The organism is Roseofilum acuticapitatum BLCC-M154 (assembly GCF_030068475.1).
GTDB lineage: Bacteria > Cyanobacteriota > Cyanobacteriia > Cyanobacteriales > Desertifilaceae > Roseofilum > Roseofilum acuticapitatum.
This window is the reverse complement of sequence record NZ_JAQOSP010000019.1, coordinates 1-42159: the sequence shown is the minus strand read 5'-3', so window position 1 is coordinate 42159 and position 42159 is coordinate 1. Positions and strand designations below refer to the sequence as shown.

The window sequence follows — 42159 nt, the reverse complement described above, 5'->3', positions numbered from 1 at the left end:
TCCGTAGGGGGAGAGTTCCTTGGTGATCTCTGTGTCTCTGTGGTAGATTAAAACCACGGAGCCAAGGAGGGCACGGAGAGATTTCCGTAGGGGGAGAGTTCCTTGGTGATCTCTGTGGCTCTGTGGTAGATGAAAGCAACGGAGCCCCGGACGGCACGGATAGCTTTCCGGAGGGGGTGAGTCCCTTGGTGATCTCTGTGTCTCTGTGGTAGATTAAAACCACGGAGCCACGGAGGGCACGGAGAGATTTCCGTAGGGGGAGAGTTCCTTGGTGATCTCTGTGTCTCTGTGGTAGATTAAAACCACGGAGCCACGGAGGGCACGGAGAGATGGAGTTGGATGAGATTTCAGGGGAGGTGATTGGGGCGGGGATTGAGGTGCATCGGGCTTTGGGGCCGGGGTTGTTGGAGTCCGCTTATCAGGCTTGTTTGGTGTATGAACTGCGACAGCGAGGCATGGGGGTGGCGGAGCAAGTGCCGGTTCCTGTGGTTTATAAGGGGATTGGCTTGGAGTGTGGTTATCGGCTGGATTTGTTGGTGGAAAATCAGGTTATCGTGGAGTTGAAGGCGGTTCAGGCTCTGCAACCGATTCACCAGGCCCAATTGCTGACTTATTTGAAGCTCTGCCAACTGCGGCTGGGTCTGTTGATTAATTTTAATGTCCCTATTCTTAAGCAGGGGATTAAACGGTTGGTGAATGGTTAATCTCTGTGTTCTTTGTGTCTCTGCGGTTTGTCTCTTTAACCACGGAGGCACGGAGGACGGGGAGGGTTGATTGCTGTGTTTTAAGTGGGTTTATTTATGGGTTATCGTAAAAAGTTGATTGAAGTGGCTCTCCCCCTGGAGGCGATTAATGCGGAGTCGGCACGGGAGAAGTCGATTCGCCATGGCCATCCTTCGACTCTACATTTGTGGTGGGCGCGGCGACCGTTGGCGGCTTGTCGGGCGGTGTTGTGGGCTTCTTTGGTGGATGATCCGAGTAGTTGGCCGGAGCGGTTTGGGACTCAGGAGGAGCAGAACCGGGAACGGCAACGGTTGTTTGATATTTTGGCGAGGATGGTGGTGGAGACGGATGGGAAGGGGAATCAGAGGCAGGTGGTGCGGGGGTTGGTGTCTTGGGATGAGGTGAAGGAGCCACAGGTGGTTGAGGAGGCTCAGAGGGAGATTGCTCGCTGTTTGGCTTGGGAGCGGGGGGAGGAACCGCCACGAAAACCGGAGGCGGTGCGGGCTTATATTGCTGAGTATGGGCCGCCGGTTTATGACCCGTTTGCGGGGGGTGGGTCGATTCCTCTGGAGGCTCAACGGTTGGGGTTGGAGGCTCACGCGAGTGATTTGAATCCGGTGGCGGTGTTGATTAATAAGGCGTTGATTGAGATTCCGCCAAGGTTTAAGGATTTGCCGCCGGTGAATGGGGATGACCGGAAACGGCGGGGTTTGGAGTCGTGGAAGGGGGCCCAGGGGTTGGCGGCGGATGTGCGCTTCTATGGGGCTTGGATGCGGGAGGAGGCGTTTGGGCGCATTGGGCATTTGTATCCGAAGGTGGAGATTAATGACAGAGGCACGGAGGCGACTGTTATTGCTTGGTTGTGGGCGCGGACGGTGGTGTGTCCGAATCCGGCTTGTGGGTGTGAGATGCCTTTGGTGCGGAGTTTTCAGCTTTCGAGTAAGCGGGGGAAGGAGGCTTGGGTGGAGGTTTTGAATGAGGGGGATGGGGAGGGTTTGAACCACGGAGGCACGGAGGGCACGGGGGGGGCTTTGAGCCGTGGTGGTTCTGGGGTTGGTCGAGTTGGGTTTGAGGTGAAAGAGGGTGGGAACCACGGAGGCACGGAGGGCACGGGGGGGTCTTTGAGCCGTGGTGGTTCTGGGGTTGGTCGAGTTGGGTTTGAGGTGAAAACGGGGAAGGGGAAAGTACCGGAGGGTACAATTGTTACTCGTAAAGGTGCAGTCTGTATTGCTTGTAATACGCCTGTTCAGTTTGAATATATCCGAAGTGAAGGCAGGGCAGGACGATTAAAACAGCAGTTGATGGCGATAGTTGCTGAAGGAGAAAAGGGCCGGATTTATATAAGTCCTACTGAAGAGCATGAAAAAATTGCTAATTCTGCTCAACCAACATGGAAACCTGATGGTGAACTACCTAAAAAACATCGTAATTTCCAAACTCCAGCTTACGGAATGCCTAACTTGGGAGACCTTTTCACGGATCGCCAACTGGTGGCGCTGACAACGTTTAGTGATTTGGTGAGTGAGGCGAAAGAACGGGCGATCGCCGATGCCCTTGCTTCGGGTCTCCCGGATGATGATGTGCCTTTGAGTGACGGCGGCACTGGCGCACGGGCTTATGGTGAGGCGATCGCTGTTTATTTGGCGTTTGGCGCTAGTAAAGTTACTGATAGAGGCTCAACTCTCGGACGATGGGACCCAACACCAACTCAAAGTGGAATCATCAATACATTTAGTCGCCAAGCATTACCTATGACATGGGACTATGCAGAATCGAATCCATTGGGAGATGCTTCAGGTAACTATTGTGGTTCAATTGAGTGGGTTGTAAAAGTTCTTAATCTTTTATCTGGCGATGGTGTTGCCCAAGTCAATCAACATGACGCAACCACCCCTCACCCCAACGACACAACCCCCAAACTCATCTCTACCGATCCGCCCTACTATGACAATATTGGCTATGCGGATCTTTCGGACTTTTTCTATGTTTGGCTGCGCCGTTCCCTGCAATCGATTTATCCTCGTATTTTTAGTACACTTCTCGTGCCTAAAGCTCAAGAACTGGTAGCAACTCCCTACCGTTTTGATGGAGATAAACAAAAGGCGAAAGATTTTTTTGAGCAGGGTTTAGGGAAAGCGTTCCAGCAGATGCACGCTATCTCTGATCGGAATTATCCGGTAACGATTTACTATGCTTTCAAACAAGCGGAAGCGGACAATAAAGGAAAAACGAATGAATCCGTGGCTTCTACGGGATGGGAAACTATGTTAGAAGGCTTAATGCAAGCCAATTTTAGTATTTGTGGCACTTGGCCGATGCGAAGTGAGTTAAGTAACCGTATGGTTGCCAGTGGTACAAATGCTCTCGCCTCTTCCATTGTCCTCGTCTGTCGTCCCCGTCCCACTGACGCACCAAAAACCACCCGTCGCCAGTTTCTGACGGAACTGAAGCGGGAATTACCCAAGGCGTTAACCACGTTGCAACAGGGAAATATTGCCCCGGTGGATTTGGCCCAGGCCAGTATTGGCCCAGGGATGGCGGTTTACTCTAAATATGGGGCAGTCCTAGAAAATGATGGCACAGCCATGGGAGTCCGCACGGCTCTCCAACTGATCAACCAAATCTTAGATGAATTCCTCACGGAGCAAGAAGGGGAATTTGATGGAGATACCCGTTGGGCCCTCACCTGGTTTGAGCAATACCAATTTGAACCCGGACTTTATGGAGAAGCGGAAACCCTCTCCAAAGCCAAAAACACGAGCGTCCAAGGCCTAGTAGAAGCGGGAATTTTAGACTCGAAAGGGGGAAAAGTGCGGCTACTCAAACGGGAAGAACTACCCCCGGACTGGAGTCCCCAAACCGACCACCGCACCCCCGACTGGGAAATCACCCAGCACCTGATTCACCAACTGCAACAAAACGGAGAACTCGGCGCGGCCGAACTCCTCTCCCAACTCGGCAACCGCGCCGAAATCGCCAGAGACCTAGCCTATCGCCTCTATAGCCTCTGCGACCGAAAAGGCTGGTCACAAGAAGGAGTCGCCTACAACAGCCTCGTCATCGCCTGGCCCGAACTCAGCCGCCTCGCCAGCGACTTCAAACCCACAGAACTCATCCAAGGAACCCTAGACCTCTAACCCCCCTCCCCGCCCTGCGTGGCTCCGTGGTTCATCCCACCACAAAGTGACAGAGAACACCCTTGAAACCGGACAACCCTTAGAGTTATAATCCAAACATCAATCCCTCCCCGCCCTCCGTGGCTCCGTGGTTCATCTCACCACAGAGCCACAGAGGACACAACGTCAACCTTCACCCCCAAAATTCCTATGGCTATCAGCAATCACGAACGGGTCGGTCGAGCGTTAACTCTCCTGCGAGAAGGTCTCTATCCGTTTATGGAACGGGAGATGAGATCGAGTTATGGTAATCGCTGGTTGAGTGCGGCTTCGGCTTGTTTGCCTGACCATTATTTGGCCCGTCGAGAGGTGAAGGAGGTGCTGGAGGAGGATGTTTCGGCACTGTTGATTGTGCTGTGGGAACAGTGGAATAATGTGTTTCGCCATACCTTGGGGCGATCGGAACGGAGTATGGTGAATGAGTTGCGGGATACCCGCAATGATTGGGCCCATAATGGCAAGTTGTCTACGGATGATGCTTATCGCGCTTTGGATACGGTGGGGCGCTTGTTGTTGGCGATTTCGGCTCCAGAAGCGCAGCAGGTGGAGCGGCAGAAGCAGGAGCTGTTACGGTTGCGGTTTGAGGAGCAGGCCCGCAGGGAAAGTCGCCGGGTGGCGATCGCCCCTACGGAGGGACAGCCGATGACCGGGTTGAAGCCTTGGCGGGAGATTATGACTCCTCATCCGGATGTGGCTTCGGGACGCTATCAACAGGCGGAGTTTGCGGCGGATCTGTGGCAGGTGTATAAGGATGAGGGGTCGGATGAGTATCGGTTGCCGACGGAGTTTTTTCGCCGTACCTATTTGACGGAGGGGTTGAAGCAGTTGCTGGTGGGAGGTCTGCGGCGGTTGAGCGGCCAGGGGGGTGACCCGGTGATTGAACTCCAGACGAATTTTGGAGGGGGGAAAACTCATGCGATGTTGGCGCTGTATCATTTGTGTTTGGGTGTGCCGGTGCAGGAGTTGCCGGGACTAGAGCCGATTTTGCAGGAGGCTGGGGTGGAGAAGCTCCCGGATGATGTGAATACGGCGGTTTTGGTGGGTAATAAGATTTCTCCGGGCCAGGTTCACTGCAAGAGTGATGGCACTGAGGTGCATACGCTATGGGGGGAACTGGCTTGGCAGCTTGGGGGTAGGGAGGGGTATGAGATGCTCCGGGAGGCGGATGAGACGGCGACGAATCCGGGGGATACTCTGAAGGATTTGTTTAATCGCTATGCTCCGGTGCTGATTTTGATGGATGAGTGGGTGGCCTATGCTAGGCAGTTGCACGAGCAGAGCGATCTACCGGCGGGCAGTTTTGATACCCATTTTACATTTGCCCAAACCTTGAGTGAGTCGGCGAAAAATGCCAGGCAGACGTTTTTGGTGGTGAGTATTCCGGCTTCGGATATTGAGATTGGAGGAGAGCGGGGTAAGGATGCCCTAGAACGACTGAAAAATGCGATCGGGCGGGTGGAGTCTCCTTGGCGACCGGCAAGCGCCCAGGAGAGTTTTGAGATTGTCCGCCGACGACTGTTTGAGACGACGAGCGATCCGAGTCTGTTTGTGCAACGGGATACAACGATTCGGGCGTTCTGCCAGATGTATCGCGGTCAGGGCCAGGAGTTTCCCCCAGAGTGCAAGGAGGGGGAGTATGAGCGCCGGATGCGGGAGGCCTATCCGATTCATCCGGAGTTGTTCGATCGCCTCTATGAGGATTGGTCAAGTTTGGACAAGTTTCAGCGTACCCGTGGGGTGTTGCGGTTGATGGCGAAGGTGATTCATTGTCTTTGGGAACGCAATGACCAGAGTTTGATGATTATGCCGGCCCATGTACCGATGGATGATTCCCAGATTCAGTCGGAGCTAACCCGCTATCTGGAGGATAATTGGATTCCGGTGATGGATAAGGATGTGGATGGGCCCAATTCTCTACCCTTGGCCCTTGACCGAGATAATCCGAACCTGGGCCGTTATTCGGCTTGTCGTCGGGTGACGCGATCGATTTATATGGGGTCTGCGCCGACGCTGCGGGCAGCCAATCGAGGGGTGGAAGACCGGCGGATTAAGTTGGCTTGTGTGCAACCGGGGGAGACGGTGGCGACGTTTGGGGATGCTCTGCGTCGGTTAACGGATCAGGCGACCTATCTCTACATTGATGGGACTCGGTATTGGGTTTCGACTCAACCGAATGTGAACCGCACAGCCCAAGAACGGGCGAATCAGGTGCTGGAGGATGGCTATCCGGTGCAACAGGAGGTGATTAAGCGGTTGAAGGAGCAGCAGCGAGGGCGGGGGGCTTTTAGTGCGGTGCATGTGGCTCCGGAGTCAACGGCGGATATTCCCGACGATCCGAGTTTGGGGGTGCGCTTGGTGGTTCTGTCTCCAGAGTATGGCCATAGTCGTGGCGAGAGTCCGGCCCGACAATGGATAGAGGAGGCCCTGAATCAGAAGGGCAATAGTCCTCGATACTATAAAAATACTCTGGTTTTCTTGGCTGCGGATAAGGGAAATTTGGACAATTTGTATAAAACGGCGGCTCAATATTTGGCTTGGCGTTCGATTATTGAGGATAAGGATGCTCTGAATCTGGATGCGTTTCAGGATAAGCAAGCAAAGACGAAGTTAGAACAGTCGAATGGGGATGTGGATAATCGACTCCGAGAGGCTTATCAATGGCTGCTGATTCCCACTCAGTTGGAGCCTCAAGGGGGGCTGGAATGGAAGGAAAACCGGTTACAAGGCCAAGCTGCATTGTTTGAGCGAGCCAGTAAGAAGGCGATCGATGAGGGGGATTTGTTGGAGAATTATGGGGCGGCTAATTTGCGTTTGGATCTGGATCAGTTGCTGTGGCGCGATCGCCATCATATTGATTTAAAGCAACTTTGGGAGTATTTGACCCAATATCTCTATCTGCCTCGCTTTAAGGATCGGGATGTGTTGCTCGATACGGTGCGAAGTGGGGTCGCGTCAACGATTTGGGCGGATCATTTTGCCTATGCAGAGGGTTTCGATCAGGAGCGGGGAAAGTATGTGGGTTTGCAGGCTGGGACGGGAACTCACCCCAGCATTAGCCCCCAGAGCTTACTGGTAAAACCGGCGATCGCCCAAAAACAGTGGGACGATGAAAAAGCCCAAACCGCGCCAAAGGTGCAACCCGAACCTGGGACTGCTGGAGCAGGGAAGAGAGAACAACGGAGGGTGTCGGAAAAGGCGGCTGATTTTGTGGTGGCTGAAGGAGTCAGCCCTGAGTCGATGGCTGAAGCGGCGGTGCTGCGCCGATTTTATGGTAATGTTGACCTGGATGCCATGCGGGTGAATCGAGATGTGTCGGCGATCGCCAATGAAATTATTCAGCACTTAACCGCGTTGCAGGGGGCAAGGGTGAAAATTACCCTAGAAATTCAGGCGGAAATTCCCGAAGGGGTTCCGGATGATGTGGTTCGCACGGTGACGGAAAATTGCCGGACGCTTAAGTTTAATACCCAATCTTTTGAGCGAGAGTAATGGGTAATATCAAGTCCGATTGTTCATGTCCGCGAAGCGGAAATACCCTAATTAAAAATCCAGGAATTAAAAATCCAGGGAGCAAGATGCTCCCACTCCAGTCATACCAAGTCCGTTGGATCAGCTATAGTATGTCATTGCGAACGGAACGCAGTGGAGTGAAGCAATCTCTTTTATCTCGGTAGTTTTGGCGTTTCCGCTTCGCGGACATGAAAAGCGAAGCTTGCGTGAAACGCGAAGCGCGAATGCTTCCCGGAGGTCGCAATGACAACTGTTTAACCGGACTTGATATTATATCAAAGAATTCGAGGAGTGCGGGCATCTTGCCCGCTTCTTCACAAATTATCCGGACTTGATATCAGTTTTCCCCCATTCCCTCACCTAGAAAAAACCTGATGCAGGATCTCTTGATGTTGCAGGGTTTGAGTCATGATCTCTTCAATTTGTGTAGGGGTGAGGGGTTGAGGATGATGATAAAAATTTGTCCAAGATTGGCTGATTTGTTGGGGGTTGGGGGGGAGCTGGTCGAGTTCCCAACCGGGAAGATGAAGCTGTTCCATCAGTTGGCTGACTTTGGGATCGTAACTGAGCGCAAAACAGGGACATCCGACAGCAGCAGCCATGATTAAGCCATGGAGTCGCATGGCGATCGCCATTTTGACGTTCTGAAAGATAGTTTTATACTGTTCTGGCCGATCGCCGATCCAAATTTGGCTCCCCTGGGGTATGGCTTGATAGAGTTTTTGGGCTATTTCTAAATCGGTTTTGGGTTGAAAGGGCAAGAATAATAGATAACTTCCGGTTTGCTCCTGAGCTTCAATTAAGGCTTCTGTCAGGGTTTGCAGACGATCGCCGGTAAGCTGAGGATGGGGACGCAAGACGACGGCAATGGTGCGATCGGGTAAATGCTCCAAGTCTTGAATAGGAGTGGGTTCTAAAGCCCAAACGGGATCGGGAGCCAGGGTAAAGGGAATCTGCCAATCGGTTAACAGTTGAGCGGACTGGCGATCGCGCACACTCACTGCCGTACATCCACTGAACAATGACCGAGCTAATTGGCGGGTTATGGCAGCCTTTAAGGGGCCGATTCCTTGTCCCCAAGCGAGGGTAATTTTCCCCATCCGTTGCGCTAGGGCCATGAGGGCGAAATAATAAAGGGGCGATCGCCAACTGGTGACATCTTGAATTAAACTGCCTCCTCCCCAGATAAACCCGTCTGCCGCAGCTATCGCACGCCACAAATCTGCTATGGAGGTGCGATCGCAAGTTTCTACCCCATACTGTTGCTGGGTTTCCTCGCCATTAGCGGAGATGACCACAGGAGTCACATTTTTGGGCAACATCTGCAAGAGCGTCACCAATAGGGCCTCATCTCCGGCATTGCCCTGGCCATAATATCCACATAAAACGACACGCATGATCAATTAAAAATTAAAATTTTTCTGGTTGGCGACTCTCCCCATCCTATTCCCCAGTACGAGGGGTTGCCAGCAACTCCCATAAGCCAACGGTTCCGACAAAAAAGGTATAAATGCAGGTTTTCAGGGGATGTTGCTGACGAGAGGGAGCTAAATAAGCGGCGGCGATCGCCTCTAGAAGATGAATACTGACTGCTATGCGCTCTAGTATAATTAACCCAGTCACCCCGATCGGCAGAGACGGAGAAATAAACGGATCGATTAGATTATAGGATTCTAAGGCGATCGCCCCGCTCATCAGCAAGGTTGATACCGTTTTAATTCCTCCGATCGCACGCTCAGGTAATGATGGTGATTTCATGATCGCAACTTATGCAGCATCAATCATTAAATCTTGACATCCTCACCGGGCGCTGTTGCCACGGTGATTCCTATTCATGTCCGCTTGCGGAAACCTCACGATTTAGGTTTCTGCTTCAGTGCAACAGCCTCCACCCACTGGTGAGCTTTGGTCTTACGTTCGCTCCACAGACTATCCCCGCAAGTCCTGCGGTTCTTATGTGTTGAAATCTCAAATGGGAAATTCCAATTTTAAGTTTGATTCTAGGGTTAAAACTTTTACAGTTTAGACTTTTTAGTGCCCTATCCTCTTTTCCCGGTCTACCGAGCTTTCTGCGCCACGGGTTGAAACCCGATTTCGTCACGTAAAGGCTTTCTGTTACGTCTGCGTCGCGGGTGGGTCATTGACCAATGTTATTATACCACAAAGCCGTCCTAAAAGGACGGGGTTTCAGGCCCAAAATTCTGATGAATCATCGCCCGATCCCCCTATTCCCCATTGGAGTCCCCTTGAATGCCAATTCGAGTGATTATTGTTGAAGATTCCCCGATTGCGCTAACGATCCTCAAGCGGATGCTCAATTCTTCTCCAGATATTGAGGTGGTGGGGACAGCACGCACCGGAAAAGAGGCGCTCGGCTTGATTGCCCAAGTTAATCCCCAAGTTATTTGTACAGACTTACACATGCCAGAAATGGACGGGTTAGCCTTAACCCAGGAAATTATGTCCACTCGACCTAAACCGATTTTAGTCATTAGTTCTTCGGTGCAGGAACAGGATACCCATCAAGTCTTCCAACTGTTGGAAGCGGGAGCGGTGGATGTCTTTCCGAAACCGGAAGGGGGACTAGGGGTAGATAGCGATCGCATTCAACAGGCTTTAATCAATAAGGTTAAGGTGTTAGCTGGGGTGACTGTGTTTACTAACCATAAGCGCTCTCGGATAGTAAGCACTCCTGCTGCACCGGTTGTAAAGCAGTCTATCTCTACCGTTCTCTCAACCCCTCCTTCCCGGTTTTCTCCTCAATCCTTCACCTTTAAAAACACCCATTTGGGCCTGATCGCTCTAGGAGCTTCCACCGGTGGGCCCCAAGTGCTACAGCAAATTTTAAGCCAATTTCCTGCCCATTTACCGGTTCCGGTGATTTGCGTGCAACATATCAGTCAAGGCTTTTTACAAGGGTTTATTGATTGGCTATCAACCCATTGTTCTCTTCCCATTAGTATTGCCCTAGCAGGCGATCGCCCCCAACCCGGTCATATCTATTTTCCCCCTGAGCTATCCCATCTCATCCTCGATCGTCAAGGCTGTTTTGCCTACAGTCGTACCCTCGGATTTGGGGGCCATTGTCCCTCGATTACGGTGACCTTTAATTCTGTCGCTCAATACTACAAGAGCCGCAGTATTGGCGTTTTGCTGACGGGAATGGGCCGGGATGGGGCCGATGGTCTATTGTCTATTTTTCAGGCTGGAGGCTTTACTTTAGCCCAAAATGAAGCCAGTTGTGTGGTCTTTGGAATGCCCAAAGAGGCGATCGCCCTGGGTGCAGTCCGCCAGGTTTTACCCCCAGAAGCCATTGCCACCGCCATTTTGAGGAAATTGGTTGTCTAGTGGATTTAGGGTTGCTCAAGGATTGCTCTGGCTAGGCGATCGCGTATCCAGAGAACTGACGCAAGAAAGGGGAATGGGAACCAAGAACAATATTATCCCGATCAACACCGCTTTCCCGCAGGCGTTCGGCGATATTTATTTCTGTGTTATTGCGCTGTATCCAGATTTTGCCATCCTTGATATCGATATGGACAAAAACGGCATAGACATATTTTCGCTCGTGCCAACCGACATCGAGCAGCAGGTAGTGGTCATGGTCGCGATCGCAAATGATTTGTGCATCCACTCCTGGAGTCTGATTACTCTGACTATAACCGTATAATTCAGTTAAGATATCTTCAATCAATTGCCGATATGTATTTAGGTTATCCATGTGACAATTACCTCATTTGGGGGGTCGTAAATCAGTAATTTAATTTGATGTTTCTGAATAACAGATTGAGGGAGTAAAGACTGAAAGAAGGTCTCATAAATTTCCTGGGGTACAGCCAAATAGAGACTCCGGGAGGGTTCTAAATTTTCGAGGGCGACTTGATAATTGATGAACTGTCCAATTGCTAGATGAAAACCGAACATCAGAGAATCACTAGCAAACGTTTTAATTTCAACCGCAATCTTTTCCTCACCCTTTTGGGCAGCTAGGATTCTTTCTGCACCTAAATCAATATAAATTTGTGAATCCCCAAATTTCAAGCTCAGGGGATCGGCTGTGATTGTCCAACCTTCCTTTTCTAATCCTACTCTAACAACATCATGAAAGCGATCCTTTGCACTCATCGGTTAAACCCCACACCCGGAGATCGGGTTCCTACGACAACATTATGCATCCTCGCCAGCCCAGACTCATTTCAGTTCCTCTAGAATCTAAACAAGGGGTGAGAGGCTCAAACCCAACCTTACCCTGCCATAGACCAGGCGATCGCCCTGGGTGCAGTCCGCCAGATCCTACCCCCAGAAGCCATTGCCACCAGCATTTTGAGGAAATTGGGTCATGGGTTATAAAAAAAATTTCTCCCAACCCTAGCCAATTTTGTAAACATTTGTTAAGATAGTTATCATAAAGAAACCCAGGAGTTAACCCCATGCCATATACCACAGAAGAAGGCGGCCGTCTCAACAATTTTGCAAGAGAGCCGAAAGTATATCAAGCAGAACCTCCAACCCAAGGTCAAAAAACCCAATACGCAATTATGGGGGGTGTCGCCGCAGTATTCGTGGGTCTTCTCGTATTTATCTCTTTTGCTGTTAGCTAGTGTGCAGCAAGCGTCAAGTTTGGTAGTAGTGATTCTCTCTCCTCTCTCCCCTCTAGATAGTATTCTAGAGGGGTTATTCTTGTTCCTATTTTCTCGTCGATGATACGCCCTCAAACCCATGACTCCAGCGATTCTGATTCAAAATCTCAAAAAACGATATGGCAACATTGATGCGGTTAAAGATGTATCCCTAGAGGTTCGACCGGGAGAAATTTTCGGTTTACTCGGGCCCAATGGAGCCGGAAAAACGACTACTCTGCGGTGTTTATGCACCCTCAGCACGCCAGATAGTGGCCAACTGGAGGTCGCTGGGATTTCTGTGGTCGATTATCCGAAGGCGACGCGACAACTGTTAGGCTATGTGGCTCAGGAAGTGGCCCTAGATAAAGTGTTAACGGGTCGGGAATTATTGAACCTGCAAGCAGCTCTGTATCATATTCCTCGCCCTGAAATTGGCGATCGCGTACAAGAGATGATTAACCGCTTGGGTATCCAAGATTTTGCCGACCAGAAAACGGGAACCTATTCGGGGGGAATTCGCAAACGACTCGATTTGGCCGCCGGACTGTTGCATCAACCCAAGGTTCTGGTGTTAGATGAACCCACGGTCGGCCTAGATATTGAAAGTCGGGTGGTAGTATGGGACTTCCTGCGAGAGTTGCGAGATGCAGGAACCACGGTTCTAATCACCAGCCACTATCTAGAAGAAGTGGATGTTTTAGCCGATCGCGTCGCTATCATTGACCAAGGTCAAGTCATTGCCTGTGGAACCCCTTCAGACCTAAAAACCCAAGTAGGGGGCGATCGCATTACCCTCAGAATTCGGGAATTTTGCCCCCCCGATGAAGCCGAACAAGCTAAAGCCCTACTGCAAGGCTTACCCAGGGTTCAAGAGGTCATTATCAATAGCGCTCAGGGCAATTCCTTAAACCTAGTCGTCAACAGCGATCCAACAGCCTCGCCATCAACCCTATTAATGGACGTACAACAGTCCTTGAATCAAGCCGGATTACCCCTGTTTAGTATTGCCCAATCTCGACCCAGTTTAGATGATGTTTACCTAGCAGCTACCGGACGAACCCTGATGGATGCAGAACTAGCCGCCGCAGGTATGCGGGATTTGAAGAAAGAAAAAAAACAAAATATGCGTTAATCTCAAAATGCCCTCTCCCTATATCCCTCTCCCACTCCAAGAGGGACTTCTGCTCCCCTTCTCCCGTGGGAGAAGGGGCTGGGGGATGAGGGCAAAAAATGCTATAAAACCATTTAACCCAGATAAACCGATGACTGTTACATCCCCTCAATCTAATCTTGACCTGGATATCAGCACTCTAAAACAACGTTCCCAATTCTCCTTTGGGGAACTGGTGCAAGAAACCCTAGCTCTGACAAAGCGCCTGTTTATTCAGCTCCAGCGCCGTCCAGCAACCCTGATTGCTGGAGTGATTCAGCCCCTGATGTGGTTAATTCTCTTTGGGGCCCTGTTTCAAAATGCCCCAGAAGGATTTTTAGGCGATCGCCTCAACTATGGGCAATTCCTAGGGGCTGGTGTCATCGTCTTTACTGCCTTCTCCGGGGCCCTCAATGCCGGACTCCCCGTCATGTTTGACCGGGAATTTGGCTTTCTCAACCGGCTATTGGTCGCCCCCTTAAGCTCTCGCTACTCCATTGTCCTTGCCAGCGCCATCTATATGGTTACCCTAGCCCTAATCCAAACCGCAGCCATCATGATCGTCGGTATCTTTTTAGGTGCAGGATTCCCCACCCTCTCTGGACTCGCCCTGATTACCCTCATTGTTCTTCTGTTGGTCTTAGGCGTAACCGGAGTCAGCTTAGGCCTGAGCTTTGCCCTTCCCGGCCATATCGAACTGATCGCCGTGATTTTCGTCGTCAACCTGCCCCTACTCTTCGCCAGTAGCGCCCTAGCCCCCCTCTCCTTCATGCCCCAGTGGTTACAAATCATCTCTAGCCTCAATCCCCTCAGTTATGCCATTGAGCCAATTCGCTATCTCTATATCCATTCCGATTGGGGATTAGGTAGTATAGTAATGGCTGCTCCCTGGGGTAATCTTTCCCTCGGAGGGTGTTTATTGGTGCTATTGGTCGTCGATGCGATCGCCCTCCTCGGAATCCAACCCCTACTGCGTCGTCGTTTATCCTAGTTCTCGATTTTCCGGAGGTTCCATGTCCATCAAACCCTTCAAGTATACCCTGTTTACCCTCCTGGCTGGCCTCAGTCTGGGCCTGGGGACTCAAGCCAGTTTTGCTCAAAATACCATCGATCCCCTCGGAGATATCCAAACTCACGACGGCGGTTCCGGTATCTTTTCCAATCAGGGCAGTAAGAATCCTTTTTTTGACTTGATGCACAATATGCAACGGGGTAACCAGATGCAAGACTCCCAACAGTTCAGCATCGACCAACAACAAAATCTCGATGATGCGGCGGCGAAATTTCGTCAACAGCAGCTCGAACGACTCAACTCCCGTCCTGAATCTACTCAACCCCCTGAAGAAGCCAATCCATAATTTCTATACTTCTGTTTAAGAAGTGGGATATTGTTTTCTGGGTGCGCTACCCTAAGCTAACGCACCTTTATTTTTCTTCAGCTTAAGTTTCTAATTGTGACTGAAGTCTTGCCAATGATCAAACTCTGCTCTAGTCTCAAGTAGGTCTGAGCATTAGCACATGAGGCTCACTTGATTAGTGATGATCGACGAATCCTCCTCACCCAGACCCCTTTAATCTGATTGAGATTGAGAAAATTATGCAAAGTAAAGAACCTGAAAAAAACCCTACTCCAGCCCCAACTCCAACTCCAGAGCCAGTATCGGCCCCTGTACCGACTCCGAAAGCTGAGTTAGTCGAGTCCCCTTCGGCTTCTCCCGTTATGGCTTCTTCCTCTGGACAAGACACGGTTAACCAAGTGCTGACCATCCTCTCTCGGTTAACGGACTATATCGGTGAATTTTTTGTTACCTATCAAAAACCCTTAGTTAACGTAGCCTTGGTGATTACCGCGTTGGTTGCGGTTTATCTTACCTTAGCGGTTTTGGATGCGGTGAATCATATCCCTCTTCTGGGCTTTGTTCTCGCACCCCTCTTTGAACTGGTGGGAATTTCCTATGCGGTTTGGTTTGTATGGCGCTATATGCTTAAAGCCTCTACTCGCCAAGAACTCTACAAGACGATTTCTGGGTTAACTTCTCAAGTTATGGGAGGGCAAAAAGCGGATTCATAAGTCCGGGTTGCGATCGGAGATTTGGCGATCGGGTGGTTGATGCCACCCGATATTTTTTTGGCTTGATACAGCGACTACTCACGAAAAGTAATGATACACTGCTATTATTAGATACTTATGTGAATCATTATCCATGCTGAATCAACCCTCTTGGATTTATCTGGCTGCACCCTTATTTACACAAGCCGAGCAAGAGTTTAACGCTAAATTAGCCCAAAACTTAAAATCCGCCGGACACACTATGTTTTTACCCCAAGAAGAAGCAAAAGACCTGACTACAACTGAAGACATATTTGAAAAATGTTTATATGGACTTAATCATGCCCATCTAGTATTAGTTATTTTAGACGGTGCGGATGCAGATTCTGGAACCTGTTTTGAAGTGGGTTATGCTTATGCTAAAAAAATCCCCATTATCGGCTTACGAACCGATTTTAGGGGAACTGGAGATGATGGGGGATTGAATTTAATGCTGCTCCAAAGTTGTAATCATTTGCTCTTAACACAACGAAATTTGCCTAAGAAAATTCCCTTTAACATTACAACAATTTCTCCAGGAGAAGACTATTTTCCCATTTTGCTGAAAATCATAGAATAATCAGCAGCAGGAATCACTGGGCTAGATATCATAAGATTGAGCATCTAAATTTTCGAGTTCCATATTCTGGAAATCTTCTTCCAGTAATAGGGAAGGATTTTGGATTAAAAACGGTAAACCAGCGCCTTGTAATCCTCGTTTAATTCGCTCTGGTGTTTCTGGAAACAGAACAAAGATCGGTAAAATTCGGTCTGAACCTTCACTAATGATATGGGAATAATTTCGAGGCATCACCCACTGATAATCGCCATCTAACCAAACCTGAGTTTGTCTCCAGCGTCCTAAGAGATCGGAAAAGTCTTCCCCTGGCCGATGAATAAATACAAAAATCTCTACTCCAGTTTTAATTTTCCACTCCGGATCGCACATCAAAAAACCCAAATCGCAGGGGAGCTGTGTTAATCCAATGGGAGGCTGATGAAGACCTTCCGAGATCATTTCTCTCGGTTTCAAGTCCACAATGGGTAAGGGGATGGAAATCAAGCTCTCTTCGGGTCTTCGGAGACTGGGCAGAAATTCGACATAGGGGCGATGTTGGCGCAACAGGGCGATCGCCGACTTCAGACTACTGTATTCTGCTAATAGCGCTTCATAATAGGATTTTTTGATCGTCATTATCCTGAATTGATACCGTTATCAAGAGATAGCACAACGGAGAATTCACCCTACCCTAGGGTCATTTCCCCGTTATACTTCCAGAGGTTACATCGTTTCAAACACCTTAAACATCGGTAGGTACATCGCCAGCAAAATCGAACCCACCATACCCCCAATGACCACAATCATCACCGGTTCGAGCATACTGGTTAACCCTTTAACCGCTTGTTCCACTTCATCTTCATAGAAGTCAGCCACCTTCATCAGCATTTGGTCAATTTGTCCCGTTTCTTCCCCAATACTAATCATCGAAATCGCCAGGGCAGGAAAAACTTGATACCGGTCAAGAGCCGCGCTAATCATCCCCCCTCCTTGGATTTCTTGGCGGGAAGCTTCTACCGCATCCGCAATCGTCTGATTTCCAGACGTATCCCGGACAATTTCTAAAGACGTAAGAATGGGAACCCCTGCACGGGATAGGGTTCCGAAGGTTCGGCAAAACCGAGCCGTCGCCGTTTTTTTAATCAAATCCCCAAACAAAGGCACTTTCAGGAACTGTTTATCCATGATTTTCTTACCTTGAGGAGTTTTGTACCAGTTATCATAAACAATCTTTAGAACAATCAACCCCACGACGACAGGAACTGATTTTTTGAAATCTGTCAAAAACCCACTAATTACCAACATCATTTGAGTAAAGGCAGGCAACTCTACCCCAATATCAGCAAAGATATCAGCAAAAGTGGGAATCAGAAACACCGTTAAGGCAACGAAAATAATCACCGCCAAACTCCCCACCGTAGTGGGATAAGACATGGCTGATTTAATTTGGTTCTCCAGCCGAGCCGAATCTTCCAGCAACTTTGCAAGACGGTTGAGGACATCATCGAGTACCCCCCCAACTTCTCCGGCTGAAACCATTGCTACATACAGGTCATCATAACAATCCGGGTGTTTACCCATTGACTCAGATAAACTTGACCCCTCTTGCACTTCTGCCGAAATTGCTTTGAGCGCTTTCTTCAGTTTAGGATTTTCACACTGTTCTGTTAAAACCCCTAGACAGCGCACCATTCCCACCCCAGCATTGACCATCGCAGCAAACTGGCGAGAAAAGATGGCTTTATCTTTAACGGTGACACTCGCAGTTGCCGCCGCAAAATTTTCGTTTAACTCATCCATGTCAAGGTTAGCAAAGTCAATGCCAAACAGCGGGGCTTTTTTGACTGTACCTACCTCTAAACCTCGACTGAGTAATTCAGCACGAGCTGCACCAACGGAGGCCGCTTTGACGGTTTCTCGCTTGGCATTTCCCATCGAGTCTCGAACATCAGCAACAAATTCAGGCATGGTTCATTATTCTTGAAATCATTGGGGTGGGCAGATTGAACTGAGAAGCCAAAATAGAAGTTTTATTTGGCTTTAGCTGGTTGAACCAAACGAGTTAGTTCATCGACTTTATTACATTTACCGATCGCATCTTCATAGGAGACTTTGCCATCATTGACCAATTTCGCCAAGGCCATCTCCATCGTCTGCATTCCCATTTTCCCACCCGTTTGAATCGCCGAGTAAATCTGAGTGGTTTTGCCTTCCCGAATCAAGTTAGCAATAGCTGGCGTATTCACCATAATCTCCTGAGCCGCACAGCGTCCTCCACCCATTTTAGCCACCAAGTTTTGGGAACAAACCCCCACCATAGAGCCAGACATTTGCGCCCGAATTTGGGGCTGTTGAATGGGAGGGAACACATCCAATAATCGGTCAATCGTACCTGCGGCATTATTCGTGTGCATGGTTCCAAAGACCAAGTGACCCGTTTCCGCCGCCGATACCGCTAGACTGATGGTTTCCAAGTCCCGCATTTCCCCCACCAGAATGATATCTGGATCTTCCCGCAGAGCCGCTTTCAGGGCATTAGAGAAGCTCTTGGTATCTTCTCCCCGTTGCCGTTGGTGAAACAAACTCTTAATATTGGGGAAAACATACTCAATCGGGTCTTCCACCGTCAGAACATGTTCAGCGCGGGTACGATTAATCAAGTCTAGAATTGCCGCCATGGTTGTCGTTTTACCCGACCCGGTTTGTCCCGTTACCAAGACCATGCCACGAGGTCGTTCCGACATTTCTCGCATGATTTCTGGAACCCCTAACTTTTCAAAGTTAGGAATTTTAGAAGCTAAAGCACGCAAGCAAGCTGCATAACAGCCCCGTTCCCGATACACATTCACCCGGAAGCGAGAGAGTCCTTTAACCCCATAAGCACAGTCCAATTCCCAGGTTTGTTCCAAATCTTTACGCTGGTTATTGTTGAGCATCGAAAAGATGAGGCGTTGACAATCTGGCCCATCAAGCATTTCCCCAAACTGAGGCTGGGGGGTTAATTTACCACTAATGCGAAAATAGATCGGCGCACCGGCTTGAATATGCATATCCGATCCTCCTTGTTCAACCAAGGATTCCATTACATCTTCGATCATGTAACTCATGGGTGCTTCTCCTAAATGTTTGGGTGAGAGTGAACATTAAGCCAGAGTCCTCTGGCTATAAATTAGGTCATAATTAGTCACTAAATCGTGGGGTCATGCAATAGGGACAATCTATCCATTCTTGCTGGAGACCGGCTGAACAGACGCGACAGGTCAAGCCCACTTTTCGTTTGGCTTTGAGTTCTGCCTCTAAACCACTATCGGTAAAGGTTACCCGCTCGACTTCTTCCAGAGTAGTCGAGCCTTCCCGAACCAGGTTTAAGCTGTAGGCTAATAGGGTAACCATGCCTTCTTCAACGGCTGCTTCTTTAATCCGTTCCGTGGGTGCGCCTTGGTTAATCAGAACTTGGAGATTTTCGGTCACCCGCAGCAGTTCATAGACTCCACAGCGTCCTTTATATCCTACCCCATTACATTTGGGACACAGTTCATCTTTTTCCTTTAACTCAGCCCGTTCATCGGGGGGGATGGTGTTGGCTTTATAGAGGGTTAAATTCCCTTCTTTGGCAGCCGATAATCCAAAGCGAGAGAGTTCTTCTGGAGTGGGGGTATAGGGAATGCGACACTCACTACAGACTCGTCGCATTAGCCGTTGGGCAACGACTCCTAGGAGCGCCCCAGAGACCATGAAGGGTTCTACGCCCATCTCATCTAAGCGGGCGATCGCACCGGATGCATCATTGGTATGCAAGGTCGTCAATACCAAGTGTCCCGTCAGAGCCGCTTCAATGGCTGTTTTTGCCGTCTCCTTATCCCGCGTTTCCCCCACCAGAATCACATCCGGGTCTTGCCGCAAGAACGCCCGCAGAATGGCGGAGAAGTCCATATTTTTTTCCCGAATCACCTGCACCTGGTTAATTCCGGGCAGGGCGTATTCAATCGGGTCTTCAGCCGTGGAGATATTGATCCCTGGATCGTTGCGTTCAGCTAAAATCGAATACAAGGTCGTCGATTTACCCGACCCCGTGGGCCCCGTCACCAGAATCAGTCCAAAGGGACGAGAAGCCATCTCTCGCACCATTTCCAGGGTTTCTGGATCGGTAATTAATTTATCCAAGCCCAACTGCGTCGAGGAGTTATCCAAAATCCGCAGCACAATTTTTTCACCGTAGCGTGACGGCAGGGTATTTACCCGGAAGTCTACTTTACGGCCTTGGAACACCCGGCGAATCCGACCATCTTGAGGCTTGCGTCGTTCCGCAATATCAAGATCGGAGATAATTTTGAATCGGGATGTAATTGCTGGCACAATCTTTTTCGGAAAGGGTGGAAACGGCTGTTGTAAGACCCCATCCTTACGGAAGCGTACCCGCAGGTTTTCTTCTTGGGGTTCCACATGAATATCGGAGACTCCATCTGATAAAGCTTTCGCGAGAATCTGGTTAACCGCCTTAATTACGGGGGCACTTTCAGCATCTCCTAGGGCTTTATTCAGGTCAGCATCAGAAACTTCATCATCCCCAGCATCTTCGAGATCGACATCTCCGAACTGACTGATATCAATTTCTAGCTGTTTAGAATCAACTTTTTTAGGATCGGGTGCTTTTTTAACTTGTTCGTCTAGATACTTGGAGATAATCGCTTGGAAATCTTCCGGGGTAATCACCATCCGGTTCATGGTCAATCCTTGGGGACGCAAGACTCGATTGAGGTCGTCCTGAGCTGCCAGGTTATCGGGATCGACCAAAGCCACTAATACGGCTGGAGGATTCGCATTATTTTTAGAGAGGGGAACCAATTGATAACGGCGACAGAGATCTAACGGAATCAAGGTATCAATGAGTTCATTGACTTGATGGGTATCAATTTCATTAATTTCCGGATCGAGGGAATCGACACCGTAGAGAATTTTGAGTTCAAAAAGTTGTTGTTTTTTGTACTGGCGAACCAGGTCTGGGGAAAGTTGCTTACCGGTGAGTTGTTCAAGTACGTCAGTGAGCGATCGCTTACTTTTGCGGCTTTCCACCAGAGCCTTTTCCATCTCATCCTTCTCAATAAAACCAGACTGAACCAGTTTATTGCCAAAGGGAGAGAGATTATTAGCCACAGCAATCAAGGCTTTAGACTGCTGTCGGCGTTGCATGGGGGATTTTGTCATAGGGGGTGGAGATCTCCTCTAATATGAATTAATTTAGATATCCTCGGAAGAAACTAGGCATTTCTTAGGAGTAACAGTAAGGGAGCTTGCAGCTAATCCTTTCATGCTACTATTATGCATGTTACCTAATGGTGAAAGGAACCGACCAGATTGAGACCGACTTCTGGAACAAAACTTAAGCCAAAATTTTATTCAATCCTCCCGTCAAACCGTCAAAAGACAGGATAAGCTAAAAAACTAGAGCTACGGCGATGGGTCAAGATTGAGATCCCTTACCGGCATGATAATTGTAGATGTAGCGAGTTAGATCAGGTTACCGCCCATGATGGATGAGTCAAAGCAAGTCGAAAATTCCCAGAATCAGACCCCTGAAGACCCCTTGAATACCGCAGAAAATCCAGGGAATGTTTCTGCACCCCCTCCAGAAACGGTCAGTGTGGAAGCGGAGCAAGGGATAGAGCAGACTCCAGGGGAGGAAAAAATCGCGAGTGAGGCAACAGAACCCTCTTCAGAGGCTGTCAATCCGGCTGTCCATGAGGCAGACGTGGCACAAGCTGCTTTTTTAGCCGAAGTTCTAGCCAGCAAGGAATCTGAATTAGCGACCTTAAAACAGAGTTACGACGAAGTGAAAGCTCAATATCAGCGTTTAGGAGCCGACTTTGATAACTTCCGCAAACGGACGCAAAAAGAAAAAGGGGATTTAGAAGATCAAGTTAAGTGTAAGACCATACAAGAATTGCTGCCCGTGGTGGATAACTTTGAGCGAGCGCGATCGCACATCAAACCCCAAAATGATGGGGAAATGACTATTCACAAAAGTTATCAAAGTGTTTACAAACAATTGGTAGACTGTCTCAAACGCATTGGCGTTTCGCCCATGCGAGCAGAAGGGAAAGAATTTGACCCCAATCTTCATGAAGCGGTCATGAAAGAGGCCACCTCAGAATATCCGGAAGGTACAGTTACAGAAGAACTGATGCGAGGCTATCTGATCAACGATCGTGTATTACGCCATGCCATGGTTAAGGTCGCCACTGCTCCAGAAGAAGAACCCGAACCCACCCCTGATGACACCAGCGAACCCAGTCAGGAACTCGAAGCAGAAAAGAGCGATCGCAGTGATAGCTAAAACCCTAATCTAGAATCAACGGTAATCGGTAAAGTCAGGAGCATCTAACCAAGTAGAGATCAAAAAAATCAACTTTGATCCGCGATCCCTGACTCCTCTCCCATTACCCGTTATTAACCTCAACATCTGGCAGCTTAACATGGGAAAAGTTATTGGGATTGATTTAGGCACAACCAATAGTTGTGTATCCGTACTAGAAGGAGGTCAACCGGTCGTGATCTCCAATGCAGAAGGGGGCAGAACCACCCCCAGTATGGTCGGATTTGGTAAAGCGGGCGATCGCCTCATCGGTCAACTGGCCAAACGGCAAGCCGTCACCAATGCCGAAAACACCATCTATAGTATCAAAAGATTTATCGGCAGACGCTGGGAAGACACAGAAATGGAGCGCTCCCGCGTCCCCTACAAATGTATCCAAGGTCGAGATAACACCGTTGATGTGCAAGTGCGGGGACGCAACTACACCCCCCAAGAAATTTCCGCCATGATCCTGCAAAAACTCAAACAGGATGCAGAAAACTACCTGGGAGAACCCGTCACCCAAGCCGTGATCACCGTTCCCGCCTACTTTACCGACGCTCAACGGCAAGCCACCAAAGATGCCGGAAACATCGCCGGTTTAGAAGTCCAACGCATTATCAACGAACCCACCGCCGCCGCCCTCTCCTACGGTCTCGACAAACAAGACCAAGAGCAACTGATCCTCGTCTTCGACCTCGGTGGGGGAACCTTTGATGTCTCCATCCTCCAACTGGGTGATGGCATCTTTGAAGTCGTTGCCACCTCCGGCAATAACCATCTCGGAGGTGACGACTTCGATAACTGCATCGTTACCTGGATGATCGAAGAATTCAAAGACCAAGAAGGTATCGATCTCTCCGTAGACAAAATGGCCCTGCAACGGCTCAGAGAAGCAGCAGAAAAAGCCAAAATCGAACTCTCAACCCTACAGTCCACCTCCATCAACCTACCCTTTATCACCGCCGACGAAACCGGCCCCAAACACCTAGAAATGGAGCTAACCCGCTCTCAATTTGAAGAGTTAGCCCAAGACATGATTCAAGGAACCCTAGAACCCGTTGAGCAAGCCCTCAAAGACGGCGGTAAAAGTAAAGACGATATCGATCGCATTATCTTAGTCGGAGGTTCCACTCGTATCCCCTCCGTACAAGAAGCCCTTTGTCAATACTTCGACGGCAAAAAACCCGATCGCTCCGTCAACCCCGATGAAGCCGTAGCCCTCGGTGCTGCCATTCAAGGCGGAGTCATGGGGGGCGAAATCAAAGACCTGTTGCTACTCGATGTCACGCCCCTCTCTCTCGGTATTGAAACCCTCGGTGAAGTATTCACCAAAATCATCGAACGCAACACCACCATCCCCACCAGCAAAACCCAAATCTTCTCCACAGCCACCGACGGGCAAACCTCAGTCGAAATCCATGTACTACAAGGGGAACGGGCGATGGTTGCTGACAATAAGAGCCTAGGAAAATTCCAACTCAACGGCATTCCCCCCGCCCCCAGAGGCGTACCCCAAATTGAAGTCTCCTTTGAAATTGATGCCAATGGTATCCTCAAAGTATCAGCACGGGATAAAGGAACCGGACGCGAACAAAGCATCGAAATTACCAATACCGGCGGATTAAGTCAATCGGAAGTCGAAAAAATGCGGAAGGAAGCCGAAGTCTACTCCGAATCTGACCGGGTACGTCGTCAATTAGCCGAACTAAAAAACCAAGCCGAAGGTTTATTCCAGAGCTACTATTCCACCTTAGAAAATAGTCGAGATGTCATTCCCGAAGACTTGCAAGGGGAAGCTCAAGGCCGGATCGAGCAACTGCGAGCCAGCTTAAATGCTCCAGATAGCTCAGTAGAAGGAGTCAAAGAAGAAATGAATGGCCTGCAACAAATCCTATTTACCATTGGAGCCTCCGTGTATGCGGGTTCAGGTTCGACCGAGGACTTCAGTCAAGGGGAAACCGTGATAGATTCAGCAGCAGCCACCGTTCAAAGCCCGGTAGAATCAGCTCCAGAGGAAGAAGATTTTAGCTTTGATGAAGAGGACGAAACCGTTTCGGCTGACTATGAAGAAATTCAGTAGATCCCCCAATTGTTCCCCCCCCTAGTCAGAAATTCAAGTCAAACTAAGCTGTCTCCATACCCCAAGAGACCGCTATAATAATGTGGAGTTTATATGCCCACTTGTTGAGAGATCCCCGAAAGACAGAGCGCCCTATGGCCGACTATTATCAAATTCTCGGTGTTTCCCGCGAAGCAGACAAAGAAGAGATCAAGCGAGCCTACCGCAGGTTGGCGCGAAAATATCACCCGGATGTTAATAAAGATCCTGGAGCTGAAGACAAGTTCAAAGAAATTAACCGAGCCTATGAAGTCCTCTCTGAGCCAGAAATGAAAGCTCGATATGACCGCTTTGGTGAAGCGGGAGTAACAGGTGGAGCCGGAGGCCCTGGCTTTGGGGACTTTGGCGATATGGGTGGTTTTGCAGATATCTTTGAGAGCTTCTTCAGTGGCTTTGCTGGGGGTAGCGGAATGGGAACCCAAGGCGCAAGACGGCGGGGCCCAGTCCGAGGTGATGATTTACGATTGGACTTGAAGTTAGACTTCAAAGAAGCCATTTTTGGTGGTGAAAAGGAGATTCGGATTAATCACTTAGAGGGTTGTAAAACCTGTAATGGTTCTGGAGCTAAACCGGGAACTAAGCCGGTAAGCTGCCAAACCTGTGGCGGTTCAGGACAAATCCGCCGAGCAACCCGCACGCCTTTTGGAAGTTTCACTCAGGTGTCTGTGTGTCCAGCTTGTAATGGTCAAGGACAGGTGATTCAGGATAAGTGTAATGACTGTGGAGGGAGTGGGAATAAGCAGGTTACTAAGAAGTTGAAGATTAATGTCCCGGCTGGGGTGGATAATGGCACTCGGCTACGAGTTTCTAATGAGGGAGATTCGGGACAGCAGGGTGGTCCTCCTGGGGATTTGTATGTGTATTTGTTTGTGAATGAGGATGCGGATTTCCGGCGAGATGGGATTAATGTACTGTCGGAAATTAGGGTCAGTTATTTACAAGCGATTCTTGGCGCTCGCGTGCAGGTGAAAACCGTTGATGGTACGGAAGAGTTAACGATTCCACCGGGTACGCAACCGAATACGGTGTTAACCCTGGAAAATCGGGGGGTTCCTCGTTTGGGAAATCCGGTTAGCCGAGGCGATCATTTGATTACGGTGGCGGTGGAAATTCCTAATCCTAAACAGTTGAGTACGGATGAGAAGGAACATTTGAAGGAGTTGGAGCGCTTACGGGGCGATCGCCAAGATAAGGGGGGTGGATTTTTCGGAGGGATTTTTAATAAATGAGTCCCCAGATGGATTTAAACACTCCTGATGCTCAACTGGATTTACGGGGGACTCCTTGTCCCCTGAATTTCGTCCGCACAAAGCTACACCTAGAAAAAATGGCTCCGGGTTCCCTCTTAGAGGTATGGTTAGATGCAGGCGAACCCATTGAGCAGGTTCCCGATAGCCTGAAAATGGCGGGTTATCCGATTGAAGGACTCAAAGAGTGTACTCAGGGTGAAGATGAACCGTTTTTTAAGCTGCAAATTCGTCGTCCCGATCTGGAAACCCCCTGTCCATAATGAATCAGGTTTGGGTGGGTACGGTATTAGCCGTTCAAGCGAATTTTTATCGAGTTCAGCTTGATGGGGAAAGCTTTACAAAGCCTTTGTTATGTACTCGCCGATCGCGGTTGAAGAAAATTGGTCAACGGGTGATGGTAGGCGATCGCGTCCGGGTGGAAGATCCAGATGAGTCGGGTTTGCGGGGGGCGATCGCCGAAGTATATCCCCGTACCACAGAGTTATCCCGACCTCCGATGGCCAATGCCGATCAAATTTTACTGGTATTTTCCGTCGAGCAACCGACCCTTGACCCCTACCAACTCAGCCGCTTTTTGGTCAAAGGAGAATCAACTCAACTCAAGTTATGTCTCTGTTTAAACAAAAGTGACTTAGTTTCGCCTCAGTGGCAAGCAGAATGGCATCACCGGTTAGGACAGTGGGGTTATGTACCTCTATTCATTAGTATGGTGAGTGGCCAAGGATTAGCACAACTGGCCGAGCAGTTAGCTCAACGAGTCACGGTGGTGGCCGGGCCCTCTGGGGTAGGCAAATCCAGTTTAATTAATGCTCTGATTCCCGATGCTCATCTACGGGTGGGGGAAGTATCGGGAAAACTCCAGAAGGGACGACACACGACCCGCCATGTGGAGTTATTTCAGTTACCCAATGGCGGACTATTAGCAGATACACCTGGATTTAATCAGCCTGATGTAGACTATCCTCCAGAAGAGTTAGGCGATTATTTTCCAGAAGTCCGCCAATTGCTCAGGGGAAATTCTTGTCAATTTAGTGACTGTTGGCATCGAGAAGAACCCCATTGTGCCATTCGGGGAGACTGGGAGCGCTATGAACATTATCTAATGTTTTTGGAAGAGGCGATCGCCCGCCAAGACCAGCGCGATCGCCAGGCCGATCCCGAATCCACCCTCAAGCGCAAAGGCGACAACACTTATGAGCCTAAACTGAATACCAAAAAATATCGCCGTCCCTCCCGGCGCACCCAACACCAACAACTCGAAGAATGGTACAAAGATGCCGACTTATAGGGGCTGAATATCTTGTAAAAAAAATGTAGGGGCGAACGGCCGTCCGCCCCTACAGATTTGGTGAATACACCAATCCTAGAATTTAGATTTGAGGAATGTAACTTTCCTTCTCCGGAACAGCCGTATATTCAGCCACGATTTGGCGGAACTCTTCCCCATCAATGGTTTCCTTTTCAATCAGCAAATCTACCAAGCGGTCAATCACACTACGATTGTCGCGGATAATTTGCAGCGCTTGGTCATAGCAATGCTCCACAATAGTGCGGACTTGGGCATCAATGCGAGAGGCAATTTCTTCTGAGTATTCAGAACGGGACATCAGATCCCGACCTAAGAACACTTCATTGGTTTGACCTTCTAAGGATAAGGGGCCGAGATCCGACATCCCAAAACGGGTAACCATTTGCCGGGCCATACTGGAGACTTGTTGCAGGTCTCCTCCTGCACCCGTTGTCACTTCTGCATCGCCAAAAATGATCTCTTCGGCCGCACGACCTCCCAGGGCCCCAGAGATCCGAGCAGTGAGTTGGGCGCGAGAAATCAGGCTTTGTTCTTCATTAGGGGTAAACCAGGTTAATCCTTGGGCCTGTCCCCTAGGAATGAGGGTGACCTTCTGTACGGGGTCGTGGTCTTTAATTAAGGTTCCGACGATCGCATGACCCACTTCATGATAGGCAATTAAACGCTTACTCTTGCCATCGATCAGGGGAGTCCCTTCCATTCCGGCTACTACCCGGTCTACCGCGTCATCAATTTCTAGCATGGTGATCGCTTCTTTGCGCCGTCTGGCGGTGAGAATAGCCGCTTCATTGAGCAAGTTGGCCAGGTCTGCACCGGTAAAGCCAGGGGTACGCCGGGCGATCGCCTTCAAAGACACTTCTGGAGCCAGTTTTTTATTGCGAGCATGAACATCGAGAATTTCTAAACGTCCCTTCACATCCGGAGCATCCACCGTTACTTGACGGTCAAAGCGACCGGGACGCAACAGAGCTTGATCCAACACATCCGGTCGGTTGGTGGCGGCAATAATAATAATTCCCGTATTGCCTTCAAACCCATCCATTTCGGTCAGTAATTGGTTTAGGGTTTGTTCGCGCTCATCATTTCCACCGCCAATACCGGCTCCCCGTTGCCGACCCACGGCATCAATTTCATCAATGAAGATGATACAAGGGGCATTATCTTTGGCTTTCTTAAACAAGTCGCGCACCCGTGAAGCGCCGACTCCGACAAACATTTCTACGAATTCGGAACCAGAGATACTAAAGAAGGGGACTCCAGCTTCACCGGCGATCGCCTTAGCCAGTAAGGTTTTACCGGTTCCAGGAGGGCCGACTAACAGCACCCCTTTAGGAATGCGAGCGCCCACGGCCGTAAATCGTTCCGGCTTTTTCAGAAAGGTGACCACTTCTTGTAATTCTTCTTTAGCTTCTTCAATACCAGCCACATCATCAAACATGACACCGGTTTTGGCTTCCATTTGGAATCTAGCTTTAGATTTGGCAAAGTTCATCGCCTGACCTGGGCCACCCGGCACATTACCCGAACGACGGAAGAGGAAAAATAATCCAGCAATTAACAATAAGGGGAAGACTAAATTACCCAGTAGTCCCCAAACGGCTCCATCGCTGCGAGGGGGATGGATGTCGAGGTTAACATCCGCTTGACGAATTTGGGAAATCACTTCTGGGGAGTTGCCCGGAAGGTCTACGCGCAGGTGTTGTACTAGGTTATCGAGTTCGGGATCGACCGCTTCTACAATGGCAGTGCGGCCGCCTTCGTAGAGGTCAACCTGATTGACTCGACCCGCTTGTAGGTATTCGATGAAGCGGCCATAGGTCATGCGGGTAGTGGCGGCATTACGACCGCTATCAACCACATTGGGCGCAAAGGCTCCTTGCCAAACAAAGAATCCAATGACTAGGGCGGGCAATGTCCACAGAAGTATGACTTTCCAAGATAATTTCATAATCAAGAAGCTCTCTCTTATATGAATACAAAACAGATATGATGACTAAGGTGCTTAATTTTTGGGCGATCGCCTAGTCGGTCTGGGGAACGAAAATTTTCATTCTCCAGGAATCTTAATTAAATTTAACGTAATTTTCATAAATCCAGCAACTCATTCTGTGAGATACTACCGCTTTGGGGGAGTTTGACCTATAATGGCAAAGGTGTATGTATCCAGACGGTGGGCTCTTAGTTCAGTCGGATAGAACAACTGATTTCTAATCAGTAAGTCGGGGGTTCGAGTCCCTCAGGGCCCGTTTAACTTAAGCTTATAACCCTACCTAATATCAAATCCTTAAATGTTTGCTACTTTCTGTGTACTGTAGAGACAGGGGTGCGATTCGTGCGGGTTTCCGCAAGCGGACATGAATACAACAATAGTTGTCAGTCTACAAGATTTGGGTATAACCCGCCCCTACAGAGATCTGTAGGGTAAATTAAGTAGATTTAATATTACTCACAATTTTAAGCTTGCCGATCCACTAAAACATCTGGTGTCTATAGGGGCTTAATCTCGGCTAAGTCCAAAATTTTGGGAATTAGATCTTCCCGTTTCACCGCCATGAGATGGACTCCATGGCAAATATTACGAGCGAGTTGAATTTGCTCGGCAGCAATTTTCATTCCTTCTAAGAGGGGTTTTTCTGCATTGGCGAGGCGTTCAATTAAAGAATCAGGAATATGAACACCAGGAACACAGCGTTTAATGAATTTGGCGTTTTTAGCGGATTTGAGTAGGAAAATTCCGGCTAAAACGGGTTTATTTGAGCTAGAAGCTACTTGGGTCATAAATTTGTCTAAACGCTCAAAATCGGTGACCATTTGACTTTGGAAGAACTGAGCGCCTGCATCTACTTTTCTTTTAAATCTTCGTTGTAGGCCTGACCAACTGTCGAGTTGGGGGTCTACTGCTGCTCCGGCTAACAGGTTCAGGGGGCCATCGGGGAGGGGTTGCTCGTGTGCGTCGAAGCCTTGGTTGAGCAGGTCAATGACTTTCAATAGGCGTACTGATTCGAGTTCAAAGACGGGGCGACCATCGGCATAATCTCCGGCTTTTGGGGGATCTCCGGTGAGGGCGAGGATGTTGTGAATGCCTAGGGCATGGGCCCCCATGAGGTCGGCTTGAATGCCCATCCGGTTGCGATCGCGGCAAGCGACTTGACAAATGGGTTCAATCCCTTGTTGCAATAATAGCACGCTGGCTGCCAAGGGACACATGCGTAAAACGGCACGACTTCCATCTGTAATATTAACGGCATGAACTCGGCCTTTCAGGTGTTGAGCCATTTCGATCATATGGCTGGTATCACCGCCTTTAGGGGGCATGACTTCAGCCGTCACTAAAAATTCTCCTGAATGTAAGGCTTGACGAAAAGAATTAACCATAAGAAAAAAGTAATGTTATTTACAAGGGAGTAGAATAGCCGAGGGCTGTTTTGACTTCAGCTAGGGTAGAAGCAGCGATCGCCTCTGCCTTTTGCCGGCCTTCGCGTAATACTGATTCTAGATACGGGCGATCGCCCATAATTTCCTGATATTGGTCTTGAATGGGTTTAAGGGATTCAATGACTGTTTCCGTCAACAAGGGCTTAAACTGTCCCCATCCCATCTCTTGACATTCTGCTGCTACTGCTTCCTTCGTTTGTCCAGAGAGTAACATATAAAGACTCAAGAGATTATGACATTCGGGGCGCTCTAAATTATCAAATTCTAAGCCCCGCACCGGATCGGTTTTACAGCGCTTAATTTTGCGGGCGATCGCCTCTGGAGGATCGAGTAAACTAATCCGACTTTGTTCGCTCGGATCGGATTTTGACATCTTTTTCGTGCCATCCGTCAAACTCATCACCCGCGCCCCTTCCTTTCTAATCAAGGGATTGGGCAACTTCAACACCGTTTCTCCTTTTCCGTATAAATGGTTAAAGCGAGCGGCAATATCGCGAGTTAGTTCTAGATGCTGCTTCTGATCTTCTCCCACCGGCACGCGATCGGCTTGATAGAGCAAAATATCTGCCGCCATTAGCACCGGATAATCTAACAATCCCGTGCCCACATTTTCGCCCTGTTTAACCGCTTTTTCCTTAAACTGGATCATATCCTGTAACCAATTTAGGGGAGTAATACAGTTCAAAAGCCAAGTCAATTCACTATGGGCGGGTACATGGGACTGAATAAAAATGGTGCTATGCTCTAAATCAATACCACAGGCTAAATACAGCGCCGCAATGGTATAGGTATCAGCCGCTAAGGTTTCTGGGTTATGGGGAACCGTGATGGCATGGAGATCCACCACACAAAAATAGTTTTCATATTCGCTTTGTCCCTCAACCCAGTTCCGGATCGCACCTAAATAGTTACCGAGATGAAGATTACCAGTGGGTTGAACACCAGAAAGAATGCGCTGTTTACTCATGCTTTTTCGGGAACGGGAGAGGTCAAAGTTGGCCAGGTTAAGCTACAACATACACCCAAAAACCAGGATTTAAGGACTCACCCGCCCAAAGGACGATAAGGAGAGCTGGTTTTTGGGTGTTAATTTTTATTACAATACACTAATGTGGAACCAATTGTTAAATTTTGAGGGTGAATTCAATGATGGAATCAAGATCGGACTCAAGAGCAGGGGAGAGCGATCGCCTACAACTGCAAGAATGCATTAAACTGGCTCAGAACCTGGCAACCCATGAAAAAGCCAAAGCAGAATTTCGGCAATGGTGCGATCGCCTCGCCGAAGAAAATCCCCAAGCGGCAGATCTGCTTACCCTCCTCTGGGAAGAAACCATCCGCGCTAACCGTTCGGCTCTCTTTTGGGAAGAACTCACCAATGTGGAAAAAGAGCTGTCCGATCGCATGACTCAGCAAACCATCCAGTTACAGCAAAATTATCTGCGCTTGGTGCAAGAGCAGTAGGGTGGGTTAAGCGGCTAAAACCTAGACTCTGACAGCAATCTCTCATATCAAGTCCGGTTTCCGCAAGCGGACATGAAAATTTGTTAAGAAGCGGGCAAGATGCCCGCACTCCTCTAATCCCTTGATATTACTGGAGTGGGAGCGTCTCGCTCCCTAAATTTTTAATTAGGGTATTTCCGCTTCGCGGACATGAACAATCGGACTTGATATCACAACCCTAGGGGCGATCGCCTAAAGCTAATCTAGCCTGTTCTCGGTCATCGAAGTGGATTTTTTCTGTCCCTAAAATCTGATAATCTTCGTGGCCTTTTCCGGCGATTAAAACCCCATCTCCCGGTTTTGCCTCTAAGATCGCCTGACGGATAGCTTGAGCGCGATCGCCAATGACAATGGGTTGGGCAGATTGGGGAATACCGGCGATAATATCTTGTAAGATTTGCTCCGGATTTTCCGTGCGCGGATTATCGGAGGTTACCACCGGCACATCCGCTAATTCAGCCGCAATTTTACCCATGATCGGGCGTTTGGTGCGATCGCGATCGCCCCCACAGCCAAACACACAAATCATCCGCCCTGGAATAAACGGACGGGAAGCCTTCAATAAATTCTCTAAACTATCGGGAGTATGGGCATAATCTACAATCACCGTAATTTCCTGATCGGGATTGATACTCACCCGCTCCATCCGTCCCGGCACGCCCAAGAATTCCGGTAAACTCGATACCATGGTTTCTAAGGGAATCCCCAAATACAAGCCAGCACCCACGGCCGCCAACAAATTCGAGACATTAAATTGACCCACTAAGGGCGACTCAAACGGCATCTCCCCTTGGGGGGTATGTAAAATGCCTTTCACCCCTTTGGGCTGGTATTGTAAATCACTTGTCCATAGGGAAGCTGAACGATCCTCAGTGCTATAACTCCAAACCTGTTCTGGGGATAAGCGCTCAATGAGCCGTTTTCCATAGGGATCGTCTAAATTAATAATCGCTTTTCCTTTCAGGTAATCTGGACTAAACAGCAGAGCCTTGGCTTCAAAATAATCTTCCATCGTCGGATGATAGTCCAGATGATCCTGGGTCAAATTCGTAAAAACTGACACCTCAAACGGACAACTCCAAACCCGCTTTTGATCGAGGGAATGGGAACTGACTTCCATTACCCCATATTCACATCCGGCCCCTACAGCTTCCGAGAGCTGTTCCTGTAGGGTAACGGCAAAGGGAGTCGTATTAACCGCCGTTTGATGATATCCCGGCCATTTCGCGTAGAGGGTTCCCAGGAGGGCGGTTGGCTTTTGTCCGTGAGTTAAAAAAGATTCAATTAAGTGAGTGGTTGTGGTTTTGCCATTGGTTCCCGTGACTCCCACCAGCTTTAAGGTTTGACCCGGATAGTTATAGAATGCGGCGGCGACTTCCGCGCATACCCTCGCCATATCTGTACCCAAAATTACACAGTTTTCTCCGAGGGGATGTTTACTGAGGGCGGATTCAGAGGCGATCGCCGCGATCGCCCCTGCCGCCACTGCACTCGGCCAAAACTCTCCCCCATCCACGCGGGTTCCGGGCATTCCCATAAACAGATCTCCCGGTTGACAAGAATGGGAATTCGTGCTTAATCCTTTAACCTCCAGGTCTAAGGCAGGATGGGAAGGGACTTCCCCTAATCCACTCACCTTAGAGAGCAACTCGCGTAATTTCATAGACACATAACCTTAGCGATTGAACGGGAATTGTTACTTACTATGCGTCAAGTGGCTAAGAATGGCAAGAAACCGGATTCTGGGGTATGGGCTTAATCTAGCTCGTCTTCGCCAATATCCGCCAGAGCCGGGGGGCCATGGTCAGGGGTACGGAGATTTTCAACCATTTCCTGGATTTCAAGGGAGGGAGCCGGGGTTAACCGAGAAACGGTCAGAGCAATCATCAGGTTCAAGATCATGCCGACTGTACCAATGCCTTCAGCAGAAATGCCGAAGAACCAAAGGGGCATCCCATAGAATTTTGCGCCGATGATATAGATGGTGGTGAAGACTAAACCGGAGACCATACCGGCGATCGCCCCTTCCTTGTTGGTACGCTTGTCAAAGATACCGAGGATAATTACGGGGAAAAAGCTGGCTGCGGCTAACCCAAAGGCAAAGGCGACCACTTGAGCCACAAAACCGGGAGGATTAACGCCAAAATAACCGGCAAGGGCGATCGCAAATCCGACCATCACGCGCCCCACCATCACCCGGCGCGACTCGGATGCACCCGGATCGATCAGGCGATAATAGACATCATGGGCGATCGAACTGGAAATCACCAACAGCAAGCCCGAAGCCGTAGACAAGGCAGCCGCTAACCCCCCAGCCGCGACTAAGGCAATCACCCAAGGGGCTAAATTGGCGACTTCTGGAGTCGAAAGAACAATAATATCCCGGTCAATGGTAATTTCATTGGTTTCGGGATCGGGGGTTAACTCAATCCGGCCATCCCCATTTTTATCGTCAAAGGCCAATAGCCCCGTATTTTCCCATTTAGTCGCCCAATCGAGTTGTTGCACCTCTTCAATGGTTTTATTGTGCAAGGTATCGATCAGGTTATAGCGGGCGAAGGCGGCTAATGCGGGAGCCGTCGTATATAAAATGGCGATAAATAGGAGGGCCCACCCGGCGGAATAGCGGGCGGCGCGGGGATTGGGAACTGTATAGAAGCGGACGATTACATGGGGGAGTCCGGCTGTACCGACCATCAGGGCAATGGTGATAAACAGGACATCCAGCATGGTTTTATTGGCAAAGGGTTGGGTATATTCAGCAAATCCCAGATCCACTTGCACTTGATTGAGCTTGTCTACAATATCGCTGAAGGTAAAGGCGAGTTGGGGAACGGGGTTACCGGTGAGATACCAGGCAATGGCGATCGCCGGAATCAAATAGGCAACAATTAAAACACCATATTGGGCGACTTGCGTCCAAGTGATGCCTTTCATGCCACCAAGGACGGCAAAAAAGGCGACGATCGCCATGCCAATGATCACCCCTGTATTCACATCGACTTGCAGAAAGCGGCTAAAGACAATCCCCACACCCCTCATCTGGCCAGCCACATAGGTGAGGGAAACAAAGATGGCGGCAATCACTGCTACGAGTCGGGCAATATTGGAATCATAGCGATCGCCCACAAAGTCGGGAACCGTATACTTCCCAAACTTGCGTAAATAGGGAGCCAATAGCAGCGCTAATAATACATAGCCCCCTGTCCATCCCATCAAATAAATCGAGCCATCATAGCCCAAAAACGAGATTAACCCGGCCATGGAAATAAAGGAAGCGGCTGACATCCAATCTGCTGCTGTTGCCGCACCATTGGCGATCGCCGGAACCCCCTGATCCGCCACAAAAAACCCTTTTGTATCCTTAACGCGAGATCTCCAACCAATATAGAGATACAGCAACAAGGAGAGGGTAACAAACAAAAATGTCCAAACCTCTACACCCATAATTTATTCCTCAATCCTAATTGAAAGGGCTATATTACTTGTCACGCTTATACTTATGGTCAATCCGATCCATCTGTATCGCATAGACAAAGATTAAAACCACAAACACATAAATGACCCCCTGTTGTGCCAACCAAAACCCTAGGGGAACCGTACCTAGGGTAATCGTATTCAGGGGAATGACCAGTAAAATACTCAAAAGCAGGGAAACCACACCCCAAACGATTAATAAATTGCGGATTAATGTGGTATTTTCGCGCCAATAGGCTCGGCGTTCTTCTTCATTCATAAATCCAAATCTCCACCGGTTTATTATTAAAGACAACAATGCTGCCAACCCGTTACTGTCCAAACCCAAATCTACAGAGTCTGACAACAGCAACGGAGTGACAGCAAAAATCACCCCATTGGGGTAGAGCTATTTAGCTGTCGGCAGCAGTGGCCAATTCGGTACTGCCTTGGTTGCGCCGTCTGGTGAGGCTATTAAACAACAGTTGTCCGATCGCCTTAATCAAGCTACCTTCGAGTTCATTAAACATTTTCATGTTCATCCCAAAGGCATCATTGGCTTCTTCCACGATGCGATCGGCCATCGCTTCATCAATGGGTAAATTATCCATCGTTTGGCGATAGTTATTCTTGAAGGCCTTCTCATCAGGGATATCAGCAAACTCATAGAAGTTGGTTCCCTGTCCTTCCGGCAAATTCATCGCAGTTTGGGCAATTTTCTTCAGAATTTGCCCACCGGATAAATCTCCCATATACCGCGTATAGAGGTGAGAAATCAACAATTCTGGTTGTTCATTGGAAATTTCTCTGATCCGGTTCACATACTCTTGGCCAACTGGAGATAGGCTCACTTGTTCGCGCCAGTTGTTGCCATAATAGAAGGCTAAATCCTGTTCGATGGACTGTTTACGGTTCAGTTCCGGAAAATAGAGGGGCCCCAGAACGGGATGATTCTGATGGCGTGCCATCTCTTCTTCCATGGCAGAATACACAAAGTAGAGATTACCGGCCAGTTGTCGGTAAGAGCCTTTTTCAACAGTTCCTTTTAAGAAACACTTAATAAAACCCATGTTTTCCGCCATGGTGTGGGCTTTTTTCGTGCCCTCGCGGAGCTTAGTCGCTAAATTGGTACTCATCCTAAAACAGTTCCCGATTTTGAAAATGAAAGACGATCTCAAAAGAATCCTTTGGGTAAGTCTCCACAAAGGGTTTAGGGTTAATTAGTCACCCTCTATAGTGTTACCTTAGAACGATTTGATTAACCTTTACATTAAGTTTCATAAACTTAGGGGGGGATCTGTCCATCGGCGATCGCCTCCCAGGGGATTTGAGGTCTACCCTTCTGCTATTCTGGAGTAGCCCCGTGTGAACCAGGAAGCGCTACTGTGATGACCGATCCCTATTTATCCGAATTTCCCCATAGCCAGTATACCCCCTCAGCCCGTCAGTCAGAAGCGCCATTAAACCCATTAGTCGAGTCTGCTGATTCTCAAGAAGATTTAGACCTAGAATTTCTCTATACCCGCGATATTGAATTTCGCCAAGAAACCCTTTACTTTATTGTTGTCGATCGCTTCTGTGATGGCGATCCGCGCAATAATGAGGGGCCAAATCCCGAACTCTACGATCCCACCCATGAAGATTGGGGCAAATATTGGGGGGGAGATTTGCAAGGGGTGATTAACAAACTCGACTATTTAAAAAACCTAGGCGTAACGGCCATTTGGCTGACTCCCTTATTTGAGCAAATTGAAGAACTCTTCATTGAAAGTGCAGCCATCCATGGTTATTGGATTCAAGACTTTAAGCGCATCAATCCCCGGTTTATTCGCCCCGAAGATAACCCCTCTTTGAACCAAACTCAGGAAGAAAAAAACACTTTATTCGATCGATTGATTGAAGAGCTGCACAAGCGCAATATGAAATTGATCTTGGATATTGTCTGCAACCATAGCAATCCTGACATCAGTGGACAAAAGGGAATTCTCTATGATGATGGGGTGAAAATTGCTGATTTTAATGACGATCGCGATCATTGGTATCACCACTATGGTGAAGTGCAAGACTGGGAAGATGAATGGCAAATCCAAAACTGTGAGTTGTCTGGGTTAGCAACATTTAATGAAAATAATACGGCTTACCGCAGTTATATTAAAGCAGCGATTAAACAATGGATCGATCGCGGAGTTGATGCTCTGCGCGTTGATACCGTTAAACATATGCCAATCTGGTTTTGGCAAGAATTTAATGCGGAAATTCAAACCCATAAACCGGATATTTTTGTCTTTGGCGAATGGATTTATTCTCACCCCTCTGACGATCGTTCCGTAGAGTTTGCTAATAATTCGGGGATGACGATTCTAGACTTTGGTCTTTGTATGGCAATTCGAGAAGCTTTAGCCTTGGGTTTAGAGGATGGATTTTACCGCATTAAGGATGTTTTAGATCAAGACTATCGCTATTGTGGGGCAACCGAGTTAATCACGTTTATCGATAATCATGATATGTATCGCTTCCAGAGTTTGAATGATGACCCGGAAGTGCTGCATTTGGCGATCGCCCTATTAATGACTACTCGTGGTATTCCTTGTATTTATTATGGCACAGAACAATATCTCTATAATAAAACCAACGTCGATCCCGATAATGCCTTTGGTAATAATGACCCCTATAATCGTCCCCTAATGACACGCTGGGATACGAAGACTAAACTCTATTGGACGATTCGTTTATTATCGGGTGTTCGTCGCTTAAATCCGGCTGTTTCTATGGGGGGACAGTGGGAAAAATATATTACTCCTGATGTCTATTGTTATGTGCGAAGATATCGAGACTCGATTTTGTTTGTAGCCATGAATCGAGGAGATACCGTTACTTTAGAAACCATTGATACGGAATTACCGGATGGCGATCATACAGATATTATGTCCCTAGAAAAATATAGAGTTGAAGCGAGTGTTTTATCCAATTTAACGCTGGAAAAAAATCAGGTAATTGTTCTAAGTCATGTGGCGGAAAGGGTAACTGGACAAACTATCATTCGATCCCAACTGAATGGGGTTTATACTCAACCGGGAGAACGGATTGTAGTGACTGGAGATTGTCCAGAATTGGGCAATTGGGATATTGCTAAAGCCTATCCCTTGGAATACATTAATTCTAATACTTGGTTTGGTGAAATTCCTTTCAATGAAAGTGTAGGGAAATTGATTAATTATAAATATGCTCTGTGGCGTGAAGGTCAATCTCCCCTGCGAGAAAATATTGTTTCTCGGCGTTGGGTGATCGCTAGTGAGGGAACCGTTAAATGGAGAGATCAATGGGCATCAGGTCGAGAATCTTAGGGGAAAATATAACTATTTCTTGCTATTTCTAAAGGTTTGTTACAGTTCAACCCAGAGTTGAGGATGTGTGCAATACTGAAAAAAGTATAAAGTAAAGCTTATAGTTAGAGCGCAGAATAAGCAATCCTCAGAATAACCAACGGTCAAGATGGGAACGATATTGCTGTGCTAAATCCTTTCAGAAACACCAAAAAAAGGTAAGCCTGGGTAGCTAGGGGCTTTACGCGATAGTGATTGCAGGGGTTATGGAGGAAAAAATAACAGTTGTTAGGGTCAATGTTTCAAAATGATAAGTTTGATGACAAAACGGTAAGGAAATAGGAGAGGGATCTCATGGACGCTAATGAATTATTACAACGCTATATCCACGGAGAACGGGATTTTCGTGGCTCAGATTTGACCTATGCCAACTTAATTGGCGTAGAGTTAGCAAAATCTAACTTCTCAGGATCGAACTTAAAAGAAGCCTCTTTAGCTAGAGCTTATTTGGAGCGGTGTTTTCTGCAAGAAGCGAACCTCAATGGCGCATTTTTGTATGGAACGAATTTGAGCTATGTGAAATTGCAAGGGGCAGTGTTAATAGAAGCCGACTTGACGAAGGCGGATTTGCGGGGCGCTCATTTGGCGAAAGTGGATTTGACGGGAGCCAAATTGAGCGGTGCAATTTTGAGTTGGGTGACGCTGTTTCGGGCAAAGATGCCAGGGGTGAATCTGTGTGGTTCAAACCTGAATGGGATTAATTTGCGAAGAGCGAATCTGGAGGGCGCTAATCTGAATTGGACGAATTTATCGGGAGCGCGACTCAGTGGGGCAAATCTGCAAGGAGCAGGTTTAAATGGCGTGAAACTCAGTGGTGCGTTCTTGAATGGATTGAAACTACCTGGGGTAAATTTCAGTGGTTTGGAATTGGATGAAGTGAAGTTAAATGGGGCAAAAATGGCAGGCTCTAATTTGGTGGGAGCCGATCTCAGTTATGCCCAAATGCGGTTTACGGACTTCGATCAAGCGAATTTGAAACAAGCGGATATGCATGAGACGATCCTTAAAGGGGGTAAGTTTATTCAAGCGAATTTGATGAAGACGAATTTGTGTGAAGCAGATATGCGGAAAGCGGATTTGACGGAGGCGAATCTGAATTTAGCGGATCTGCGGGGAGCGGATCTGAGTGAAGCGGATTTGCGCGGGGCTTATCTGTGGGGTGCTAATCTAGATGGTGCGTGTTTGCGGGGGGCGGATCTGCGCGGTGCAAGTCTGCGGGATGCGGCTTTGATTGGTGCAGATTTGCAAGGGGCAAATTTAGAGGGGGCGATGATGCCGGATGGTAATATCCATGCCTAGGGGCGCGAGAATAGTGTAATCTAGATGCTTGGAAAGATGTAGGTTGCGATCGCGGAGAAAAAAGAGCTTATGGTGATTGAGGTAGGACGGGAAATCTGCGGAGATCCGGCGATCGCCCAGTCCCGTGAATGGTTAGTCACCAATGGTATCGGGGGCTATGCATCGGGGACGATCGCCTCTAGCCTCAGTCGCCGCTATCATGGGTTATTGGTGGCAGCTCTTAAACCCCCGGTACAACGCACCCTACTGTTCTCTAAACTCGATGAAACTGTTACTTATGGTGCAAAGTCCACTCCCCTGTTCACGAATCGATGGGTGGGCGGTAAAATTGAGGGGTATGGCGATCGCCACCTGGAGAGTTTCCGTTTAGAGGGTACAACCCCCGTTTGGACGTTTGCCTTTGGCGATGCCTTACTAGAAAAGCGCATCTGGATGCAGCAAGGGGAAAATACGACGTACATTCGCTACGATCTGGTACGCAGTAGTACCTCTGTAAATCTAGCCATTAAGGCGATCGCGAATTATCGCCCCTATAATCTGCTACAAGAAGATTTAGAGTTCACGATCCACAGCCAACGGATGGTAGGGGGCGTAAAATTGGAAACGCCAGAATCATCCGTCCCTTGGTATATCTTCAGCTCTGGGGGAGACTTCACCTTAGAGGACACCTGGATACAAGGCTACGATCTGGCAATGGAGCGCTATCGGGGAGACGGCGATCGCGATAACCATTTCCACTGCTGCACCCTCACCACCTCCCTCAACCCAGGAGATTCCCTAACCCTAGTTGCCAGTACCCAAAGTAAGGTGAATCTGGATGGGAAAGAAGCCCTACAGCAGCAAAAACAGTACGAACAGCAATTACTCCACCGTTGGCAAGCTACCCCCTATTTGCACACCGAAAAGGCTCCCGACTGGATTCGACAGTTGATTCTGGCAGCCGATCAATTTATCGTCAGTCGTCCCCTATCCCATAATCCCCAAGGGCAAACTGTAATTGCTGGCTATCCCTGGTTCACCGACTGGGGAAGAGATACGATGATTAGTTTACCCGGTTTAACTCTCTCCACCGGACGCACAGAAGTGGCGAAGCGGTTATTGGCTACCTTTGCCCAATATGTGGATCGGGGGATGTTGCCTAATGTGTTCCCTGATGGCGGAGAAGACCCGGCTTATAATACGGTGGATGCGACTCTCTGGTATTTTGAAGCCATTCGCCAATATTACCAAGCCACCCGCGATCGCCGGTTTTTAGCCGAACTCTTCCCCATATTAGCGGATATCATCGACTGGCATTGTCGGGGAACTCGGTATAATATTCACCGCGACCCAGAAGATGGCCTCTTGTATGCGGGGGAACCCATGAGCCAACTCACCTGGATGGATGCTAAATATGGGGATTGGGTCGTCACGCCCCGCCAAGGAAAACCCGTGGAAGTGAATGCTTTATGGTATAATGCACTGCATAGCATGGTGGGCTTTGCTCGTAAACTAGGAAAAGAAGATCGGGAGTATGAAAAGCTGGCAGAACAGGCTGAGAAAGGGTTTTCTCGATTTTGGAATGCTGAAGCGGGATATTGCTATGATGTATTAGATACTAATCAAGGCAACGATCCCAGGTTGCGCCCGAATCAGATTTTTGCCGTCTCCTTACCCCAAAGTCCTCTGAGTGCAGAACAGCAACGGGGAGTGGTGGAGGCTTGCGGGCGATCGCTGCTGACTTCCTATGGGTTGCGATCTCTGAGTCCTGAAGATCCCCAATATATCGGGCGTTATGGTGGAGATTTAGCCCATCGAGATGGAGCCTATCATCAAGGTACAGTCTGGGGATGGTTATTGGGGCCCTTTGCGATCGCCCATCTCAAAGTCTACAACCAACCCGATCGCGCCCTCAGTTTCCTCCGTCCCATGGCACACCATTTATACACTCATGGCATGGGTAGTATCAGTGAAATCTTTGATGGCGATCCTCCGTTTACCTCCAGAGGCTGTATTGCCCAAGCTTGGAGCGTGTCCGAAACCTTACGCGCTTGGCAACTCATTATCCAACACCAAAAAGCTCCCTAGTACCGTGACACAGCTAAAATAGGGCATTAGCGTAGGGTGGGTTAGGCGGCTAAAACCTAGACTGTGAAAGCAATCTATCAATCCGCCGTAATATCAAGTTCGCTTATTCATGTCCGCGAAGCGGAAATACCCTAATTAAAAATCCAGGGAGCAA

General features: G+C 48.7%; 34 protein-coding genes and 1 tRNA gene. 20 read left to right on the top strand and 15 right to left on the bottom strand.

Annotated elements, in window-relative coordinates; all coding sequences use genetic code 11:
* Positions 1 to 329: 329 nt before the first annotated feature.
* The 3 genes from PMG71_RS03210 to PMG71_RS03200 all read left to right on the top strand — a co-directional run bounded on the left by PMG71_RS03210 (position 330) and on the right by PMG71_RS03200 (position 7388).
* A complete protein-coding gene (locus PMG71_RS03210; RefSeq protein ID WP_283752200.1) occupies positions 330 to 704 on the top strand; it encodes a GxxExxY protein in 375 nt (124 codons plus the stop codon).
* Between the two features lie 96 nt (positions 705 to 800).
* Entirely contained in the window at positions 801 to 3860 is a 3060-nt protein-coding gene (locus tag PMG71_RS03205) for a DUF1156 domain-containing protein (protein WP_283752199.1), read from the top strand.
* Positions 3861 to 4049: 189 nt separating this feature from the next.
* Positions 4050 to 7388, top strand: a complete 3339-nt coding sequence (locus tag PMG71_RS03200) for a Swt1 family HEPN domain-containing protein (protein ID WP_283752198.1) — start codon at positions 4050 to 4052, stop codon at positions 7386 to 7388.
* Positions 7389 to 7765: 377 nt separating this feature from the next.
* Here the strand turns inward: PMG71_RS03200 and csaB are convergent, their stop codons facing one another.
* Both csaB and PMG71_RS03190 read right to left on the bottom strand, forming a co-directional pair.
* Positions 7766 to 8806 carry a polysaccharide pyruvyl transferase CsaB gene (gene csaB / locus PMG71_RS03195; protein WP_283752197.1) on the bottom strand — a complete coding sequence of 347 codons (1041 nt, stop codon included), beginning with the start codon at positions 8804 to 8806 and terminating at the stop codon, positions 7766 to 7768.
* Positions 8807 to 8852: 46 nt separating this feature from the next.
* Entirely contained in the window at positions 8853 to 9167 is a 315-nt protein-coding gene (locus PMG71_RS03190) for a hypothetical protein (protein ID WP_283752196.1), read from the bottom strand.
* A gap of 492 nt (positions 9168 to 9659) precedes the next feature.
* On the opposite strand from PMG71_RS03190, the gene cheB reads away from it, so the two are divergent.
* Complete coding sequence (gene cheB, locus PMG71_RS03185; RefSeq protein WP_283752195.1) at positions 9660 to 10757, top strand: chemotaxis-specific protein-glutamate methyltransferase CheB; 1098 nt, start codon at positions 9660 to 9662, stop codon at positions 10755 to 10757.
* A gap of 31 nt (positions 10758 to 10788) precedes the next feature.
* Here the strand turns inward: cheB and PMG71_RS03180 are convergent, their stop codons facing one another.
* Both PMG71_RS03180 and PMG71_RS03175 read right to left on the bottom strand, forming a co-directional pair.
* Complete coding sequence (locus PMG71_RS03180; protein ID WP_283752194.1) at positions 10789 to 11130, bottom strand: XisI protein; 342 nt, start codon at positions 11128 to 11130, stop codon at positions 10789 to 10791.
* Positions 11118 to 11534: a XisH family protein gene (locus tag PMG71_RS03175; protein ID WP_283752193.1), complete on the bottom strand. Its 417-nt coding sequence runs from the start codon at positions 11532 to 11534 to the stop codon at positions 11118 to 11120. The genes PMG71_RS03180 and PMG71_RS03175 overlap by 13 nt, the downstream gene beginning before the upstream one ends.
* A gap of 305 nt (positions 11535 to 11839) precedes the next feature.
* Here PMG71_RS03175 and psb34 point away from each other — a divergent pair, with 305 nt between their 5' ends.
* The 6 genes from psb34 to PMG71_RS03145 all read left to right on the top strand — a co-directional run bounded on the left by psb34 (position 11840) and on the right by PMG71_RS03145 (position 15850).
* Positions 11840 to 12010 carry a photosystem II assembly protein Psb34 gene (psb34, locus tag PMG71_RS03170; RefSeq protein ID WP_283752192.1) on the top strand — a complete coding sequence of 57 codons (171 nt, stop codon included), beginning with the start codon at positions 11840 to 11842 and terminating at the stop codon, positions 12008 to 12010.
* A 118-nt stretch (positions 12011 to 12128) separates the two neighbouring features.
* Positions 12129 to 13163: an ABC transporter ATP-binding protein gene (locus PMG71_RS03165; RefSeq protein WP_283752191.1), complete on the top strand. Its 1035-nt coding sequence runs from the start codon at positions 12129 to 12131 to the stop codon at positions 13161 to 13163.
* Positions 13164 to 13293: 130 nt separating this feature from the next.
* Positions 13294 to 14172: an ABC transporter permease gene (locus tag PMG71_RS03160; protein WP_283752190.1), complete on the top strand. Its 879-nt coding sequence runs from the start codon at positions 13294 to 13296 to the stop codon at positions 14170 to 14172.
* Between the two features lie 22 nt (positions 14173 to 14194).
* A complete protein-coding gene (locus PMG71_RS03155) occupies positions 14195 to 14539 on the top strand; it encodes a hypothetical protein (RefSeq protein WP_283752189.1) in 345 nt (114 codons plus the stop codon).
* A gap of 239 nt (positions 14540 to 14778) precedes the next feature.
* Positions 14779 to 15252, top strand: coding sequence for a CAAD domain-containing protein (locus PMG71_RS03150; RefSeq protein ID WP_283752188.1), 474 nt, complete (start codon positions 14779 to 14781; stop codon positions 15250 to 15252).
* A gap of 133 nt (positions 15253 to 15385) precedes the next feature.
* Positions 15386 to 15850, top strand: a complete 465-nt coding sequence (locus PMG71_RS03145; RefSeq protein WP_283752187.1) for a nucleoside 2-deoxyribosyltransferase — start codon at positions 15386 to 15388, stop codon at positions 15848 to 15850.
* Between the two features lie 21 nt (positions 15851 to 15871).
* Here the strand turns inward: PMG71_RS03145 and PMG71_RS03140 are convergent, their stop codons facing one another.
* From PMG71_RS03140 to PMG71_RS03125, 4 genes are all read right to left on the bottom strand, one after another.
* Entirely contained in the window at positions 15872 to 16465 is a 594-nt protein-coding gene (locus PMG71_RS03140; protein ID WP_283752186.1) for a hypothetical protein, read from the bottom strand.
* 87 nt (positions 16466 to 16552) lie between these two features.
* Positions 16553 to 17797, bottom strand: coding sequence for a type II secretion system F family protein (locus tag PMG71_RS03135; protein ID WP_283752185.1), 1245 nt, complete (start codon positions 17795 to 17797; stop codon positions 16553 to 16555).
* A gap of 62 nt (positions 17798 to 17859) precedes the next feature.
* Complete coding sequence (locus PMG71_RS03130) at positions 17860 to 18936, bottom strand: type IV pilus twitching motility protein PilT (RefSeq protein ID WP_283752184.1); 1077 nt, start codon at positions 18934 to 18936, stop codon at positions 17860 to 17862.
* Positions 18937 to 19009: 73 nt separating this feature from the next.
* Positions 19010 to 21034 (bottom strand): GspE/PulE family protein, encoded by a 2025-nt coding sequence (locus tag PMG71_RS03125; RefSeq protein WP_283752183.1) that lies wholly within the window; start codon positions 21032 to 21034, stop codon positions 19010 to 19012.
* 325 nt (positions 21035 to 21359) lie between these two features.
* On the opposite strand from PMG71_RS03125, the gene grpE reads away from it, so the two are divergent.
* From grpE to rsgA, 5 genes are all read left to right on the top strand, one after another.
* The gene (gene grpE, locus PMG71_RS03120) at positions 21360 to 22163 is read left to right on the top strand and encodes a nucleotide exchange factor GrpE (protein ID WP_347179190.1); all 804 of its coding nucleotides are present in this window, start codon (positions 21360 to 21362) and stop codon (positions 22161 to 22163) included.
* 139 nt (positions 22164 to 22302) lie between these two features.
* Positions 22303 to 24264: a molecular chaperone DnaK gene (gene dnaK / locus PMG71_RS03115; RefSeq protein ID WP_283752181.1), complete on the top strand. Its 1962-nt coding sequence runs from the start codon at positions 22303 to 22305 to the stop codon at positions 24262 to 24264.
* A gap of 134 nt (positions 24265 to 24398) precedes the next feature.
* Positions 24399 to 25532 carry a molecular chaperone DnaJ gene (gene dnaJ, locus PMG71_RS03110; protein ID WP_283752180.1) on the top strand — a complete coding sequence of 378 codons (1134 nt, stop codon included), beginning with the start codon at positions 24399 to 24401 and terminating at the stop codon, positions 25530 to 25532.
* 8 nt (positions 25533 to 25540) lie between these two features.
* Positions 25541 to 25813 (top strand): sulfurtransferase TusA family protein, encoded by a 273-nt coding sequence (locus tag PMG71_RS03105; RefSeq protein ID WP_283752179.1) that lies wholly within the window; start codon positions 25541 to 25543, stop codon positions 25811 to 25813.
* A complete protein-coding gene (gene rsgA, locus PMG71_RS03100) occupies positions 25813 to 26841 on the top strand; it encodes a small ribosomal subunit biogenesis GTPase RsgA (protein WP_283752178.1) in 1029 nt (342 codons plus the stop codon). Before PMG71_RS03105 ends, rsgA begins: the two co-directional genes overlap by 1 nt.
* Positions 26842 to 26923: 82 nt before the next feature.
* Here the strand turns inward: rsgA and ftsH2 are convergent, their stop codons facing one another.
* On the bottom strand, positions 26924 to 28810 hold the full coding sequence (gene ftsH2 / locus PMG71_RS03095; RefSeq protein WP_283752177.1) for an ATP-dependent zinc metalloprotease FtsH2: 1887 nt from the start codon (positions 28808 to 28810) through the stop codon (positions 26924 to 26926).
* Between the two features lie 224 nt (positions 28811 to 29034).
* Between ftsH2 and PMG71_RS03090 the strand changes: the two genes are divergently transcribed.
* Positions 29035 to 29108: transfer RNA gene (locus tag PMG71_RS03090), tRNA-Arg, on the top strand.
* Positions 29109 to 29349: 241 nt separating this feature from the next.
* On the opposite strand, the gene PMG71_RS03085 is transcribed toward PMG71_RS03090, so the two are convergent.
* Both PMG71_RS03085 and trpS read right to left on the bottom strand, forming a co-directional pair.
* A complete protein-coding gene (locus PMG71_RS03085) occupies positions 29350 to 30237 on the bottom strand; it encodes a methylenetetrahydrofolate reductase (RefSeq protein ID WP_283752176.1) in 888 nt (295 codons plus the stop codon).
* Between the two features lie 19 nt (positions 30238 to 30256).
* The gene (trpS, locus tag PMG71_RS03080; protein ID WP_283752175.1) at positions 30257 to 31264 is read right to left on the bottom strand and encodes a tryptophan--tRNA ligase; all 1008 of its coding nucleotides are present in this window, start codon (positions 31262 to 31264) and stop codon (positions 30257 to 30259) included.
* Positions 31265 to 31443: 179 nt separating this feature from the next.
* Between trpS and PMG71_RS03075 the strand changes: the two genes are divergently transcribed.
* Positions 31444 to 31761, top strand: coding sequence for a hypothetical protein (locus PMG71_RS03075; protein WP_283752174.1), 318 nt, complete (start codon positions 31444 to 31446; stop codon positions 31759 to 31761).
* A 217-nt stretch (positions 31762 to 31978) separates the two neighbouring features.
* Here PMG71_RS03075 and PMG71_RS03070 read toward each other — a convergent pair whose 3' ends face one another.
* The 4 genes from PMG71_RS03070 to PMG71_RS03055 all read right to left on the bottom strand — a co-directional run bounded on the left by PMG71_RS03070 (position 31979) and on the right by PMG71_RS03055 (position 36392).
* Positions 31979 to 33463 carry a UDP-N-acetylmuramoyl-L-alanyl-D-glutamate--2,6-diaminopimelate ligase gene (locus PMG71_RS03070; protein WP_283752173.1) on the bottom strand — a complete coding sequence of 495 codons (1485 nt, stop codon included), beginning with the start codon at positions 33461 to 33463 and terminating at the stop codon, positions 31979 to 31981.
* Between the two features lie 92 nt (positions 33464 to 33555).
* Positions 33556 to 35247, bottom strand: coding sequence for a sodium:solute symporter family protein (locus tag PMG71_RS03065; protein ID WP_283752172.1), 1692 nt, complete (start codon positions 35245 to 35247; stop codon positions 33556 to 33558).
* 34 nt (positions 35248 to 35281) lie between these two features.
* A complete protein-coding gene (locus PMG71_RS03060; protein WP_283752171.1) occupies positions 35282 to 35536 on the bottom strand; it encodes a DUF4212 domain-containing protein in 255 nt (84 codons plus the stop codon).
* Between the two features lie 133 nt (positions 35537 to 35669).
* A complete protein-coding gene (locus PMG71_RS03055) occupies positions 35670 to 36392 on the bottom strand; it encodes a biliverdin-producing heme oxygenase (protein ID WP_283752170.1) in 723 nt (240 codons plus the stop codon).
* Between the two features lie 252 nt (positions 36393 to 36644).
* Between PMG71_RS03055 and PMG71_RS03050 the strand changes: the two genes are divergently transcribed.
* The 3 genes from PMG71_RS03050 (at position 36645) to PMG71_RS03040 (ending at position 42005) form a co-directional block, all read left to right on the top strand.
* Entirely contained in the window at positions 36645 to 38600 is a 1956-nt protein-coding gene (locus tag PMG71_RS03050) for an alpha-amylase family glycosyl hydrolase (RefSeq protein WP_283752169.1), read from the top strand.
* Between the two features lie 333 nt (positions 38601 to 38933).
* Complete coding sequence (locus tag PMG71_RS03045; RefSeq protein WP_283752168.1) at positions 38934 to 39938, top strand: pentapeptide repeat-containing protein; 1005 nt, start codon at positions 38934 to 38936, stop codon at positions 39936 to 39938.
* 69 nt (positions 39939 to 40007) lie between these two features.
* Entirely contained in the window at positions 40008 to 42005 is a 1998-nt protein-coding gene (locus tag PMG71_RS03040) for an amylo-alpha-1,6-glucosidase (protein WP_283752167.1), read from the top strand.
* Positions 42006 to 42159: the final 154 nt, after the last annotated feature.

Excerpts from the sequence above, each read along its gene's own strand:
- PMG71_RS03140 (WP_283752186.1), bottom strand. The coding sequence starts at position 16,465 with ATGACGATCAAAAAATCCTATTATGAAGCGCTATTAGCAGAATACAGT.
- PMG71_RS03065 (WP_283752172.1), bottom strand. The coding sequence starts at position 35,247 with ATGGGTGTAGAGGTTTGGACATTTTTGTTTGTTACCCTCTCCTTGTTG.
- csaB (WP_283752197.1), bottom strand. The coding sequence starts at position 8,806 with ATGCGTGTCGTTTTATGTGGATATTATGGCCAGGGCAATGCCGGAGAT.
- PMG71_RS03040 (WP_283752167.1), top strand. The coding sequence starts at position 40,008 with ATGGTGATTGAGGTAGGACGGGAAATCTGCGGAGATCCGGCGATCGCC.
- PMG71_RS03125 (WP_283752183.1), bottom strand. The coding sequence starts at position 21,034 with ATGACAAAATCCCCCATGCAACGCCGACAGCAGTCTAAAGCCTTGATT.
- PMG71_RS03135 (WP_283752185.1), bottom strand. The coding sequence starts at position 17,797 with ATGCCTGAATTTGTTGCTGATGTTCGAGACTCGATGGGAAATGCCAAG.
- rsgA (WP_283752178.1), top strand. The coding sequence starts at position 25,813 with ATGAATCAGGTTTGGGTGGGTACGGTATTAGCCGTTCAAGCGAATTTT.
- PMG71_RS03210 (WP_283752200.1), top strand. The coding sequence starts at position 330 with ATGGAGTTGGATGAGATTTCAGGGGAGGTGATTGGGGCGGGGATTGAG.
- PMG71_RS03055 (WP_283752170.1), bottom strand. The coding sequence starts at position 36,392 with ATGAGTACCAATTTAGCGACTAAGCTCCGCGAGGGCACGAAAAAAGCC.
- grpE (WP_347179190.1), top strand. The coding sequence starts at position 21,360 with ATGGATGAGTCAAAGCAAGTCGAAAATTCCCAGAATCAGACCCCTGAA.
- PMG71_RS03205 (WP_283752199.1), top strand. The coding sequence starts at position 801 with ATGGGTTATCGTAAAAAGTTGATTGAAGTGGCTCTCCCCCTGGAGGCG.
- PMG71_RS03075 (WP_283752174.1), top strand. The coding sequence starts at position 31,444 with ATGATGGAATCAAGATCGGACTCAAGAGCAGGGGAGAGCGATCGCCTA.
- PMG71_RS03165 (WP_283752191.1), top strand. The coding sequence starts at position 12,129 with ATGACTCCAGCGATTCTGATTCAAAATCTCAAAAAACGATATGGCAAC.
- psb34 (WP_283752192.1), top strand. The coding sequence starts at position 11,840 with ATGCCATATACCACAGAAGAAGGCGGCCGTCTCAACAATTTTGCAAGA.
- PMG71_RS03130 (WP_283752184.1), bottom strand. The coding sequence starts at position 18,936 with ATGAGTTACATGATCGAAGATGTAATGGAATCCTTGGTTGAACAAGGA.
- PMG71_RS03155 (WP_283752189.1), top strand. The coding sequence starts at position 14,195 with ATGTCCATCAAACCCTTCAAGTATACCCTGTTTACCCTCCTGGCTGGC.
- cheB (WP_283752195.1), top strand. The coding sequence starts at position 9,660 with ATGCCAATTCGAGTGATTATTGTTGAAGATTCCCCGATTGCGCTAACG.
- PMG71_RS03105 (WP_283752179.1), top strand. The coding sequence starts at position 25,541 with ATGGATTTAAACACTCCTGATGCTCAACTGGATTTACGGGGGACTCCT.
- dnaJ (WP_283752180.1), top strand. The coding sequence starts at position 24,399 with ATGGCCGACTATTATCAAATTCTCGGTGTTTCCCGCGAAGCAGACAAA.
- PMG71_RS03050 (WP_283752169.1), top strand. The coding sequence starts at position 36,645 with ATGACCGATCCCTATTTATCCGAATTTCCCCATAGCCAGTATACCCCC.
- trpS (WP_283752175.1), bottom strand. The coding sequence starts at position 31,264 with ATGAGTAAACAGCGCATTCTTTCTGGTGTTCAACCCACTGGTAATCTT.
- PMG71_RS03180 (WP_283752194.1), bottom strand. The coding sequence starts at position 11,130 with ATGGATAACCTAAATACATATCGGCAATTGATTGAAGATATCTTAACT.
- PMG71_RS03160 (WP_283752190.1), top strand. The coding sequence starts at position 13,294 with ATGACTGTTACATCCCCTCAATCTAATCTTGACCTGGATATCAGCACT.
- ftsH2 (WP_283752177.1), bottom strand. The coding sequence starts at position 28,810 with ATGAAATTATCTTGGAAAGTCATACTTCTGTGGACATTGCCCGCCCTA.
- PMG71_RS03085 (WP_283752176.1), bottom strand. The coding sequence starts at position 30,237 with ATGGTTAATTCTTTTCGTCAAGCCTTACATTCAGGAGAATTTTTAGTG.
- PMG71_RS03150 (WP_283752188.1), top strand. The coding sequence starts at position 14,779 with ATGCAAAGTAAAGAACCTGAAAAAAACCCTACTCCAGCCCCAACTCCA.
- PMG71_RS03190 (WP_283752196.1), bottom strand. The coding sequence starts at position 9,167 with ATGAAATCACCATCATTACCTGAGCGTGCGATCGGAGGAATTAAAACG.
- PMG71_RS03145 (WP_283752187.1), top strand. The coding sequence starts at position 15,386 with ATGCTGAATCAACCCTCTTGGATTTATCTGGCTGCACCCTTATTTACA.
- PMG71_RS03060 (WP_283752171.1), bottom strand. The coding sequence starts at position 35,536 with ATGAATGAAGAAGAACGCCGAGCCTATTGGCGCGAAAATACCACATTA.
- PMG71_RS03200 (WP_283752198.1), top strand. The coding sequence starts at position 4,050 with ATGGCTATCAGCAATCACGAACGGGTCGGTCGAGCGTTAACTCTCCTG.
- dnaK (WP_283752181.1), top strand. The coding sequence starts at position 22,303 with ATGGGAAAAGTTATTGGGATTGATTTAGGCACAACCAATAGTTGTGTA.
- PMG71_RS03175 (WP_283752193.1), bottom strand. The coding sequence starts at position 11,534 with ATGAGTGCAAAGGATCGCTTTCATGATGTTGTTAGAGTAGGATTAGAA.
- PMG71_RS03045 (WP_283752168.1), top strand. The coding sequence starts at position 38,934 with ATGGACGCTAATGAATTATTACAACGCTATATCCACGGAGAACGGGAT.
- PMG71_RS03070 (WP_283752173.1), bottom strand. The coding sequence starts at position 33,463 with ATGAAATTACGCGAGTTGCTCTCTAAGGTGAGTGGATTAGGGGAAGTC.